The 53,121-nt window shown below is 43.7% G+C and carries 30 protein-coding genes; 12 read left to right on the plus strand and 18 right to left on the minus strand.

Annotated features, from left to right (window positions below):
- Positions 1–245: 245 nt before the first annotated feature.
- The 3 genes from SFV55_RS21185 to SFV55_RS21195 all read left to right on the plus strand — a co-directional run bounded on the left by SFV55_RS21185 (position 246) and on the right by SFV55_RS21195 (position 4,491).
- Entirely contained in the window at positions 246–644 is a 399-nt protein-coding gene (locus SFV55_RS21185) for a cytochrome c maturation protein CcmE (RefSeq protein ID WP_320031552.1), read from the plus strand.
- Between the two features lie 5 nt (positions 645–649).
- The gene (gene ccsA, locus SFV55_RS21190; RefSeq protein WP_320031553.1) at positions 650–3,523 is read left to right on the plus strand and encodes a cytochrome c biogenesis protein CcsA; all 2,874 of its coding nucleotides are present in this window, start codon (positions 650–652) and stop codon (positions 3,521–3,523) included.
- Positions 3,524–3,720: 197 nt separating this feature from the next.
- Positions 3,721–4,491 (plus strand): Rossmann-like and DUF2520 domain-containing protein, encoded by a 771-nt coding sequence (locus SFV55_RS21195; RefSeq protein ID WP_320031554.1) that lies wholly within the window; start codon positions 3,721–3,723, stop codon positions 4,489–4,491.
- Positions 4,492–4,602: 111 nt separating this feature from the next.
- Here SFV55_RS21195 and SFV55_RS21200 read toward each other — a convergent pair whose 3' ends face one another.
- Both SFV55_RS21200 and SFV55_RS21205 read right to left on the minus strand, forming a co-directional pair.
- On the minus strand, positions 4,603–6,447 hold the full coding sequence (locus tag SFV55_RS21200) for a glycoside hydrolase family 13 protein (protein ID WP_320031555.1): 1,845 nt from the start codon (positions 6,445–6,447) through the stop codon (positions 4,603–4,605).
- 98 nt (positions 6,448–6,545) lie between these two features.
- Positions 6,546–6,854, minus strand: coding sequence for a hypothetical protein (locus SFV55_RS21205; protein ID WP_320031556.1), 309 nt, complete (start codon positions 6,852–6,854; stop codon positions 6,546–6,548).
- A 379-nt stretch (positions 6,855–7,233) separates the two neighbouring features.
- On the opposite strand from SFV55_RS21205, the gene SFV55_RS21210 reads away from it, so the two are divergent.
- A complete protein-coding gene (locus SFV55_RS21210; protein ID WP_320031557.1) occupies positions 7,234–8,106 on the plus strand; it encodes an OmpA family protein in 873 nt (290 codons plus the stop codon).
- 302 nt (positions 8,107–8,408) lie between these two features.
- Here SFV55_RS21210 and SFV55_RS21215 read toward each other — a convergent pair whose 3' ends face one another.
- The 8 genes from SFV55_RS21215 to SFV55_RS21250 form a co-directional block, all read right to left on the minus strand.
- On the minus strand, positions 8,409–10,520 hold the full coding sequence (locus SFV55_RS21215; protein ID WP_320031558.1) for an FG-GAP-like repeat-containing protein: 2,112 nt from the start codon (positions 10,518–10,520) through the stop codon (positions 8,409–8,411).
- Positions 10,521–10,574: 54 nt separating this feature from the next.
- Positions 10,575–12,143 carry a LamG domain-containing protein gene (locus SFV55_RS21220; RefSeq protein WP_320031559.1) on the minus strand — a complete coding sequence of 523 codons (1,569 nt, stop codon included), beginning with the start codon at positions 12,141–12,143 and terminating at the stop codon, positions 10,575–10,577.
- Between the two features lie 119 nt (positions 12,144–12,262).
- Entirely contained in the window at positions 12,263–22,027 is a 9,765-nt protein-coding gene (locus tag SFV55_RS21225; protein ID WP_320031560.1) for a SpvB/TcaC N-terminal domain-containing protein, read from the minus strand.
- 22 nt (positions 22,028–22,049) lie between these two features.
- Complete coding sequence (locus tag SFV55_RS21230) at positions 22,050–23,600, minus strand: T9SS type A sorting domain-containing protein (protein ID WP_320031561.1); 1,551 nt, start codon at positions 23,598–23,600, stop codon at positions 22,050–22,052.
- A 65-nt stretch (positions 23,601–23,665) separates the two neighbouring features.
- Positions 23,666–24,508 (minus strand): outer membrane beta-barrel protein, encoded by an 843-nt coding sequence (locus SFV55_RS21235; RefSeq protein ID WP_320031562.1) that lies wholly within the window; start codon positions 24,506–24,508, stop codon positions 23,666–23,668.
- Positions 24,509–24,531: 23 nt separating this feature from the next.
- Positions 24,532–25,668 (minus strand): helix-turn-helix domain-containing protein, encoded by a 1,137-nt coding sequence (locus SFV55_RS21240; RefSeq protein WP_320031563.1) that lies wholly within the window; start codon positions 25,666–25,668, stop codon positions 24,532–24,534.
- Positions 25,669–25,823: 155 nt separating this feature from the next.
- Positions 25,824–29,855, minus strand: coding sequence for a two-component regulator propeller domain-containing protein (locus tag SFV55_RS21245; RefSeq protein ID WP_320031564.1), 4,032 nt, complete (start codon positions 29,853–29,855; stop codon positions 25,824–25,826).
- A 12-nt stretch (positions 29,856–29,867) separates the two neighbouring features.
- Positions 29,868–33,896, minus strand: a complete 4,029-nt coding sequence (locus SFV55_RS21250; RefSeq protein WP_320031565.1) for a two-component regulator propeller domain-containing protein — start codon at positions 33,894–33,896, stop codon at positions 29,868–29,870.
- Positions 33,897–34,111: 215 nt separating this feature from the next.
- Between SFV55_RS21250 and SFV55_RS21255 the strand changes: the two genes are divergently transcribed.
- Complete coding sequence (locus tag SFV55_RS21255) at positions 34,112–35,026, plus strand: J domain-containing protein (RefSeq protein WP_320031566.1); 915 nt, start codon at positions 34,112–34,114, stop codon at positions 35,024–35,026.
- Positions 35,027–35,040: 14 nt separating this feature from the next.
- Here the strand turns inward: SFV55_RS21255 and SFV55_RS21260 are convergent, their stop codons facing one another.
- Positions 35,041–35,310, minus strand: coding sequence for a hypothetical protein (locus tag SFV55_RS21260; RefSeq protein WP_320031567.1), 270 nt, complete (start codon positions 35,308–35,310; stop codon positions 35,041–35,043).
- A 134-nt stretch (positions 35,311–35,444) separates the two neighbouring features.
- Between SFV55_RS21260 and SFV55_RS21265 the strand changes: the two genes are divergently transcribed.
- Positions 35,445–35,954 carry a YdeI/OmpD-associated family protein gene (locus SFV55_RS21265; RefSeq protein WP_320031568.1) on the plus strand — a complete coding sequence of 170 codons (510 nt, stop codon included), beginning with the start codon at positions 35,445–35,447 and terminating at the stop codon, positions 35,952–35,954.
- Positions 35,955–35,974: 20 nt separating this feature from the next.
- On the plus strand, positions 35,975–37,162 hold the full coding sequence (locus tag SFV55_RS21270; protein ID WP_320031569.1) for a TlpA disulfide reductase family protein: 1,188 nt from the start codon (positions 35,975–35,977) through the stop codon (positions 37,160–37,162).
- A 33-nt stretch (positions 37,163–37,195) separates the two neighbouring features.
- Here SFV55_RS21270 and SFV55_RS21275 read toward each other — a convergent pair whose 3' ends face one another.
- Positions 37,196–37,960 (minus strand): DUF3667 domain-containing protein, encoded by a 765-nt coding sequence (locus SFV55_RS21275; protein WP_320031570.1) that lies wholly within the window; start codon positions 37,958–37,960, stop codon positions 37,196–37,198.
- A gap of 186 nt (positions 37,961–38,146) precedes the next feature.
- Entirely contained in the window at positions 38,147–40,051 is a 1,905-nt protein-coding gene (locus tag SFV55_RS21280; RefSeq protein ID WP_320031571.1) for a sialate O-acetylesterase, read from the minus strand.
- A 121-nt stretch (positions 40,052–40,172) separates the two neighbouring features.
- Here SFV55_RS21280 and SFV55_RS21285 point away from each other — a divergent pair, with 121 nt between their 5' ends.
- Entirely contained in the window at positions 40,173–41,414 is a 1,242-nt protein-coding gene (locus SFV55_RS21285) for a serine hydrolase domain-containing protein (RefSeq protein ID WP_320031572.1), read from the plus strand.
- Here the strand turns inward: SFV55_RS21285 and SFV55_RS21290 are convergent.
- From SFV55_RS21290 to SFV55_RS21300, 3 genes are all read right to left on the minus strand, one after another.
- Positions 41,409–42,287 (minus strand): SDR family NAD(P)-dependent oxidoreductase, encoded by an 879-nt coding sequence (locus tag SFV55_RS21290; protein ID WP_320031573.1) that lies wholly within the window; start codon positions 42,285–42,287, stop codon positions 41,409–41,411. The genes SFV55_RS21285 and SFV55_RS21290 overlap by 6 nt on opposite strands.
- A gap of 6 nt (positions 42,288–42,293) precedes the next feature.
- On the minus strand, positions 42,294–43,763 hold the full coding sequence (dnaA, locus tag SFV55_RS21295; protein WP_320031574.1) for a chromosomal replication initiator protein DnaA: 1,470 nt from the start codon (positions 43,761–43,763) through the stop codon (positions 42,294–42,296).
- A gap of 482 nt (positions 43,764–44,245) precedes the next feature.
- A complete protein-coding gene (locus tag SFV55_RS21300; RefSeq protein WP_320031575.1) occupies positions 44,246–45,316 on the minus strand; it encodes a LacI family DNA-binding transcriptional regulator in 1,071 nt (356 codons plus the stop codon).
- Positions 45,317–45,558: 242 nt separating this feature from the next.
- Here SFV55_RS21300 and SFV55_RS21305 point away from each other — a divergent pair, with 242 nt between their 5' ends.
- The 4 genes from SFV55_RS21305 (at position 45,559) to SFV55_RS21320 (ending at position 51,341) form a co-directional block, all read left to right on the plus strand.
- Positions 45,559–46,518, plus strand: a complete 960-nt coding sequence (locus SFV55_RS21305) for an ROK family protein (protein WP_320031576.1) — start codon at positions 45,559–45,561, stop codon at positions 46,516–46,518.
- 73 nt (positions 46,519–46,591) lie between these two features.
- Positions 46,592–48,511 carry a glucosamine-6-phosphate deaminase gene (gene nagB, locus SFV55_RS21310; protein ID WP_320031577.1) on the plus strand — a complete coding sequence of 640 codons (1,920 nt, stop codon included), beginning with the start codon at positions 46,592–46,594 and terminating at the stop codon, positions 48,509–48,511.
- 110 nt (positions 48,512–48,621) lie between these two features.
- On the plus strand, positions 48,622–50,895 hold the full coding sequence (locus tag SFV55_RS21315; RefSeq protein WP_320031578.1) for a beta-N-acetylhexosaminidase: 2,274 nt from the start codon (positions 48,622–48,624) through the stop codon (positions 50,893–50,895).
- Positions 50,896–51,044: 149 nt separating this feature from the next.
- Positions 51,045–51,341 (plus strand): hypothetical protein, encoded by a 297-nt coding sequence (locus SFV55_RS21320; protein WP_320031579.1) that lies wholly within the window; start codon positions 51,045–51,047, stop codon positions 51,339–51,341.
- A gap of 71 nt (positions 51,342–51,412) precedes the next feature.
- Here the strand turns inward: SFV55_RS21320 and SFV55_RS21325 are convergent, their stop codons facing one another.
- Positions 51,413–52,330: an Rpn family recombination-promoting nuclease/putative transposase gene (locus SFV55_RS21325; protein WP_320031580.1), complete on the minus strand. Its 918-nt coding sequence runs from the start codon at positions 52,328–52,330 to the stop codon at positions 51,413–51,415.
- A 107-nt stretch (positions 52,331–52,437) separates the two neighbouring features.
- Positions 52,438–52,608: a hypothetical protein gene (locus tag SFV55_RS21330; RefSeq protein WP_320031581.1), complete on the minus strand. Its 171-nt coding sequence runs from the start codon at positions 52,606–52,608 to the stop codon at positions 52,438–52,440.
- Between the last annotated feature and the right edge of the window lie 513 nt (positions 52,609–53,121).

Below are 53,121 nucleotides of genomic sequence, written 5' to 3' on the forward strand. Positions count from 1 at the left end.
TTTGATGTTGACGTCTTGTAGCCTGACAATGATGTTGCTCATAATGGGCAAATCTACAATTTAGAATCGTTCAATTTTACAAAAAGCCGACAAAGATCAAGACCTAAACCCAGATTTTGCTGTTTTAAAAGTGAAAAAGCAAGGGAAAGCGAATTACCTTTGCCAAATTCTGACACTGCTATGCAACACTAAAGGCAATTGCAGCGTCAAAACAAGCACAACAGTCTTTTTTAACAGGATACATTATGAAGCGGATCTATCTTATCGCTGGCGTTATGGTGGCCATTGCCATCGTGCTGTTTATCAACTCGGGCAAAGACATGACCACTTATGGATCATTTGCCGATGCCAACAGCAGCACGAAAAAAATCAAAATTGTAGGAAAATTGGCCAAGGACAAACCTATGGTTTACGATCCCGCCAAAGATCCCAACCATTTCAGTTTTTTCATCAAAGATACCAATGGTGAAGAGCACAAAGTAGTGCTGCTGAAGGCCAAACCACAGGACTTCGAAATGTCGGAGCAAATTGTAGTGACTGGCCGGATGAAAGAAGGTGTTTTTGTAGCCACCGATTTATTAATGAAATGTCCTTCCAAATACAAGGACGAAGAAATTGCCATTAAGAGCAAACAGAACGGGTAAACAAGATGGAAAAAATCCAATACATCGGCGAAACCCTACTGCCTGGGCAGATTGGGCAAATGGGAGTTTTGCTGGCATTTGTAGGCGCTTTGTTGTCGATGGTAGCCTATTGGTTTGCCACCCAACGGCGGGAAAGTATTGATTATGAAAGCTGGCGCAACATCGGTCGTTATGCTTTTTTGACCCATGGTTTGGGTGTTTTTGCGGTCATCGGTGCCTTGCTGTATGCGATGATCAACCAGTTGTACGAATACCAGTACGTTCAGGCGCACGTTTCGGAAGAGCTTCCCATGAAGTTCATTTTTTCAGCCTTGTGGGAAGGACAGGAAGGTAGTTTTTTGCTTTGGATGTTTTGGCATGTCCTGCTTGGTTTTGTGTTGTTGTTCAACGGCAAATCCTGGGAAACCTCCACCCTTACGGTCATTGCAGCCATTCAGGCGGTATTGGCCACGATGATTCTGGGCATTTACATTGGTTTTGGCGATGAGCCAGCCAAGTTTGGGAGCAACCCAATGCTTTTGTTGCGCCAAACCATCGATGCCCCCATTTTTGCACAAGCAGATTATTTGAAACTGATCAAAGGAAATGGCTTAAATCCGGCACTGCAAAACTACTGGATGACCATTCACCCGCCTACCTTGTTCCTGGGGTTTGCCTCAACTGCGATCCCTTTCGCCTTTGCAATTGCAGGCTTGTGGACCAAGCGGCATGTAGAGTGGCTAAAACCGGCCCTGCCTTGGGCACTGTTTTGTGGCTCTATCCTTGGCATTGGGATCCTGATGGGCTCCGCCTGGGCTTATGAGGCGCTGAATTTTGGTGGCTACTGGGCTTGGGACCCGGTAGAAAACACCTCTCTGGTGCCCTGGTTGTTGATCGTTGCCGGAGTGCATACCAACCTGATTTCAAAAGCGACCGGGCATTCTGTCCGCAGTTCCTATATTTTTTACCTATTGGGCTTTTTGCTCGTGGTGTACTCCACTTTCTTGACCCGCAGTGGGGTTTTAGGCGAAACTTCGGTGCACGCCTTTACGGAAATGGGGCTGGAAAATCAGTTGATCCTGTTCATTTCTGCCTTCACATTGACGGGCCTAGGCTTGATGATCTGGCGCTGGCGGGAAATCCCCCACCCCAAATCTGAAGAACATACCACTTCCAAAGAGTTCTGGATGTTCATCGGCACTTTGATTTTGTTGTTCTCGGCGGTGCTCATTACGGGCTCTACTTCTTTGCCGGTTTACAACAAGATCATGCAGGTGTTTAACCCAGCATTCCAAGGTAAGGTCATCACTGAACCAGTGGCACACTTCAACAAGTACCAACTCTGGATCGCGGTATTCATTGGTTATTTTTCCGGTTTTGCCCAATTTTTGCGCTTCCGGGAAAACAACTGGAGCAAAAATGCAATGCGTTTTGCGATCCATTTGGGGGCTGGACTGGGGATTGCAGCTGTATTGACCTATTTGAGTAGTCTTCTGATCAATTTGTATACCTGGCAATACACACTGCTTACTTTTAGTGCCTATTTCACCATCGTGAGCAACCTCGATTACCTGATTACCCATCTGCGGGGCAAACTCAAAATTGCCGGGTCGGCCTTTTCACACATTGGCTTCGGCTTGATGATTGTGGGCATTATGGCTTCGGGGGTCAACCGCAAGATCATTTCTTCCAACGCCTTTTTGATGGATGGTTTGATTGCAGGTGGCGATGAAGAAATGAGCAAAAAGAACATCACCTTGTTCCGCAATGTGCCCACCATGATGCAGGACTACCTGGTGACCTACAAAAAGGATACGTTGGAGCATTTTACCCGGACTTACACGGTGAACTACCAGCGCAAGAACAAAAAAGGGAAAGTGGTAGAGGATTTCGACCTTTATCCAACCATCCTTTATGATAAATCCTTTACCAAAATTGCGACCTCCAACCCGGATACCCGGCATTATGTGCTCAAGGACGTGTTTACGCACATCAGCGCCCTACCGGAAGTAGAGCAAAACTTTGAGCTCAAAAAGCAACGCGAGGAGGAACTGAAATACAAAGTACTGAACCTGGAACAAGGCCGTACCCAACTTCTCCATGATACCCTTGATGTGGAAAATCAGGATACGGTGTTCCGCCGCACTTTCCAGATCAGCCTGGAATCAATGAGCCGCAATCCGGTCCACCACGAGTACAAACCCGAACCAGGTGACTTGGCGTTTAGCACCAAACTCAAAATTCGCCGGAGTGATGACGACAGTGTGTATTACGCCAACCCGGTCATTTTGCTGCGGGGGCAACTGATTTACACTTATCCGGATCAAGTAGATGACTTGAGTGCCAAGTTCAAAATCAGCCAGGACGCCATTGAAAAGGTATTTGCACTGGAAAATCAGCTCAAATACGAGAACCTAAATTTGCGCCAGGGGGATGCGGGCCAATGGCAAGACCTCAAAATCAGGTTTACCGGATTCAATAAGGCACCTGAGCATCCAGATTACAGCCGCAAGGAAGGTGACCTGGCAGTGGGTGCCAAACTGGACATTACCGCGCCAGATGGCAAAACTTACCATGCCGAACCGATCTTTTTGATTCGGGAACAACAGCCCTTGAATGTCAAGGTAGAAGTACCCGAATTGGGCTTACATGTGCGGTTCCCCTTGCTCGATCCGGGTAAAGAAACGATTCAATTGATGTTGGCAAAAACCACGGCACCAAGCAGCATTCCGGTGGAGGTAGCCACCGATGCGTTGCCCTCAAATTACATCGTTTTGGAAGCGCTGGAGTTTCCAGGGATCAATGTATTTTGGTTTGGTTCCCTTTTGATGATGTTTGGCTTGGGCTTCAGCATCTGGAACCGGATGAGTACCCGGCGCAACGGAGAATCTCTAGCCTAACTTACATCAATTTTTAGGTCATCATTCCTGAGGTGTTTCTTAGAGGTCTTAGATGGTTCAAAAAATGTCGCTTTGGTTTTCAACACCTAGCTAGTCTTTTGAACCATCTAAGACATCTGAGAAACACCTCAGATTGTATATGCTTGACAGAACTGCTAAGCATTACATATGCAGGGTAACTGCACTAACTCCAACTTGTGATTCAAAGCATCAGCATCGTAGGCGCAGGCAAGGTCGCCACGCACCTCAGTAAAAGGCTCCGAGCATCTGGCCTGAACATTCGCCAAATTTACAGCCGACAATTGGAAGATGCCCAGGAACTGGCGGCAACCCTCAATGCTGAGGGCATCAACCAATGGAAAGATTTACAGTTTTCGGAGCTGGATTTACTGATTATTGCCGTCAACGACCAGGCTATTCCTGAAGTTGCCCAAATTTTAAGTACTCTCCTCTCCCATTCTACGCTTGTAGTGCATACCTCTGGTAGCAGCCCACTGAGCTGGTTAAATGCGCTTCCACGTTGTGGTATATTTTACCCTTTACAAAGTTTTTCGCCTGGTCGGGAACCGGATTTTCAACAAATTCCCATTTGTGTGGAAGCACCTGCCCAAAGCGATCAAAACCTTTTGATTGAACTCGGTCAACGCATCAGCCAAAAAGTACAAGTCACAAGCGAGGCAGATCGACGCAGTTTGCATTTGGCTGCAGTATTTGTCAACAACTTTGTCAATCATTTGTACCAAATTGCTGCGGAAATTCTGGCCGAACGCCATTTGCCCTTTGATTTGTTGTTGCCCCTGATTCAGGAAACGGCAGCTAAAATCCAGGGACACAACCCTGCTGAAATGCAAACTGGCCCTGCTTTGCGTGGAGATCGGGCCACAATTGAGCGGCACCTGGATATGTTGGAAGATCATCCTGAATGGCGGGAATTGTATGGGGTGTTTACGGCATTGATTAGGTCGTAATTTTGCAGTGTACCCCAAACTTAACGGTGGGGCAAAAACAAATATCTCACCTTACGCATAAAGCAATTTCACTGCGTAAGGTGAGTTAAGCAAAACAAAGCTGGTTCGGAATCATTTCAACTCCAATACCGTTGCGGTCTTCCCCTTCAACTCCAAACTTTTCCCCAAGCTCAAACTTTCCCCACTCAACACATCTACCGCACTCGTTTTTCCTTTGATCGCTTCTGCAAAATGCCCCAAGTCAAGTGACTTATTCCCGGCATTTTTATTCATCAACACTAAAACCGTTTCCGTTGCAGTGTATCGTGCAAAAACGTACACTCCATCTTGGGGTGCAAAATGCAGCGTTTTCCCATTGTGAATCACGTTTTTTTGTTTCCGCCAGTTCAGCATTTTTTTCATAAAGGACTGAATCCGTAGTTGATCAACACTTAAGCCCTGGCCGGTGAAGGCATTCACGGCATCTCCAGCCCAGCCACCAGGAAAATCGGTACGAATCAGGCCATGGTCACCAGGTTTGGCACTGTTGTCAATCAGTACTTCCGTACCGTAGTAAATTTGAGGAATACCCCGGATGGTCAATAAATAGGTCAAAGCCATCTGGGTGAGGTCAACATCTTTTTTCAATTGGGTAAAAATGCGATCCATATCGTGATTGTCGCCAAAAACCATCAGATCTTGAGGACTGGCGTATACAAAATCGTTGGCCAGCGCTTCGTACAATTTGTCAAATCCTCCCTTTTCAGGCTCGGTCAGGGCTTGAACCAGGGCAGCCTGCAAGGGAAAATCCATAGGGCTTTCCAAACAACTGGTGTACCCATCATGGTTTTTTTTGCCCTTTTGCCAATAGGCTGCAATGAGGGGATTCGTGCTCCATTCCTCCCCCACGATACTGAAATTGGGGTACTCATTCATAATGGCACAGCTCCAGTTTTTCAAAAAGTTCTTTTCTGAGTACGGATAAGTGTCCTGCCGAATGCCACCCAAACCCAGCGTTTCAATCCACCAAATGCTGTTTTGAATCAGGTATTTGGCTAAAAATGCATTTTGATGATTCATGTCGGGCATATCGGGTACAAACCAGCCCTGAGTCATCAGTTTTTTGTCTACTTGCGCGGCGTAAAGGTCCTCGTTGACGGTACGCCGGTGATTGGTAACCTGCATGGAATCTGGAAAATTTACCCAGTTTTTGAAGGGCAAATCCTCCATCCACCAGTATTTTACCCCGGAGTGATTGACTACATCATCCTTGATGATTTTAATGCCTTTTTCCCTGGCTTTATTCGCTAATTCTTTATAATCTTCCAGGGTACCAAAGCGGGGGTCTACCTTGTAATAATCGGTGATGGCGTACCCGTGGTAGGACCATCTGGGCATGTTGTTTTCGAGCAGTGGTGTGGGCCAAATTGCCGTAAACCCCATCTCTGCCAAGTAGTCCAGGCTATTGATAATGCCGCGGATGTCTCCCCCGTGGCGGGCGTAATCTTCTTTGCGGTTGACGGTCTTTTCCCGCAGGGTATCACTTTGGTCATTACTTGGGTCGGCATTGACAAAGCGGTCGGGTGTAACCAAATAAATGACATCTTTTGAACTGAAGCCCATTTGACTTTGGGCGGCCTTGTTGCGTGGTAAGAGGGGGTATTGGTAAGTGGTGGTTGGTGCGCCAGCTTTTCTGAAATTGATGCTGAATTTTCCAGGTTTGGTGCCAGGCGCGATGAATAAACTGATGAAGAGGTAATTGGGGCTATCTCCGCGGTTGATGGTTTTGATGCTTACTCCGGGATAGCTGATGCTGGGAGTTGTGCTGCCAATATTGGGGCCATGTACCAACAATTGAAGTTCCGGGCTTTTCATGCCTACCCACCAATTACTGGGTTCAATGCGTTCAATTTGAGCAAATAAGCCCATTGCCCAGAGGCTCAACAGCCCACTGATCATCCATTTTGATTTCAACATTGCTAATCTGTTTAAACTCGGAGAAGATTACCGAGCAAGTTCCAGTAGGCAAAATAGGTAAATCGCCGCAGAATTTGAAAACACTACAGGTAGAAAACCTAGCGCTCATCAGTTATCAACTTGATCACATTTCGCTTGAGGTCATCATAAGCTCCATTGTTTTGGTTGTTGAGGAAAATCAGGGTGATGTTTTTGTCGGGAAAATACCGGAATTCAAAAGCGAGGTTGCTGTGGCACATCAAAATTTCAAAGAGGTTTAGCGCAAAACAAAGCAACAATAAAATCAACCAGAACTCGGCGTTTTGGCCATTCTTCACTTTCCTCGAAGCAAAAAAAAAGGCCAAAAACAACCCTTGTGCTATTCCTAAAAGAATGATCACTCCGAATAAGTCTGCTTTTAATGGCATAAAATCCTCAATTTTACAAGTTTAAGTTTTGGGTCAAAATGGGGAGCCCAATGGTTAGAATCTTAGCATGCTTTCACCAAATTTACAACTGAAATGAGCAACTAAATTGTCGGATACAAACCAATTTAAGCCTCTACCAAGTATTGATTTTGCCACTATTTATTTGCCCGTTCCACAACTCGGCCTTATCTTCACCGCTCCGACTCTCACACAACAAGCCGACTAAAATTACGATACCATGCCAAAAACTTTTTGTCTTTGGTAAAGTTGGTATTTTAAACCACGATTTCAACTTATTCAAAACTATACAACGATGAGATCGACAGCAACAAATCTTGCTTTCTTTTGCTTTCTCTGCCTGACATTTTCTTCTTGTGTCATGAAAAAAGAGTACCTCGCCATGCAGGCCGACCTAAAAACCCAGTTGGATGCAGCGAACAAGGACCTCGGCAAATTAGGGGCTAGCCTCAATGAGTACATGAGCCGTCTGGCCGCTTGTGAACGTGAAAAGGAAAGACTAAGTGGTGACATTCGCACAGGTTCCGGTGCGCTGCAACTCCGCGAAGAGCAAATCAATGACCTCAAGGCACAAATCGCTGACCTGAAGTCCCAACGGGAAAAACAATTGAATACCGTAACCGATTTGACCAAAATCTCCTCTTCAGCCAACGACAACATCAAAGAAACTTTGGCTCAATTGGAGAAAAAGGACAAATACATCCACTTATTGCAAGCAGCGCGTACCCGTGCAGACTCCATCAACCTGGCCCTGGCTGTCAACCTGAAAGGCGTTTTAAAAGAGGGTTTGGATGATAAAGATGTAGACGTAAAAGTGGACAAAACCGTGGTGTTTGTCAACCTGTCGGACAAAATGCTTTTCCAATCCGGTAGCGCAACCATGACCACCAAGGCCAATGAAGTATTGGGTAAAATTGCCAAAATCCTCCAGTCTCGTCCCGATTTGGAAGTAATGGTTGAAGGATACACCGACAACAAGCCAATCAAAACCGCATGTTTGGACGACAACTGGGACTTGAGTGTAAAACGCGCCACCGCAGTAGTGCGCACTTTGCAAGTTACCCACAAAGTTGACCCCAATAAATTGATTGCGGCTGGTCGTGGTGAGTACAATGCCCTGGCTACCAATACTACGGAGGAAGGCCGTTCTACCAACCGCCGTACCCGCATCATCATTATGCCTAAGCTGGATCAGTTTTATGACCTCTTGAATCCAGCTAAAGTGCCTAACTAAACAGGCTAAAGCGATTGATTGGCACAAAGTAATGGAGTAGAGAGGCGGAGAAACCGCCTCTCTCAACTCCCGCCGAAAAAATCATTACCAATGAAGTACATATTTTTTTTATTTCAAAATATGATTCATTGGCCTTGGGCGCCTTTACCGTTCCTTATGTGGACATTTCTGATGTACAAGTGCTAGTGATCGACAGGTCAAGCCCAGGAGGAACAGTCGTTGTGGTAGTCCTTGGAATCAGTTTTTTGGCATTCCTTGCATGGTTTAGCCCTCAAGATTTTCGACAGAATTTCCTAGTCTGCTTAATTGCTTAACACCAGCCGAATTGACTTGTATAATTTACCTCTTTGGAAGATACGAACGACGTATATCCCACTTGTAAGTCCTTCTTTTAATTGAATTTCAAATAAATTGCCAGTGTTAACTGGGTTTTCAATGGATTGAATAATCTGTCCAAATGAGTTGATGATGTTTATTTTTATATCTCCTTTTTCGTCGGGATGCAAACGAACAAAAAAGGCCCCGGTGCTTGGATTGGGATACAACTCAGTCAAGTTGTGGGGCATCAACAATTCGAGTTGTGCCGCCAATTGTTGGCTTGTTGTACAAGGTGTATCGCCACATTCTCCGAGGTGATCTCCATGGCTCAAATGTTCGGCTACTGCATGAGCGCTAATACATAGGGTATTCTTTTCCCCATTAAAATTGTGGTGACAAATTTTAACCTTATTGTTGTTCTGGCCACATTTCACGTTTATTGCCTGAACAAGGACTGTAGGCTCAGCAGTATTTCCTCGATTGTCACTTACAGTCACAGAATAAAGGGTATTGAAACTGGGGCAAACCTGGATGTTTTGACCCGTACCTCCATTGCTCCAGGTATAAGAATACGGTGGATAGCCTCCGTCAGTTGTAGCGCTGAGCCCCACGCATGCTAAGGGAGCATACCCATTGTAAACAACCTTGCAATCTCCCAAAGAAACGACCAAGGCTGGTGCACAATTTTCGTCAATCAAACCATTGCAGTTGTCATCGAGGTTGTTGTCACACACCTCTGCTGTACCAGGATGGATGCTATTGTTTTTAGGCGCACAATCTATTGCATCGGGATAGCCGTCATTGTCATCATCGTCATCACAAGAATCGCCAATGCCATCCTGGTCAAAATCAGCCTGGTCCGTATTGGGCGTAGAACTACAATTGTCCTGCGCATCACATATACCATCGTCATCCGCATCGGGAGAATTGGCTAACCATACCCTATCGGACTGCCAATTCAGGCTATAAACATCCAGGTTTCCGTCTCCATCAAAATCACCCCACTCGGCATCATCACTGGCGGATCCTGCTGCGGGAACATAGTCAAAATCCAGGGCGTAGGTAAAATCCCCAGATCCATTGTTGTTGTAGATCACATTGGTACCAGCTACTCGGGAGATCAATACATCCAGGTCACTATCCTTATCATAATCAGCCAGTTCAATTGTCTCCCCAAAAGTAATTGGAGACTGAGCATAGGTAAATCCAGCATTCCCGTTGTTGGTTAGAATCATCATTCCGATGAAAGGTGTGGGATAAAGGGAAACAATTGCATCCAAATCTCCATCCCCGTCCAAATCTCCAATTTCTGCATCCATTACCTCTCCAAAAACCGTATTGCCAGGATCAGTTACTGCAAAATTTCCGTGTCCATCGTTGAGAAATACCTTGAATAAATGGTTTGTAAAAGAGCTGCCGAAAGAAATGGCGTCCAAATCACCATCAGCATCTAAATCCCCAAAATTTACGCGGTTACTGCCAAAACGATATTCCACATTTCCGTTGTACATGAATTCGTGATCTGGAGTAAAGGTCCCATCACCATTGTTGAGCCATAAAATATCTTCATTGGTGTAAGAAAAGCCAATTCCAGTCCAGACATCTACATCACCATCTCCATCTACATCTCCAATTGCTGCATCCCTGGCAAAAGTGCCTCCGGTAGCGTATCCTTGAGTGTAGGTAAAATTGGCGCTGCCATCGTTCATCCAAAACTCGACTGCTGCTCCATTGATGAAATTTCCTTCCCGATTAAGTACAACCGCGTCCACGTCTCCGTCCGCATCCAGATCAGCAAGTTCAACGGCTGAACCAAGGGCATCACCAATCAGTTGGCCAGTAGGGGTTAAATTGCCATTGCCATCATTCAGTAAAACCCGGTCTGCTCGAATACCATAGGGGTGCACGATGAAAGGATTCAAAAGATAAACGTCCAAATCTCCATCTCCATCAAGGTCTGCAAGTTCAGCATCGCCGCCATCGATCACATCGATGGTTTGGCCGGTATTCACATAATTGTAGGTGCAAGAACTGGATTGAGCTGCTGAATTCAGCATGCTCAGTAGTAGTCCGAATAGGAACATGGTCTGGCGCATGAGTATAGGTTTTAGTTGTGAGAAATAAATGGATTGGGAGGACGATGGAAAAGTTCATTCAATTCTGGGAGTAAATTGCCCTTTGCTCATTGGAAAGCTCAAGAGAGGAATGGGCTCACCAGGTTTGACCTTTACCTGCGCGATGTCCTTTTTGGTATTGTTGTCTTTAAAGCTGATCTTTTTGGCTTCCGTACAATTGATGGCAGTAAAGGTAAGCTTGGATCCAGTTCCTTTTGATTCGTAATAACGGATGACACAAGGTGCCGAAACGGGTTTAGGATTTTTTAATTCAGCAACTTCGGCTAAATTAATAGCTCGATTGTACAAACGCAACTCATCCATTTTTCCTTGAAAGCCACGGCCTTTGCCCTCTTTGGAATCATTGCCGATCATAAAACTGCTTGCCCCAGCATAATACACTGGTTGTTCGGTTTTGAACTTGCCCTTGTCATCGGCCAATGCGCCATCGATAAAAATGAGCAATTGTTTGCCATCAAAACTCAGGGCTACCTGGTGGCAATCTCCGTCGTTGAGCCTAAGTGGCGAAATAAAAGTATAAACCTGGGTAGGCGATTGCCAGAGTTTAATGGCCAACTTGCCCACACTTCCTTTCGGGTTAAGCACAACTTGGTAGCCCGCCGAATCCCAACCCAGTACGAAGCTTTCTTTGGCGGAGGTGGACTGAAAACTAAAACTCAGTGAAAAAACAGGCAAAGCCAAAGCATTACTTCCAGAAAGATATTGATCCAAGCCGTTGAACAACTTCATTCGTTTGAAAGGGGAATTCAAAACGCAGTTTTCTACGAGGCTTCCGCCGTATACATTGATTTGGCTGCTTTTGTAGTGATTGGGACTGTGGTTGTTGTCGTCGTCGTCAAATGGTAGATAAAGCACCAGGCCGGTTTCCAGATCAGGATCAGGATCGATGCGGGCTTTTCCGGCAAGGATTTTCACCTCATCAGCACTTAAGCCCCGGTTGTACAAGTATAACTCATCCATCCGCCCGGTGAAATAATTTTTGTTTTGAGCCGAGGCCAGGCCACCAATTTGCAGACCACCACCTTCATAATATACTGAAACATTGTTGTATTTTTTAGCAATGCCAGGTACCATTTCTCCATCAAGGTAAATACTGAATACGTCTTTGTCCAGGCTCATGACTACGTGATGCCACTTTCCATCGGCAAGGTCCCGCGACTCGTGGATGTAATCATAAAAATAATTGTTCGTTACCGAAAGATTGCAATGCAGCTTCCCTCCTGGTAGTAGCTCCATCCGGTAGGCTTTTTGGTCCCAGGCCAAAAGGGTGCTGGTTTTGTCTCTGGTATCGGTATTGAACCATAGGCTCAAACTAAAAGCTTCACTTTGTAGGCCTTCTGCCAAACGGCCGTAACTGTCGCTGCCATAAAAATGAGGAGCGATAGAGCCAGGGGTTTTCCCTTCAAAGCCGTAGTTATAAGATACATTGTGCATTTCAAAATCGGTTCGCAGCAAGCGGTTCGGGCTTTTGTTCACCCCGCTGCTGTCGAAGGGGTAATAGGCGATGAGGCCGCGGTCGAGGTCGGCTTGGGCGGAAATTTGGAGACTGAGGAGGATAAAAACGAGGATGCTGAGGGTTTTCATAGGTTGTGGATTAAAGGGTTGTTGAATAGTTTTGCATATTGGTTTTGTTGTGGGTTAGGCACGTCAACTACGTGTGGATGCTGGTACAAGCTTGGAGGCATACTCTCACACTAGTATCCCTACTGGTTTTTAATCGATTTTAGTTCTTTTTCAATTTTTTGCCCAAAAACCTCCTGACCAGTATCTATAATTAAATCAGCACCTTTCTTTGTTACATTGAATAGTTCTTTTCTAAAGTTCATTATATTCTTGGTAGCAGCCTTAGAGACTTGGTCTATGCCGTTACGAGACAACCCGCCTTTTAAGGCCAGGCTCTTTTTAACTTGTTCCCTCAAAGCTTTAACCGCTGCTCTTCCAGTTTCATGTTTGATAGTATTTTCTAATCCTTTCTTCAACAAATTTCCACCCGCTCCGACTACTACTGAAGCTAAAGCTGAAATTGCAACTTCCTTACCAGAAAATGATTCGAGCTTGCGGTCTCCTGCAATAATTTCAGATCCTTGCACAAGGGCGCTTCCAGCTGCACTACCCGCTACCCCCCATAACAATCCAGCTCCAGTCCCCGCAATAGCTCCAGTTAAAGCACCACTTAGCAACCCCTTCGCGCCCGCAGCAAATTTATCTTCTATTGAACCATCAGTCATAGCAAAGCTAACTCCTGCCCCAATAGCCCCTCCAATCAAAGCTCCTAAAGCAACAGTTGGTAATGGAAACTTCCCATCAGGGTCCACATACTTCACCGGATTCAACATCGTGTAATTATAAGGACTCCACCCCGGATACTTCTCCAGCATCGGATCCACACTCACCCAAATCGACGCCACCGGATCATAATACCGTGCTCCATAATAATACAAACCTGTGCCATCGTCATACTCCTTGGCATTGAACAAATAAGGCTGGGTGTCCGTAGAAGTATGTTCCTCCACAAAGGTCTCACCATAAGGGATATATTCGGCAAACTGCCGTGGAATACCACCGATATCGGTAATAAAATTGGTACTCCCCAGGTGGTCGGGGTGGTAAAAAAAGTGGTTGGTCTCCTGCGTGAAGGGGGCAGTTACAAATCCGTATCCTGCCGTCACCCCTTCATTCGTAAGTGAATCCAGGGGAATTAGGAGGAAGGGGGGCAGACAGGTGGTATCTTCTTTACCAGGTTGAGGTTGCGGCCAATTGCGCGGGGCACGCGTGTAATTGTCGGTATTCAGATTTGGAATCGGTATACCCGCTTTGATCAGGTCTTGTTGCCGTTTGGTCAGCGAGGGTTCATTCACTTCAAAGCCCTGGGAGTCCAGGAATTTTTTCAGTGCTTCCTGCAGTTCAGTTTTGCGCTTACTGTAGTCTTTATTTCCGGCGGTAATGCCTTGTCCGGTAGGCAAGCGATTGGCATAAAAATCGCCTGTTCCAATTTTGCTCAGGATACGTTGGCTTTCAATGTAATAATGCTTGGTGAACTTATCGGCTTTATACACCAGGTAAGGACTGATGTAGGCCGTGTAATTGTCTTCGTGGGCAATAGGCCCGGTGAGGTTGCCGTCCAAAAATAAAGCCTGGATACCGCCTTCACTTTTGATCACCCTTTCGCCTGCAGCATCGTAGGTAAAGTAATGCAGGTACCCATTCTCATTCATGTGGGTGATGCGGTTTTCCTCATCCCAATATACGTCACGGCGCTTGGGTTCGTTGGCCATGGTCCAGCCCGTTTGATTGCCGTTGGCGTCGTAAGTGTAGCTTTTTTTACCTATTTGGATGGCTTGATGTGGCTTTCCATCCTTATACAGGTAGTCCAGATTGTAGGTTTTAGCCGCCTGAGCTTTGCCATTGTAACCCAGGGTTTGGGATTTGGAAAGGATATTGTGCAACTCATCGTATTCCATCTGCAAGGAGTAATCGTACTTTTGCTCCAGTTTACTGTAGGTGCCTTTGGCTGCCGTGAGGCGGTAAAGCTTGTCGTAGGTATAATTGTGTTTGGTAGCCCCACCCAGATTTACTAAGCTGCCGGTGGCAAGGTTCTCAACGGTGGTAATGTTGTCAACAGGGTCGTAACTGTATTGTTTGTGCATGAATTCGATACCCGTCCGATCTGTGGAGATCAACTCTTGCAGGCGGCGGCGCTTTGGCTCATACTTATAGAAGTTTTTGGTGCCGTTGCCATAGTGTAAAAAGACCCTTTGCTCAAATTCATCGTAGCCCATATTTTCCACAATGGTGTAGGGTACATTTGCTTTGAGGCTTTTGATTTGTTTGAGTTTTCCAGCAGTGTTGTACTCATAAGAAACTTCTTCCAGGTCGGGGTATTTCATTTTCTGAATTCGATTCCAGGAATCGTATTCATTTTCCCAAACAAAAGTCAGCTCGGTGCTTTCATTGACCAAAACCGTGCGGATGTTTTTAACAACTTCCCCCAAGGGACCGTAAAAAAACTCCTGTCCACCCGTGGCGTCTTCCTGCAGTCGAATCCGGCCAGCCTGATTGAATCGGGTATCTTCAGGGCCGCCGTAGTGATAAACTACTTTGTTTTGGTAGTTTTGGGGGTAGTCAATTTGTACCAGACGTTCGTAGTCATAGGTGTACTGGATAGCAGTGTTGGGGGCTTTTTTTGCAAAGACTTCGCGGATATTGGGGGTGGTTTTTTTGAGCAAATTCCCCACGTCATCATATTCGAATTCGGTTTTGCCTGCATCAGGGTGCTCCATGCTGAGTTTTCGCCCCAATTGGTCGTAGGTGTATTCCAGCTCGTTACCATCCACATCAACTACCCTCAGCAAATCAGAAATGGCGTTGTATTGGTAGGTGGTGGTCAAGGTTGGTGGACCATAATCGATGGTGGTACGGGTACGCTCACGGATGTCTTTCCACTCTTCCTTCTGCGTACCGAGGGCGTCAGTAATCAGGGTTTTGAAGCAGTTACAAGGTCCGGAAATGATGCTGTACTCCATGGTAGTAGCAGCACCATCCGGCAAAGTGACATTGACCTCTCGATCAAGTACGTCAAAGGTTTTGGAAACGGAATAATTAGATTTCTTGGGGTTGTAGGCAATAGCTGTTCCAGTATCTTCAATTGGGTAATGGGTGAGCAGGGTTCTGCCGAATGCATCATATATGGTTTTACCGGAAACTATCAGGGTTTCTTGTTCAGAGTTTTCATTTTTAAAGATCACCCCACTTTTTTTCACCTGGATGGGGCGTTGCAAGCCGTCCATAAAGGTATAGGTCAGGATGCCTATTTTGGGGTTATCCTGGTCATAATGGGTGGTTTTGGCATAGGACACTGGCGCATTGGGGAAATATTCATATTTGATGGTATAGGGCCAATTGCCCATCTCATAGGGGCTGGTAATTGTCGCAATCCGTCCTTGGGGGTCAAGGGTGTAGGTAATCACTTGATGGTTAATATCCTGGCTTTTCACCAGCATACCAAACCGATAATCGTATTCGCTGCTTGATTCATAACCGTAAGCATCTTTAACTTTGACTACATAGGTATGCACCTCTGGGTCATAGGTGTAGTCGTAGGTCATGGTTTGGTTTTTGTAGTTTTTTGGGCGGGTCAGTTGAGTCAAATTGCCATAGGCATCGTATTGCATCTTGTATTCTGCCCAAGTGTTTCCAGAAATAGAGATCAGTTGTTCAATTTTGGTGATGTCTCCATTTGCCTGAACCTCGGCTTTTCTGGCGCGAACTACCACATTGTTGAAGTCCCTGATTTCAATACTATTGGGGATGGAAAAAAGACCATTGTTAGGGAAATTAGCATATTCAATTTTAGCGACAAGAAGATCTCCTGGAGAATTGTCCCCAAAATCGGTAAACTCAATTACGTTGCCGTAACGATCGTATTCGAAGGTGGTAGTTTTGGTAAATCCGGCTGTGGCTTGACCTTCGTAGAATTTGTTTTCCGTTTTTTTCAAGGCTGGAAAAGCGGGGGCTATTTCTTCTGTTTCCGGTTTGGAGAAAACATTTTGGGCTAGATCCAAAAGTGCAAAATGATTGATGGTTTCAGTATACTTCTTCCCGCCAGCATCACTCATGGTTTCTTGCACCATTAGCCCCTTTTCATAATAATTTTCATTGAGGTACTTGTAGGTATGGACTCGGTATACTGCATCCTTTTTTTCGGTATCCAGTTCCTTGGCGATTACCTGGTTGAATCCATAAAAATCGCGCTCCCGGCGGCTGTATTTGCCGCCGCTGTAAGTAAAGGTTATTTTTGAGCGGTCCGCTCCATCTCCTTGCACTCCGTCATTGGTTTCCACACTGCTGAGCACCCATTTGCTATTGGGCATGTCGTAGGTGTTGGGGGTGAGGTCGTAGTCGAGGGTGAAGGAGCCGTTGAGGGGGTTGGTGACGGTTTTGAGGAGGTTAGTGCGTCCGATTTTGGATAAACGAACCAATAGTTGGCCATTTTCCCCTGCTTTAACCAAGTCAGGGTAACCATCACCATTAATGTCGACGATTTGATGAACCTCTGTACTTGAACCAAAGCCATAAGAACCATTTGGATTAATGCAAATTTTAAAAATCGGAACAATGGCAATGATATGAATACAGAGTGTGAAAGAGCCATTAAATGAGGTGCCGACTGAAATGCCTTTTTCTAAAACGGAATCTGGCGTTCCTTTCCAAATCACCTCAGGCCCAAATCCTGCTCCTAAATTAAATCGAACTTTAATTGGTGATTCAACCTTAACCGAATCGAGTAACCCGTCGCCGTTTAGGTCTTGCAAGAGTTTAGTGGTTTGGTTTTCAGACTGGGAAACACTGATGCCTCCCGAAAAACTCATGCTGGCCCAGTTATACCCTAAACCTGAGCTAAAATCAGTACTTTCCCCTTCCCTAATGACGTGCTCACCCCATTTTTCCTTTGGGCCAAATTTTTTTCCAAAATTGAATTGGACTTCCCCATTGGCATACAATTTATCGGGTAAACCGTCAGCGTTAATGTCCATCCAGGAGTGTTCAACATGGTCAGAGCTCGTATTATAACCAAGGCTACCAGAAAAAGGAAGTGCAATTGATTTTTTGGCTGATTCAGTAGATTCTTTAGCCTTGCAAGTACTTGCACCAGCACTAGCTTGAACCCTGACAGCGATATTTGCCCCGCCCATACCTGCATTGCTAGTATTGCTGTTTTTGGCGCTAGCATATGAACCATTGGCACTTACCCCAACTGAAGTTGCAGTTGAACTATGATTGCTTATACCGTGACGAATCAAATTTGGCTCCCTCCTCCCCAGCATATCGGTAGCTTGGATGTAATCAGGGCCTGCAATATCTGCATAACGATCTCCATCAAAGTCCATCACCATAATTTCATCGGTGGATTTTGTCTCAGAGTATGAAGTGGATGCCCCACCAAAAGGCGATGAGCCACCCCCTGCGATAGAAAAGGATTCTGACTTAGAAAATTTACGTGGCGCTGAAAGCCGACCGCTACCCGCCACTGGAGCACTTTTTAAAATGATATCGTCGTCGCCAAAACGAGAAGAACTGATGGTGTCTTTTTTTACCCAAGTATAAGGATCGTACCCTAACCAACGCTGGTTTTTTGCATCAGCAGCCATCATAATGAAGATATCTTTGGTAGGCTCGTAGGGAGATTTTACGTTTTGGGGGTCTTGCCGCATTTTCTCGAATTCACCTCTAGAAGGTTGTTTTTGCAAATTAGGGTCAACTTGCAACTCTTTCCGATCAATTTCTTGGCTAGCTCTATTTCGATTACCATTGTAAGCAAATTGGCCCCAACCACGGTAAAGGTTACCAAAAACTGATTCAGTTAAACGGAGTTTGGAGAACTTTCCAGGCGAGATTTGAATTGGAGCGCCCTCAAAAGTTACATCAGCAGAGATGAAATCTTTTCCAAGGGAATCAACAAATCCTCTGGAAGGGAAAAACAGTTCTACAAAAACTGGTTCTCCAGCAGGTATTTTTGCTTTTAATTTGGAAAAATTAACCGTATCAATAATCTTATCGTCGAGTACCCTAAAGGTGCGACTAAAATATAATTTATTTATTCCTTTCAGACTGATCGTCACAGCTCCTTTTAGCTTGGGGTTTACAGGCTCCTGAGGACCTAATAATTTGGTGTTTTTTGGCTTAACTACAATTGTTCCTTCCTTATTGGGAGTAAAGACTTGAGTCTTTTTAATCACATAATTGTACATGGGAAAATCCGCTGTAGGGCAAAGAATTTGTAAGGGTTTTCCATTTTTATCTTCTGTCTCAATTTCTCTATTTGTAAAGACGTCCAAGGCCTTACCAGTATACCAAACTCTTGGTTGATAAATCAATGAATCCCAAGCTATGTTGGTGTTTGATTTGATGTAGAACTTGACCTCATCCTGCACATCAATTTTCAAATTATCAATCGAGAGTAGGGTGTCTATTTTTTTATCCCAATTAAAATTTCTCGAATATACAATTGCCATGTTGGCGTTAGTGTCCACTTTTGCTATTTCTACACGAATGCTATCTGAAGTGATCGGCTTCTTTAGTGTGGCCTCAATTTTAATTGTACCCTTATAAGGCAAAGTTGCAGATTGTGGTGCCGCCAGTAAAAAGTCTTTAGAAGCTTGATAAAAATGCACCTTTTTGCCATTAGCGTCCTTCTCTTCAACTCCATCATTCGGTAAATCAATTTTGGCATATTGAATAATAGGGTCCCAATGCACCTGATCAAATGCACCATCAATCTTGGACTGTAACCTAAAATAAATATGATCACTGGTATCAACAGTAAAACTTCGTGCATCATTTAGATCATATGATTGGCCTCTAAACTCAATAGATGCTTTTACACCATCAAATTTACCATATGCCAATCTACTTTTAGTTGTATTTAATGTGATCTTCCCAGATACATTTACGACTCCGGGGTAAGGAGGCTTCCACATCTTTACCACATCGTGCAAGGGATTTTCATCGATCAATTTATTTTGATAATCAGGATCAATAAATAGCACATTTGGATTAATGGAGGCTCCAGATTTTATTGGATTTGGAGTGTCATTTGAGTCAGTGGTATAGATAATTTCACCATTGGATGCAACATGATTAAACCATACCGTACCATTATGAGCGATATCAATCAATCCGTCTCCATTGAAATCAGAAAAATAGGTATCTGTATTGGTTCGAGATGAACTAGTACTTGATCCAACAAAAGCATAAAACACTAATTCAAATCCAACACTGGTAGTACGAGTTTCTGATTTGCTAAACTCGCTTACATTTCTGATCCTTTTTTTGTCACCAAATTTTGTAGATTTTCCATCTGAATATAAATTGGGCCGATACCACAAGCCTTGATCATCTTTAAAAATTTTATCGGGTAGATTATCTCCATTAATATCCAAAAACGCGCTAATCCCTTCACTTTCGGATTCCGAATACCCAAAGTTCACTCCTGCGGATAATTCTTTGGTGCCACATGCAAGGGGTAAACCTAGATTAATGGCCAACCCAAAGCTAAAATTACTGGATTTAGAACCGCCAAGTGGAGTGATCTCGTCTTTAAATTTACCAAGTTCATTACCAAGTCCAGCGTTTACCCGATCATCTACCGTAGCCCACTTAACTTCCTCTCCGTAAGCATCATAATCATCTCCATTTTTTAATTCATTGAAATATTCAAATCCGTGTCGATAAAATTCTTTTTTCTCCTGGTCCTTTTCTATAATCAAATGAAGTTGAGATGTATAAAAAGCACTTGGTCCATATATTAACTCGTAACTCCTAACCAGTTTTTGGTCAAAACTGATGTTCACTTCCCTCAACAAATCCGCTGTCACCTGTTTAAATCCCAACCTGCCATTGATCTGAACATCCAATCTTTTAGGGTCCTTGATTTGGCGGTCCCGAATAAACTGGATTTTGTATTCTCCTTCATCTTGTTCGAACCCGGTATAGGAAATTTCATCAATGTAAATCTGCCTGCCTAAATTCGTGCTGTTTTTAACGCCTGCATCCTGAACAGTGATGTAGTGATACCGTACAAAGTTCCCATTCAAATCCCTGGTTTCGCGCAAGCACCAATGCACGATGTTGCCATCATTATCTTTAAGTACGGCATTTCCATCAACTCCAGCGCCTGGAGTACCCCCATAAAAGTTTTTGGTACCATCGGTTGATGTCACTTCCCACCAATAGTTTTCCGGGTTCGTGCCGTGTCGGATGATTTTTTGAAAACTTCCTTCTATGCGGGGATAGAAGCGTCGATCCGTTCTGATCCGGGCAATTGGTTCGGCCCGGTGTGCTAGCGGAGTCAACATTTGGCCCCCCATCAGGTAGGTTTCGGTTTCCAGGTTGGGGTCAAACTGGGGTACACCCCAACGCGTCTCAATGTTGACGGAAGGGATACTCAAATCCCAGCCTAAGCCCAACCAACCATTCCCCCCTTCACTATTGTATTGGATGGCCAGTTGAGGCTGCATTCCTTGCCTTCCAGCGGGAAGCTTTAAGGGGAATTGAAGATTGGCTGTACCCATATTGTTTTGTCCGGGCGGCGCAATAAAGGTGATGTTATTGGAAGGATTTCCAGCCTCCAAGCCTTTGATTTCAGTCGGCTTATAGCCTTGGGTTTGGGGTGATTCAGGTACTTTGATGATGCCATTAATGTAGTCCGTAAAGTGGTTGGTGGAGGATTGCAATGTATTTTGACTTTTCAAAAGTGTGTCTTTAGGCAAAGCCTTCCAACGCCGATCATCCTCATCAAAGAAAAAGGTTTTAATGTCAGCAGCAGTATAACCTTCTGGAATAAGGGTGCTGTCATAAGGGACCCTCAGGCTGGCTTGCTTTTTGAATTGGGTGCCATCTGGCAAGAGGCGATATCCCCGGTGATTTGCAGTGACATTCACCAAATCCGAACCCAAAGCAGGTATATCAACATCTCGCAAGGCGGTAACGGATAAGGTCTGGTCTTGGGTTAAAGCATTTGCTGGCACTTCTAATTGGAGCCCTTCAAACTGAAGTTGAGATGCTGCTTTTTGGGTAAATCGGGCTGTCTTTTGGAGGCCTTTTGCCTCTAAAGGGTAACGATAACGGGCTTTTTGCTGTTCTTCAATGTTAATTTCCCGGACTAAAACTTGTCGATCTGGAAAAACGGCTTTTAGTTGCACCGTCCATTTATCGGAAAGTGTGTCTGGGTTAGTGAGCAAACACTCGTATTCACCATTTATTTGTGCCTGTGCTTGTTCATCTACAAATATTTTGGCCGAGTCGGCAGCAATACCACCAATAAAGCCTTTCAATAAAACGCGGTGGTCATATGCTACTTTGAAAGGTTGATTGACCACAATTCTGCGTTCCCGGGCTTGAAAGGCATTTGCTTTTTTTATCAGCAATTTAATCTCTCTGACTGAATAGCGAAATTTAGCACCTTCTGGAAGGCCAAAACGGATAACGTTGTCTCCATTCTTCAGGATTATGGGATTAATTTCTTCATTTTGAAGCTGCCAGGATTTACCTTCTTGGATCAAATACCCCCCGACGGCCTGGGCTTCGTTGATGCTCCGGGAAACTGCACTGTGGTCTTGCACTCCTTTCAATTCGTACTGTAAAAAAACGCGATCAGAAGGCTTGACCCCATGCGGGATATGGATGTGAAAAACATTATCAAAGGGATCATCAACCGGAAAATTGGGGCTTTGGCCAATACTCCCGCCCTTAAGGTCAGCTGAGTATACCTCTACGGTTTTGGCTTTATTTTGACCAAATGGATTTTCATGTTGAGAGATTGAGGGATTTTCTTTTGACTTAGGGTTGCTCGCTTTTAGGAATGATTTAATCAATGCACTTGGCTCAGCCACCCAGGTTTTCAGGTTTTGTTGTTGGGTTATGTAGATTGGAATGATCAGTATTAGAAGAAATGGCAATTTCTTTTTCATGATTTCGAGTTTTAGGCATAGTTTATTCTACAATCAGGGGGAGTGTTTTTTCCACTTCGTTCATCTTGATGCGTACAGTATAAAGGCCTGCAACATTAAGTTGTCCCGTGTAGAAATAATAGGTACTTCCTTCCAACAAGCGTTGCTGAATTAATTTCCCTTGAGCATCATGAATTTGAAGGGTAGCTGATTCTGGCTTTTGTAAACCAAGCTCCACATTGAAAAAATGGTTTTTCCCAACAGGATTGGGGTACAACAAAAGCTTTTCCAAAAAGCCGTTTACAGAGGGAGTAGTGAGTGTGTCGCGATCCTGGGCAAAAACCCAGTTGCTTGGATCTGGCCCTGCACTAATCCCGAAAGTAAATACATCTTTACCCGATTGGTCTTCATCCCAGAGCACTTTCGAAAAGGTAGCTCTGCCCTCCCCAGAAATGGAAGAAACAGGCACAAATTCAAGGTTGCTGGTTGAAAATTTACCATTCCCACTGCGATCAATAATCAACCAATAATGCGCTGTTGGGGAAATGGTAGTTCTGACTTTGCCAAAATCGAAGGCAAGCATGGTTGGGATTTTTGGGGAAGCTTCACCAAAACCGTCCATTGTCCATTTGCGCAAAACAGTAGCGTAGTTTCCAGAATTATCCCGAACAAGTTTAAGGTTAGCACCATCATCACCCCAAATGAGAAAGTTATTATTGGGAAAATCTGCCAAATTTTCCTGGTTGCTCGGGGCGATTTTTTGGGCAGCAATCACCAATAAACCAGGATCATAGCTACTTGTGGACTGTTTTTGGTACAAATCAGAAGCGTCGTCTCGACCTATGCCCGCCACATTGAAGTAAGCTGGCGCGTTTTTGAAGCCATCCCATATGACCTCTTTTTGGGAATTGAGGTAGAGGGAAGGGCCATTTTGAAAAAGGGTAAGTCCATACTTAAGGGCCAGGTAAGATTCAACTTTAGAGCGTTCTATGGGGGTAAGTACACGATCAAAAATGATAATTTCCGGAATCAATCCGGTGAAATTGGTAAGGGGCAGGTGTTCGTGCTCAGGTGATGCTCCAAAGTGCAGGGTAGTGTAACGGGGTTTATCTGATGGATTCTTTTTGTATTGGGTAAAAGTATTGATCCGAGGTATGTCAATTTTTTGCGGTGCATAATTGAAGTATTTTCTTGATTCAAGGTCAGCCAGGCGATGAGTACTCAAGATCAATCCTGGGTCCCCAATAATGTCAAAATACCAAATAGATTTTTCCAAATAGGCATTGTCAGGTTGATAAACAGTGAATATGGTTAATTGAGACAGGTCAACCTTCCCCAATAATAATGAAGGTTCAGCATTATTCACTACATTAAAACTACAGTTGTAATTTAAACTCCTCTGCATCGAAGTTGGCCTTTGGGAAAAGGAGCTCTTGCTCTCTTCAGGAAGTTTATTTTCCCAGAGTGATTGTTCGGAGTTGATTTGTTTGGATACGATCCAGAATTTCACTCCACTTACCGCACCTGGGCTGGGTTGTGCAATCGCCTTTAAAGCAATCAAATAGACTATTAGAATAATTTTTGACTTCTTCATGCCTTAAAAATTTTGCTGTGGAACCGAACTTAGAAAGTTTGGAAAATCACCAGATCCATATGTTTTTAATTGAATCTTGGAAAAATTATTCCAATACTCAATTCTATATAACTTGCCTTTACCAAAGACTCCTTACCACCCAGATTGGCATTCTTCGTTTCCAACAAGTCTTTAAATCCTAAATAGTAGCGCAAGTCTAGGTTCAATGGATTCAATTTAGAGTCTTCACCACCATCCCATCCGATTCCTCCGAATAAGGATATATTATTAAGGCCTCTATATGTGTCACGATATGTTGATCTGATATTTAATAAGGTGGATGGGTCAATATCTGTGGAACCGAGATTTATTTTGTCATCTGCGGTTATTAATGATACCTGCCCACCAAGGATGACATGAATACCAGATTCTACTACATTTTGTCTGCTATAATCCAAATATATTTTAGCGAGGGTGCTAATGTTTAGATATTCGTAATTCAATTGGTAAAATAAATCTGAATTGTAAGAGGTAGACTTATACATAAGATCATAATCCTTTATCGGGTCACCCTGAATTCTAAAGGAATAGGAAATTTCATTCTGCCATGCAAACCGTTCTTGATTGGGCCTTTTATAAAAAAAAACACTCAAATTGGCACCATATCGGTATTTACTTTCGTGGATACAATTGGTTTCCATTGCTTTGTAAAATGAGCTCAAAAGGTCGTCCTTCCGAAAAGAAAAATATTGACCGCCTCCTTTAAGACCAATCAACCAGGTCCCCTCTGGTGCTTGGGCGTGTAGCATAAGGGGTAAATTTATTACCACAAAAAAAACAAATGGGATTAAATGAGAAAGTTTTATAAAAATAGATCTCATTGGAAATGAATTAAATATGATTAAATCAACTTTTAACAAACCTATCATTTTGTAGGCTTTGCGATTTTCACCTAACCCGCATCCTCTTTAACTTTACCCGCATTTTTGCGCATTTCACTCGGGCTTTTCCCAAACTGCCGTTTGAAGCAGGTGGAAAAATGCGGTACATCTTTAAATCCCACATCCAGCGCCACCTCCGTGATGCTTTTGTTTGGGTCCTTCAAAAGATGGTAAGCTTTGCTTAAGCGGTAGTGCCGGATGTATTGTTCGGTAGTAAGTCCGGTAATCTCTTTGATGCGTCGGGTAGTTTGAGAAGGGCTCAGGTAAATGTGTTTGGCCAGGTCTTGGACGCCCACTGCTTCATTGGCGTAGTTTTTAATTAGGAAATCATCCACTTGCTGTATGAAAATTTCCTGTTCCTTTTTTTTGAACTCCACCAATGGCTCAACCGCAACATAGCGTGCCACATTCGGCTGAATAATCATCGGATCCGTTTTTGCCTCAGCCATCATTTTATGCTTTTGCAACAAGGTCAAAGCCCAGGAAAAACAAATGACATCCAGAAAAATCCCCACCTTCATGTGGTAAAAATAAAAGGTGCCCCAAGGAGTGGGAAAAGCCCGAATGATATCTGGAATGATCTCATACCATGCGGTGTATTCGGTAAGTATTGCCGATAGCATACCTCCAACTAAAAATAAACAGCCCAACAAAATGAGTTTTTGGTACAAATGAATGGCCCGGCGACGCAAAAAGACAATGGCTATAAGCATTAACGGGAACATCAGAATCCTGGAAATTTGATACACCTGGTTGGCTGAAGTGAATCCAAGTCCGATTTGAAGCCCAATATTCAAAACCAGTAAGACCAAATAAATTATAGCAAAGCCTCTAAAAATGAGGAACAATCGAGGGGCATGAGCTTGAAAATTCAATACTTTAGCCAGAAATAAAATGTAAGCGATCAAACTCAGATATGTCAGGGGGGTATCCCAGCGCAATGGTAAATCCGGCAGATAGGGATACCCATGATCCCGGGCTATATCAATTAAAAATTGACGTAAGTAATGTAAATCAGCGGCAATAAGATATCCAATGTACCATGGAGTGGCTGCATCGCGTGTATTGCGCCATTGTGCAAAAGCTACATATGCACAAAAGAACAATAGCGTAATGAGACAAATCATGAAAAAGGATATTGCTTCCATAGTCGCATTTTTTAGATCATCAGGTAGCCAGGATATCCATAGCTTCACTCGATGCTGCGACCAAGGTATTCAGCCCTCAAAAAATAGACGGCTACCATTGTTCATTTCATCACTACTATTGTTCACACCACCAAAATACAATTACAAAAAATTGATTATCTTCTATTTATAATCTCACTCGGCCGTTCCCCAAACTCCTCAAAATACCTTTCCGAAAAATACTTCGGGTCATTGTACCCCACTGCATAAGCCACTTCCGATACATTCATACTCGTAGTCTCAAGCAGGCCCCTACCCTTCTGTACCCGAAACTGGTTGATCACCTCCGTAGTGGACAAATTGGTCAACGCTTTGAGTTTGTTGTGCAACTGGGTTCGTCCCATACCCATCGCTCTTTGAAATTGTGGCGACTTAAATTCTGCTTCGGTATAGTTTTGTTCCAATACCTGCCGCACCTTTTGGATGAACTCATCTTCTTTTTGCAAGTTGATGTCTTCAGAAGGCTCAGGTATCTGGGTGATGGAGGCATAACGTTTTTGCAGTTTTGCTCTGCTTACAATCAGGTTTTCCAGCCGCACCAAAAGCTCTTCCTTATTAAACGGCTTGGCCAGGTAATCGTCCGCTCCTCTGCGCAAACCCTGAATCCGGGATTCTACGTCTGCTTTAGCGGTGAGCAAGATGATGGGAATATGGCTGGTGGCCTCATCGTCTTTCAAGGTTGAGGTTACAGCAAACCCATCCTTAATCGGCATCATCACATCACTAATGATGGCATCGGGCACCATTGCGATGGCTTTTTGGATGCCTTCTTCTCCGTTGATTGCCGCTAAAACCTGATAACGATCAGCCAAACAAGCCTGTAAGTAATGTACCACATCCGCATTGTCTTCAATTATCAACACGCGCAGTTTATTTTCTTTTTCACTTGGGGAGGCAAACACAAGTGGTTTATCGTCATGACCAGTCACTACATCCAATGTTTGAAAATTCGATTCTTCTACAAGTTTAGCTTCTTGGTGAATAGGCAATTGAAGTGTGAAAATTGTGCCTTTCCCGGGTTCACTTTCCACGGATATTGTCCCTTGAAGATGGCGAATCATTTCCCGAACCAGGGCCAGCCCAATTCCAGTACCTTCTGCTCTCCGAGTTGTAGAATCATCCACCTGGTAAAAGCGATCAAAAATATGCGGCAACTTATCCTCAGCAATACCGATACCCGTATCTCGCAATTTGAGCTCCAGTGCCCCACCTAAATCTGCCACCTGGTCCACCTGCAAATAAATCTGACCATTTGAAGGTGTAAACTTGATGGAGTTGGACAGCAGGTTGTTCATGATTCGCAACAGTTTTTCTGGGTCGTAGTCCATTACAACAGATTCTTTTTTAACCAAAAAATGCATTTCCAATGCTTTGCTGGCCGCCAAAGAATGAAACGAATCAAAAATGTAGCGAAGATAGGCCACGATGTCTCCTTGTATCCAGTGGCTATTCATTTTACCCGTTTCTAATTTGCTCAGGTCCAGCATTTGGTTGATCAGATCGAGCAATTGTTGGCCGTTGCGCTGAATCATACTAGTGCCCGGTTCCAGCCATTTTTCAGGGGCAATGCGAATTTGGTCATTGGCACCTAAAATTGCAGTTAAAGGGGTGCGAAATTCATGGGTTATATTGGCGTATAGGTTGGTTTTGAGGGTGTCCAACTCCTTGAGTCGTTCTGCTTCCCGTTGTTCCATTTGCAACTGAATCCGTAAACGTAAACGGTCGCGTTGATAACGGAATATACTCATTACCACACCAAAAAAGACCAAAATGTAAAATGAATACGCCCACCAAGTTCGGTACCATGGAGGACGAATGATAATTTGGAGGGTGGCTCCTTTTTTATTCCAAATTCCATCACCGTTGGCTGCGATGACTTGAAAGGTGTAATGACCGGGTGGGACGCGGGTGTAGGTAGCGGTGCGTGCTGCAGCATTGGTATTTATCCAATTTTCACTGTACCCTTTTAACCTGTATTTATAAACCGTCTTCCCAGGAGCAAAAAAATCTAAGGCTACAAATTTTAACACAAAAGAATTGTGTCTATAAGATAACTTAATCCGATTTTGGGCTAAGTCTGCATGGTAGTTGTGTCTATCGCCCTCAGTCATTTTTCCTAACAATTGAAAATCAATTAGGTGAACACCAGGTGGATCTGTATTCAATTTCGAAATAAGGTCTTTCGGGTAAAAACGGACAAAGCTGTTGATGCCTCCAAAAAAAAGTTCTCCATCATATGCTTGGTGTACAGCTAACCCAACATACTCAGAATCATATAAACCATCTTCTGGCGAAAATTTTAACACTCGTTTGTTGTGGGGATTATACATCCAAATACCAAAATTATGGGTAAACCATAAATTACCTTCGGTATCCTCCTGCACAACGCCTACGCCTTCATTGGGAAAATAGTGTTCAAATTTTTCCTGAACCGGATTATATTTGTTGAGCCCCCCCGTTCCAGTAGCAATCCAGATGTTCTGATCTTTGCTTTCAATGATACTTAAAATGGAATTAGAGTTAATACCCTTGTAGCTTTTTTCATCGTATAAAAATTGCTCCATTTTAAGTGTGCTTGGCTTAATTTGTTGAGTGCTTTTAGGGCAATCGAATCTGTTCACTCCACCTCGAGTACCTATCCACATTTTGTGGTGAGAATCCAGTAAGAACGAACGAACTTCGTTGTGCAACAAGCCATAAGGGTTATCAAGAAAAAACGGAAAATTGGTGATTTTGTTAATCTTATTATCTTTCAAATCAAGGATACTAAATCCGTTCTTTGTTCCTACCCATAGTCCACCATATTTATCTTGATACAAAGCCCAAATATAATTGTCGGTCAAACCATTATTTTTATTCAATTCATCCAATAAAACCGCTTCTTCATTCTTCCTAAATTGTATTTTCAAGAGTCCATGCAAATCTGTTCCAATCCAAAAGAAGCCGTTTCTATCCTTTAAAATGCAATTCACTCCAAAATTTGTAAAATCTCCTATTTTGATGCGATTTACTTCACTCTCCTTTACTTTCATCAACCCTATCTCTCCTGCACCAAACAATACATCTCCATTTTTTTCCTTAAAGAAAGCTCGAGTGCCTACTCCTAAAAAATGGGCAGTTGTGATTTTTTTTGGTTTCAATTGAATTAATCCACGGCCTTCTGTACCCAACCAAACGATTCCAGAACGATCATAAAAGATACTTACTACTGAGGATAAAACCGTATTCGAAAGTTTTGCAACCTGATGGACTATCTTTTTTTGTACTGGTTCAACAACATTAAGGCCTAGGCTAGTGCTGAGCCAAATTTTTCCAGCAATATAAGTCGCACAGAAATGGTAATTATCCTTTAGATCCGAGTGACTCTTTATTGAAATCACTTCTTTTTGAGTCATAGCTGTATCTAAAATTACGGTTCCTTCGCCTTGTGTAAGTATCCAGGTTTCCTCATTTTCCAAATTTAAAATATCTGATACAGGGGCTTTTAGATTTTGAACTAAACTGATTTTACCAGATTGATTCATCAGGTAAACACCTCCCGTATGTGTTCCAATCCATAAGCGTTTTTTGTGATCAAAAGACAAACTGGTGATTTTTCCTTCCAGTTTTGGATCTCCATGTTTAGTGCTTAAAAAATAAGTTTTAAATTGTTTAGACCGGGGGTTATACTCGTTTAAACCATATTCTGTTCCTATCCAAATGTTTCCCTGATGATCAACTTCAATGTCGCTCAAAAAGTTATTGGATAAACTGTTGGATTTATTCAAGGCTCTGAAATATTCAAATTCTTCTTTATACGGGTCAAATCGATTTAAACCTTCACCAAAAGTCCCAATCCACATTATTCCTTGCTTGTCAAAGCAAGCAGTCGTGATATTTACACTACTTGGCCCTTTAGTATTTGAAAATGGTGTGTGGTAATAATTTGTGAATTCAAATCCATCATATTTGGAAATGCCGTTTTCGGTAGCTAGCCATATAAAGCCACGTTTATCTTGAATTACTTTTTCGATTACATTTACTGGAAGTCCTTCTGCTGTTGTGTAGAATCTATGAGCCAACTCAACAGGGTTTTGCGCCCTGATCAGAGATTCTCGCAAAAAAGTCAGATCAACAAGAATGAAAATGATCAATAGCTTCCAATTCATTTTACTTTAAAATCAGTGCTTGTTTCGCAATTGGCTAGGCCTTTCTCCAAACTCCTCCATATACCTTTCCGAAAAATACTTCGGATCATTGTACCCCACCGCATAAGCCACTTCCGAAACATTCATACTCGTGGTCTCAAGCAGCACTTTACCTTTTTGTACCCGGAACTGGTTGATGACTTCAGTAGTAGATAAGTTGGTCAGTGCCTTGAGCTTGTTGTGTAACTGGGTTCGCCCCATCCCCATCGCTCTTTGAAATTGTGGCGACTTAAATTCTGCTTCGGTATAGTTTTGTTCCAATACCTCTCGCACCTTTTGGATGAACTCATCCTCTTTTTGCAAGTTAATGTCCTCTGAAGGCTCAGGAATCTGGGTGATGGAGGCATAACGTTTTTGCAGCTTGGCCCTGTTTACAATCAGGTTCTCTAGCCGCACCAAAAGTTCTTCTTTGTGAAACGGCTTGGCCAGGTAATCGTCCGCTCCTCTGCGCAAACCCTGAATCCGGGATTCAATGTCCGCCTTAGCTGTAAGCAAAATGATGGGAATATGGCTGGTGGCCTCATGGTCTTTCAAGGTTGAGGTCACTGCAAAACCATCTTTAATTGGCATCATCACATCACTAATGATGGCATCGGGCACCCTTTCAATGGCCTTTTGAATACCTTCTTCTCCGTTGATTGCCACTAGTACTTGGTAGCGATTAGCCAAACAAGCCTGTAAATAATGCACTACATCCGCATTGTCCTCAATTATCAACACACAAGGTTTATTTTCCTCTTCACTTTGGGGGGCAATCACAAGGAGGGGATCGTCATTTCGGGTGACTACATCCAATGTCTGGAAATTCAATGCTTCGACAAGTTTAGCTTCCCTGTGAATAGGCAATTGAATGGTAAATATTGTGCCTACCCCGGGTTCACTTTCCACAACTAATGTCCCTTGTAAATGCCGAACCATTTCTCTTACCAGAGCAAGGCCGATTCCAGTGCCTTCCGCTCCACGGGTTGTAGAATCATCCACCTGATAAAAGCGATCGAAGATATACGGAAGATTATCCTCAGTAATACCAATACCTGTGTCTCGCAATTTGATCTCTATTGCCCCGCCTAAATCAGCCACTTGGTCAACCTGTAAATAAATCTGGCCTGCAGAAGGTGTAAATTTAATGGCGTTGGACAGCAGGTTGTTCAAAATGAGCAATATTTTCTCGGAGTCATAATCCATTACAATTGCCTCTTTTTTGGCCAAAAAATGCAGCCCGATAGATTTGCTTTCTGCCAAGGAATGGAAGGAATCAAAGAGGTAACGTAAGTATTCCACAATATTTCCCTGAATCCAGTGGATAGGCATATTCCCTGTTTCCAACTTTCGTAAATCCAGCATTTGATTGATTAGGTTCAACAATTGTTTGCCATTGCGTCGAATCATTTCCGTGCCAGGTTTCACCCATTGCTCGGGCTCCTGAGCTATCTGGTCGTTTGCCCCTAGAATAACCGTAAGTGGAGTCCTGAATTCATGCGTAATATTGGTATAAAGGCTCGTTTTGACCGCATCCAATTCTTTGAGCCGTTCCGCTTCGCGTTGTTCCATCTGCAATCGGGCTTGTAAAAGCCAGCGCTCTTGTTGGTATCTGAATACGCCAAGTATAATCCCAACAAAAGTAATAACATAAAGTAAGTAAGCCCACCATGTCCTCCACCAGGGAGGTAGAATGATGATTTGGATGGAACATGTTTTTTCATTCCAAACACCATCTGCATTGGATGCTTTGACCTGAAGCGTATATTTACCTGGGTTGAGGTTGGTAAAAGTTATCTGTCCTTGATTGCCAATATATTGCCAATTTTCATCAAAACCTCCCAGTTTATAAGCGTAATGATTTTTTTGGGGATTGGCATAATGGGTTCCAGCATATTTAAATCCAATAATTTTGAAACGATATGGCAGTACAATTTTTTTGATGGTTGATATGGATTCGGGGAGCAAGTAATCTTCCCTAGTCGCTTTTTCATCTTTTTTAATGCTTACAGCTTTGTTGGACACCAAAAAATCAGTGAATACAACATTTGGCACCACTGGGTCTGGCCGGATGCTATCTGGATGAAAAATGTCAAGCCCTTGTGGTCCTTCAAAAAACAAGTGACCAGTATATGGGCTTTGGTAATAACTAAAAGCGTCGTAACCATCATTGAGCAGGCCATCCTTTTGGGTGTAGTTGGTAAATTTTTCGGTTTTGGGATTGAATTTCACGATACCTCGAAAGGTAGAAAGCCAGAGGTTGCCTTTTTTATCTGGTAGTACGCAGAAAACGGTATTGTCGATGAGCCCATTTTTGGTGGTATAGTGGGTGAATTTTTGGGTGCGTTGATTGAACTTGTTTAGGCCTCCACCATAGGTTCCAATCCAGAGATTGTTGTTTTCGCCTTCGTAAATATCAAAAGCCGTACTTTCGCTCATACTATTGGGGTTTTTAGGTTCATGCTTGTAGTTTATAAATCGATCATGTTTGGAATCGTAACGGTTGCTCCCCCCTCTGGTCCCTACCCATAAATTTTTGCTTCGGTCTAAATAAAGGTTTCTAGTAAATCTAATCGGGACTTCTTGATCAATATAATGCCTGAAAGTTTTTGTTTTTTCTTCAAAACGATCCACCCCATTGTACCATGTCGCCAGCCAAATCTGCCCTTCTTTATCCTGAATAATATCTCGGATGATGTTATTGTTGAGTGAAGACTTATCTTGAGGATTGTTTTTGAAGTGTTCATATGTCATGTTTTTTTTGTCCAAAACAAATACTCCGCCAGCGCTGGTGCCCATCCATAATCTTTGTTGTCTGTCTTCAAAAAAACAAATGACACCACTTTGCCAATCTTCTTTATCAAAATCAGGCTGGTAGGGAAAGGGCTCCCTTGTTTGCTTCTTCCAATCCAAAATTTCTAATCTATTTTCTCCCCACAAAAGTAGCTGGCCTGGTGATTCTTCATAAAAAGTTCTTAACTTATGGGTATTGTTAATTAAACCTGAAGCATAGTTTTTAATATTTGTAAATTGTTCCCGTGTGTTAAATTTAAATAAGCCCTTCACTGTGCCAGCCCATGCAATCCCGGATCGGTCTTTGAACAAACATTGAATGTTATCGTTACTGATACTCGAATCATCATTGGGGTCGTGCAAATAGCGATGATTTTTTTGGGTATAGGGATCAAATCTAATCAAACCCTTGCTGCCTGCAAGCCACAGTTGATTGTTCGGAAGTACAATGATGTTACGATATACCTCTCTTTCTGTGGACGTATTCAAAGTATAGACCTTGGTTTTTCGGCTGTTAAAATCAAAATAGACCAAGTGGTTACTTAATCCCAACCAAAGGCCTTTTTTCTTTTCAGGTGCAATCGATTTGACATATTGGTCACTTAATTTGCTGTTGAGTGTCGTTTTTTGATGTTTTTTTGTCTTTGGATCATAAGCAATTATCGCATTTTTAGATCCGAGCCAAATTAATCCAGAATCATCTACATAAAAAGCATTGAAATGATCGTCAGAGGGAAGCCTTCCAGGTAATGCAAATTCTTGTAATTGGTTTAAAACTGGATCGAAGTTATACAAGCGGGTATCTGAATTAATTAACCATAATTTTCCGGTTTTATCAATCAATATAGCTGAAATATCAATTTCCGAATCAGCAAAATAGGCATAGAATTTTTCAGTTTTTCGATCATAATAATTCAATCCAGTCTGGGTGCCTATCCATAAATTGCCTTTTTTATCCTCTGCCATACATTGTACTCTGTTGTCGTTGAGGCTAAAGGTATCTTGGGGCTCGTAATAAAACCATTTCGCTTCGTGCCCATCAAACCTCGCCAAACCCGCCAATCCACCAACCCAAATAAAACCTTGGCTATCTTGATAAATGGACAAAATAGACGAAGGAGTAAATTTTTGGTCAACGCCTAGTCTATCAAATGCCACATGGCGATTTTGGGCAAAACTGGGTGAAAAATAAAAAAAGAAAAGAAAAAAGGAATAGGATATTTGCTTCATAACCGCTTTTTCTAGCATAATTACATTTTGAAATCGACGGATCATTGCTAGCCCTAAATATCTCATTTATTTCTCCTTATGTCAAGTGCCTGTCAAAGGGTGTATAGCCGAAAATGGTCCCACCCCACTAACAATTATCATTTCCCCACCTTCAAATCATTTGCATTTTCCCGCCAAAATACCTACCTTAAACAGATGAAACTAAAACAAACCAGATGGAATTCATCGATTACTACAAAATACTAGGTATCCCCCCAACCGCTTCCGATACCGAAATCAAAAGCGCTTACCGCAAACTGGCCAGAAAATACCATCCAGACTTGAATCCAAACAACAAAGAAGCCGAAAAAAAATTCAAGGAAGCCAACGAAGCCAATGAAGTACTGAGTGACCCCGAAAAAAGGAAAAAGTACGACGCCTACGGGAAAGACTGGCAACACGCCGATGAAATAGAAAGGGCCAGACAACAAGAACGTCAACAATACCAACAGCGGCAATCAGGCAGGCGATTCAGCGAAGAAGAATTTGCAGGGAGCGATTTTTCAGATTTTTTTGAATACTTGTTCAGGGACGAAATGAGGAGTAGTCGTAGCAATCGAAACACCAGATTCAGAGGGCAAGATTTGCACGCAGAGTTGCACCTCGATTTAACCGATGTGTACCACAGCCACCATCGAACATTGACGGTCAATGGCAAAAACATCCGGCTTACCATCCCAGCTGGAGTCGAAAATGAACAAACCATCAAAATAGCAGAGCATGGAGCTCCAGGAGCAAATGGCGGGCCCAATGGTGATTTGTACCTCACGTTTTTGATTGCAGACCATCCACAATTCAAAAGGGAAGGCAGCAATTTGTACACCACTGTGGAGTTGGATTTGTATACCGCCTTATTAGGAGGAGAATTGACCATCGACACCCTGGATGGCAAAGTCAAATTAAAGGTTGCACCCGAAACCCAAAGTGGCACCAAGGTCAAATTAAAAGGCAAAGGTTTTCCCGTGTACAAACAAGCCAATACCTTCGGTGATTTGTACCTCATCTATCAAGTTGTGTTACCGACCAGACTTACTGAACAGGAAAAAGCCTTGTTTGGTGAACTGGCCAAAATGAGAGACTTTGGAAACTAATAATTGCCATTTGCTTAAAAAATCAAATCCACCATCACTACACCATTCTCTCGGTCTTCCCCTTGCACCTCAGCTACGGTAAAATAGATGGCATAAGCTTCGTCATCCACTTCTTCACTTTCCATTAGGGGATCTTTTTCAGAATAGAGTATATCAAGGTCGTCACCGGCCTTGGGCAGGCCAGGATACAATTTTTCAATACGCCAGGTCAGCAATTGCATACAATGGCCGATCATTTCTTCAGGCATTCCTGCTTCCTCGGCATTGGTCAATACAATTTCCATTGCTTGTAATTTAGGTGTTTTAAAATACAGGAGTTACATTCAAACAAATATAAAACCTTTTTTTGGGGTAACAATTTTTTGGAGTAAACGCACAATCCGAATCCATCTTTATCTTTGCTCCAAATCAATCAACTATGTCTTCTCTGCCCCTCGTTGACAATCAATTTTTAATCGAAAAAAGGGCTGCGCAAAGTGGGTTTGACATGAGCAATTGGACCTATGTGATTATCCCTGGTATTCCCCCTGAATACAAAGCTCGAGGGGGCACCATCCGGGTACGCGGGTTCATTGATTCCTACGAGCTCAAGCAGTACAACTTGCTGCCCATGAAAGACCAGCGGATGTTTTTGCCCTTGAACACAACTGTCCGCAAAAAAATTGGTAAAAAAGAGGGGGACTACGTTCATGTCGTTTTGTTTCAGGATGTTTCGCCACTTGTAATTCCAGAGGATATTTTGGCTTGTTTGCTGGATGCCCCTTTAGCAAATCAGTTTTTTTTATCCCTTTCGGAAAGCAACCAGAAATATTACATTGACTGGATCGAGGGCGCAAAAAAAATGGAAACCAAGGTGGAGCGGATTCAAAAAGCCATTGAACGCCTGGAAAATGGTTTAAAATTTTACGATTGGGTCAATCAGGAATAAAATACTTTAGAACTTAGACTATGAAGTGGATCGTTTATTTGGTTTTTACATTGCTGGCACAGCCTTTCAGTTGCACTGCTCAAGCACCCATCTACGGAAAAATCACCTTTGCCCCAAATGATCAATGGGCTCCTACCCTCTTTTTGATTCAACCACGTAGCCTGGATGAGGTAGCGAGCAGTTTTTTGGGGCAGGTTATCGATTCAGCAAAGGTAAAAGCTGATGGTAGTTTTGTTTTTGAAAAACTCCCGGATAGTCCGGAGCCGATGTTACTCGAATTGGCTGTGCAAAAAAAAGGCGAGCAGTTTGTTAATCGACTGACCAATGAGAACCCTGGCAGCGACAATTATTGCCCCTTCGTCTGGAAAAATGGGCTCAAACTTAAAGTGAGTGCCTCGATCGCTCAATTCCAAAGCAGTTTTAGCATCGAAAATCCTTCCCCCGAAAATGTGGCCTTGCTGAAATTAAGAGACATTCGCCGAGCCGCTTTTCAACAGTTCCTATCCAAAAATAAAGACGATGAGCATGAGGAAGCGAAATTGCTCGAAGTCGAGGGGGCAAAGTTGAATTTTCAAAAAACATTGATGGATTTCGCGCAACAAAACGACCAACTGCTGCCTGCTCTTTTAGCCATTCGTTGGGTGAGCACCAATCAGGATTACGAACGAATCCCCGAATTTCTATTTTCCCAATGTCAAAAATGGCAAAGCCAATACCCAAGCCATCCCTGGGTAGCTCAATTGTGCCAAAAATGCGATCGGAAACGCCTGCCAGTGCTAATTGGAGACAAGTTACCCGATGCGCTACTGCCCATGCTGGCTGGAGATACCCTCGCCCTTGCTCAACTTGTGGGCAAACGCCGTTTGACCCTTTTGGACATTTGGGCTTCCTGGTGTGCACCTTGTCGGCGCGAAAACCGTGATTTTCTGGTGCCTTTGTGGGAACAACACCACAAAACTGGCTTTGAAATCATCGCTTACGCCCTGGATGCCAGCCCAGCAGCCTGGAAAAAAGCCATTGACGCCGATGGTGCCTACCGTTGGGTACATGCTTCACACCTGCGGGGAGATGACGCTCCTTTGATGGAGGCACTGCGCATTCAAACGATTCCCGCCAATTTTTTGTTAGACGCAGATGGAAAGGTGATTGCTAAAAATTTGTATGGCAATGAGTTGATAAACTTCGTAGCGCAATACCTTAGGGAATGAGCCAGACGATCAATCCAAACAGGCTTTACACCCTTATTGTTTTTGCCAAAAAATATAGGGAATAAGGACAATTGAAGCCACAATTGCAAACAAAAACATACTCAAAAGATAGATCAAAATCACTTTAAAAAAGGTAGCCAGCCAGCCTTGCTTGAATAACATACGAATGGCGTAAGTATAATACAATATCATAATCAGCATACTCAGGGTAGAAATCAATTCAATATTCAGGTTGAACAGGAGAACGGGTATAAACACAATGGAAGCCTGGGCACTGAAGTAAGCATTGGCCACCAGGTGTTCTGCGTAGTTGAACTCAGATTTTTTGAAAAACCACCAGGTAAAGATGGCAAACAAAGGGATGTACAAAATGGAAACCAGCTGAAAGTTTTGTTTCATCAAATCGTTGTACAAACGGCCAAATTCACTTGCTTTTTGGTCATCAGCTGAGTGCATGAAGTTGTCCATACCTGCCACTTGTTGATCGTAAAAGCCCAATCCAATATAGATCAAGGCAGAAACAGCCGTCCAAAAGATCAGGTACTTGAAGGGAGAGCTGTATTTAATCGTTTTCCCAGCAAGGTAATCCAATACAACCCGATCGGGCTTTTTAAACAACATCAAAAAAGTGTAAATCAGCCCATGATCCACATTGCTGATCTGGTTAAACACATCATCAAAAATTGCGCGCATGGTGAAGCGACGCTGGATCACTTTTTGGCCACACTGTGCACAATAAATGCCAGTAATTGGTGCTGCACAAGACTTGCAGTGGAGGGTGTCTACTTGATCTTCCATCGTTGTGGTTTCTTGACACAAGATAGATTTATTCGTGTTTTGTTCAAAAATGGAATCAAATCTAAATGGTAAAACATATACCCTAAAGGCATTCTTCGAAAAAGAAGAACAATCTTTTAGACAAGCTCTTAGGGTATATGCTACCATTCGGAAGTATTGAAAACGAAGTTCAATTATAGCAATCCCTTACTTGAACAACTTCTGAGCAATGGTTGCCAGATACAATTTGCAATTCATCCAGGTATGCCCACCATCGGAAATAAAGGCTTCGTGTTTGATGCTTTTTTGCTTCAATACCTCCATGTATTTCTGATTTACTGCATACAGGCCATCGTCTTTGCCCACCCCGATCCAAAACAATTTGAGCATTTTGTTGGTCTGCTCAGGATTGGCAAACATGCCCGCATTGTTGCGCTCAAATTCGTTTTCTAGCATGCCAGGTGCGAATCCACACACATAACTGAATTTGTCCAGGTTGTTTAACCCAAAGTACAAAGTGGTACCACCGCCTCCCGAAAACCCGGCAATTGCCCGGCTGTCTTTATCGGTTTTGGTTCGATAGTTTTTCTCCACAAAAGGCATCAGGTTATCAAAAAAGTCAGGTCTGAATTCCTGAAGGTTATCCCAGTTGCGGAGGCTGCCCGAAGATTTGCTGATTTTTGGATACGCCCGGCCATAAGGCATCACAATAATCATGGGTTCGGCCTTACCTTCAGCAATCAAATTGTCGAGGATGATATTGGCACGCCCAACCTTGGTCCAGGTTTCTTCGGTATCCGTGGTTCCATGCAACAAATACAATACCGGGTACTTCTTTTTCGGGTTTTCCTCGTAACCCGGCGGCGTGTAAATCACTACCGGGCGAATACCCAATGCCGGCGAATTGTAGTACCGGTAGGAGACCGTACCATGGGGCACATTTTTAAGCGTATGCACCAATGGGCTACTCCCGGTAACTTCCAAAATGCTGTTCTGAAAGCCCTCATTGGGGAAAATAGCAGAGTTTTTGGGGTCAGCCATCTGAATACCATCAACATTGAAGGCATAGGGATACATGTCGGGTTTTACAGGCCCTAAGGTAACTGTCCAAAGCCCTTTGTCATCTCTTTGCATGGCCACGGGAGCCTTTTCAAATTGTGCATTGATCTTCACCTCTTTGGCATTGGGTGCCCAAAGCCTGAAACTGACTTTTCCATCGGAATAAACTTCGGGGGAAACAAAAGTGGGTTGGGCTTCAATATTTATGCCCATCGAAAACAACATCCGGGAGGCGTATCTTCTCCCAAATCTCCGAATGGCTTCAGCGGTGAAATGCAATTTATCGGGAACAGCCTCCAGGCCAGCAGATGAAATCACCATGGCCCGCGGGAGCGTTTGGGGCAAAGTGGCGATGATCTCATTCATACTGGCGCATCGTCCTCCCTGGTCGGCATTCACCAATTCACCCGCCAGGAGGGGAATGGAATTGGGGGCGAGTTTTAGGTCTGCGAGCAAGTCGTCGTAGATTTTTTTGACTTTTGTAGGCCAGGTTTTATCTCCTGTATTGGATTCACCCTGGTGCAACAAAATGCCTTTGATTACTCCTTTTTGTTGAGCGATTCTAGCCAGGTCAACCAGGCGTTGGTAGGGGTTTCCGCCATAGGCGTCGGCCATTTTAATCATCCAGGGCCTGGAGGCCGCCGAAGTATCCAAATAGGTCTTGTACAGTACCTTGTCAAATATTTCAATCTTGCTCCCCGCTACCGCAACGTGCACCAAACCAAGGCTGATGTTTTCCGGCAAATACTGGATCATGGTACGGCCAAAATAATCAGCAGGTGACAGGCGGGTATTGCAGCGGCAAAGGGGCGGTTTCGCGTCGTACCAGTTGCCCATGCTTCGACCCAATTCAGGGCAATCCATGGCTGAAAGCAATTTAAACCTTTTATTGCTGATGGTATCCTGTGGGCCAATTGCTGCCGGCCCCTCCATATTGGACTGACCAATACACAGGTAAATGTGAAAATTTGGGTCTTGCGCAAACCCCCTTTGCGCAAATAGACTTAACCCCATTCCAAGCAGAATGAGTAAAATGTTAGTTGTCTGTTTCATAGTTATAGTTTATCAATAAATGTAAATTTAATTTTTATTTTTGATTCAATCGACGCTTCAAATTTGTTTTCTTTTTCACAAAAATTGCCCGATTTTGTTAAAACTCAAAATTTGAACCATCATGCGTAATTATTTTTTATTGGTCCTTTTTTTGTTTCCTGTATCCGTATTTTTTTCCCAATCTCAATCAGCCACCCGGCTTAGCACCTCAAAAAAGTTCAAAACCCTGGACAGCTTGCTGCAAAGCGAAGTAAACGGAGACAAGATTCCAGGTGCAGTGATTCAGGTCAAAAAGGGCAAACAGGTTCTTTTTCAGCGGGCTTACGGACTTTCCCAAAAATACAATGCTCAGCATCAACTCCTCTCCAATCCTGAGCTTACTTCACTGGAACACCTGTACGACCTGGCGTCCCTGACCAAGGTGGTGGGCACCACTACTGCAATTATGTTGCTGGTGGATCAAAAGCAAATAGGATTGGATGATCCCGTGGGCAAATATGTTCCTGCATTCACCCGAGCTGAAAAAAGCCAAATCACCATCAGGCACTTGCTTAGCCATTCGTCCGGACTACGGGAATGGTATCCCCTGTATTACCGGGCCTCCAATAAACAGGAGACCTATCAACTCATCGGAGAACTGCCCCTCGCTTTTCCAGTTGGTAAGCAGCGCCGCTACAGTGATTTAGGTTTTGTACTACTTGGGCAAATCATTGAGCAGGTGTCCAAGCTACCATTGGAGCAATTTCTGGATCAACAGGTATTTAAACCACTGGGGATGCTCCACACTACTTATAACCCTTTGAGAAAGGGGAGTTTTAACAAAATTGCCGCCACTTCCCATGGAAATCCCTACGAAAAAAGAATGGTTTATGATCCTTCACTTGGTTTTACGGTGAAAGAAATTGACCCCAAACAATGGGACGGCTGGCGCAATTATACCCTAAAAGGTGAAGTAAACGATGGCAATACCTGGTATGCCAATGGAGGTATTTCGGGCGCTGCGGGTTTGTTTTCCACTGTGGGTGATTTACAAAAATTGGTGGATATGCTTCAGGCAAAAGGTAAGATTGGCGAGCGACAATTTATTTCTGCTCAAACCATCGAACAATTTTTGTACAAAGACCAATTCAACAACGGCTTGGGTTGGATGATGGACCCAGCTAATCCAGTCATGAAAAACGCTCCTACAGGCACTTTTGCCCATACCGGCTTCACGGGGACCAGCATTGTGGTGGTGCCACAGTCGAACATTTCGGTGATTATGCTCATCAACCGGCAGAACATGGGCTTGTCAGCCAAAGGCACCTATTACGACCTCGGACCATTGCGCCAAAAAGTTATCGCTGCCGTATTAAAACTATAGAGTCTTTTTAAATTTCAATTGGAAATTGATGATGGCGTGTCGAAGGGAATCGGGCAAGAAGCGCACCATCCAGTGCATCAACTTTGAATCAGCTCCAATAAAGTATTTAAGCCTGGGTTTGCGGCTTTCCAGTACTTTTTTATAAACCAAAGCTGCTGATTTCGAGCTTAGCCCATTGTTTTCCAATTTGTTGGAAAGCTGCAGTGCAGATACAATATTGTCATGATACAGCAAAGCTCCTTCAGGAGTCAATTGCTGTAGGGTATTGGTGATGCTTTCCTCAGCTCGGTTCCAGATTTCCGTCTTTACAGCCCCTGGCAAAATGGCCGAACAATAAATATTTTGAGGCGCCAACTCAAATCGAATAGATTCTGTAAATCCTAAGATTGCAAACTTGGCAGCATTGTAAAATTGGATAAAGGGGAAAGATGATATGCTGCCCGCTGAGCCAATATTGATGATTCTTGCGCTTGATCCACTAGTCTGTACATATTTGCGCAATAAAGGAATACATGCTTTACAAAGTTTAGCCATTCCCCAAAAATGGGTTTCCATCAGGTGTTTTGCATCTGCCTCATCAAATAACTCGGTAGCTGTTCCGATACAGCTACCCGCATTGTTGATGAGGGCGTACAAACCATTTTCTCCAACAGTTTTGGCTATTTCTTTACATGCATCCTCGATGGCTGTGTTTTGAGTCACATCGAGTTGCAAAGGAATGATCTGGGCATGATGGTATTGTTGCCATTGCTGAAATGCCAGTTCGGTTCTGACTCCGGCAAAAATGGTAAAACCTGATTCAGCCAATAGCCTTACTGTGGCAGCTCCGATTCCAGATGAAGTGCCAGTGATCAAGACATATTTCTGATGCATGTAAAACTACTTTTCGCTCAAACTCATGCGAATCTTTTTTTCCAGGTCGCTCACTGTTTCCTTGAAAAATGGATCCGTTTCCATCAAATCCTGTACGGTACGGCAAGAATAAATTACCGTGCTGTGGTCTCGGCCCCCAAATACTTCTCCCAATGCTTTCAAGGATCGGTCGGTCATGTTTTTGGCCAGGTACATACTCAATTGACGAGCAATCACAATGGAGCGCTTGCGGGTTTTACCGTTGAGGGTCTCTACCGGTACTTTGAAATACTCCGCAACGAGTTTTTGAATAAACTCAACAGTGATTTCTTTATTGATTTCGGTTACAAAATTCCGTACAACTTCCTTTGCCAAATCAATGTCGATTTCGCGGCGGTTCAAAGAAGATTGTGCGATCAAACTGATCAGCACTCCTTCCAGTTCGCGGATGTTATTTTTGATGTTGTAACAAATGAATTCAGTGACATCCTGAGCTATTTCAACTCCTTCCATCATCATCTTGTGTTCCAGGATGGCGATGCGGGTTTCGAGATCTGGTGCCTGTAAGTCAGCGGAAAGGCCCCATTTAAAACGGGAGATCAGCCGCTCTTCCATATCCTGTAAGTCCTTGGGAGGGCGGTCAGAAGTCAAAATGATTTGTTTGCCGTTTTGGTGAAGCTGGTTAAAAATATGAAAGAAAATATCCTGGGTTTTTTTCTTGCCCTCCAAAAATTGAATGTCGTCGACAATCAATACATCGATGTGTTGGTAAAAAGTGACTACATCATTGATGGCATTGTTCTTGATGCCAGCAATGATTTGGTTGGTGAATTTTTCGGATGAAACGTAAAGTACAGTTTTAGCCGGGAATTTTTCCAAAATCTCGTTGCCAATGGCTTGAGCCAGGTGGGTTTTCCCCAAACCTACATTGCCAAAAATGACTAGTGGATTAAAAGAAGTTTGTCCTGGTTTGCGCGAAATGGCAAAACCAGCAGAACGAGCCAGGCGATTGCAATCCCCTTCAATGTAATTGTCGAATCGATAGCCTGGATTCAATTGGGGATCCACCTTCATCTTTTTTATCCCTGGAATTACAAAGGGGTTTTTGATGGAGTCGGTATCTACGTTATTGTAATAGGGCAATTGGTCAGAAAGCGACACATTGCTGGAATTGCTGGAATTTAGTTTTTCAAAGCCGTTGCCATTCCCAGCAAAATTTTTTCGTTTTTCATCTTCACGAGCGTCATTTACCAAAATTTGGTATTCCAGGCGCGCCTTGTCGCCCAGTTGACTACGGATACTTGTTTTGAGCAATGAAACATAATGCTCCTCTAACCATTCATAAAAGTACTTATTAGGTACTTGAATGGTCAGTGCATTACCATCGAGCCGTACGGGCTTGATTGGCTCAAACCAAGTTCTGAATGCCTGCATATTCACATTGTTGCGAATGTTTTGCAGACAGCTCTCCCACACTGTAGCATGATCTTTAACCATTCTCCAGAATCTTTCGCCAAAGGCGTTAAACAATAAATAGTCTCAATTTGAAAAAGAGAGCGTATCAGTAAGTTAATAAAAAAGGTGAGTTTGTTCAAGAGCTTTAGCCTCGCAAATTGTACAAACCGTTTCCTCTATCAGAGGGATACAAAGATGGAAAAAAGAATCCGTTTAGGGAAATCCATTCGTCGACTTTTTTCTGATTGAATGAGCAAAAAAACTGGAACTCCCTGTAAACCTATGGGCTCTGGGTTAAAATATTTTTTTTTGGCTTATGTCCCGTCCTGGAATTTCAGGACGCTGAATAATTGTTCAAAATTTTTTGTTGCCTGCCTTAGGAACGACAAAAAAATAAGTATTCATTTTGTCAAAGAATTAGACAAATAAACGGTTCATTTCAAGTGTCTTGTTAATCCTGTGGCTTAGCAAAAATACATACCTGATTTTTCCTCCCTGTTTAGGTTTTAATGCAATTTCTTGCTTTAATTCCCTTGCTCTCTTTGCAAGTAATAGACCGCGTTTTCGGCAACCACAATGTCCAGAGGTAGGTGTTGAACCCGAGGTAATTGTTTTTTAAAAATAAAATAATCAGTCAGGTTTTTAATGGCCAGGTAACCTTGATAGCTGGCATTTTGGTTGATTAAAAAATCAATTTTACCTATCTGCAAAAAGTGTAGGTTATTGGGTAAAAGATCGTAACCAAGGAGAGGTAAATGCGCTTGGGAAAGGTTTTGAATGGCCTCAACCAATTTATAAGCTCTGGAGTTAGTAACAAACACTGTTTTTATGTCAGCGTATTGTTGGAGAAGCTCGTTCAGTAAGGTCTCCAAACGTTTTAAATCGTCAAAATCCTCTACATCCTGCCGCAATACACTTAAGGAATCCTGGTTTTTTTGAGCCAGAAAATGGCGCAACCCCAGTTCCTTGTCCATGAGGTGTTTGGCATTTAAGGTTTCCTTATCCAGGTTAAGCAATAATACCCTGCCAGATCCATTCATTACCGTACTGAGCAGTTTGCCCGCCAATACTCCGCTCTGGTAAGAGTCCTGGCCAATGTAAGACATCACCTGGGGATGCTCCACATCCGTATTGACCAGGATAGTTGGTAATTCCATCTCGGCACAATGGTCTAATAACTCCATTGATTCCTTGAGGAAAATGGGGGGAAAAACCAAAGCGTCCGGTTTTTGGTCAATCAAAGTGAGTGCATTGCTCTTGAAATCCTGTGGACTGAACAAATCAAACATTTGTTCAAGCAAACTTACCCCATAATGCTTGACCGACTGCTGCGCCCGGCGCATTCCCAACAAGGGTAAATCCCAATATGGATCACTTTGGAATTGTGGCATCAAAACGCCAATCCTGATCACCCGATTGAAAGCTAATGTGCTGGCAATCAAGTTAGGTTCAAAATTCAAGGCTTGCATTACCTGCAGAACTTTTGCCTTTACCTCTACGGATACTCTACCCCGATCATGGATAACCCGATCCACCGTTCCCACCGAAACTCCAGCTTGCTTGGCAATGTCTTTGATGGTGACTCGTTTATCCATTACTTAAACAAAAATTAATCGCAAAATTAAATTTTAGGGTGTGCGCACACGCAAAGGTAGAAAAAAGTATGTGTTCGCAAACGCTAAAATTTTTTCTTGCGTGTGCGCACACACAATTTAAAAAAATATCTACCTTTGTCCCAAGTGAGGTAATTAAGATGAAAGCGCTTATTTTCGCTGCGCGTGTTGTTTCATATTTTGGCCACACGTTGAAGAAACTTCATCAAATAAGCTATCGTCAAGTGAAAAATAAGGCAGTCATTGGAATTGACATCGGCGGAACAGGCACTAAACTGGCCATCGTCGATGAAAATGGGCAAATCCTCGAGCGCAGTAGTTATGATACCCAATCACGGAAAGGTGCAGAACCTTTTATAGCAGGATTAACCGAGGCAGTAAATGAACTGCACAATCGGGTTGCTGCTTCAAGCGAAATAATCGGGATTGGAATTGGTACTCCGGCTTGCAATGAAATGGAAGGAACCATTACTGGTGCAGCCAATATGCCATTTCCAGATACGGAAACTGTTCCTGTCCGTCAATTGGTAGAGGAACGTTGTGGATTGGCTACTCGGTTGGCCAACGATGCCAACGTAGCGGCATTGGGTGAGGGCCAGTTTGGAGGTGCCCGTGAGATGAAAAACTATGCCTTGATTACCTTAGGGACGGGCGTAGGTTCTGGGGTCATTGTCGACGGAAAAATCGTCATTGGTCAACATGGGCTGGCCAGTGAGTTCGGCCATACCTTTGTAGTACGCGATGGGCGCAGTTGTGGCTGTGGGCAAAAAGGTTGTATTGAAACGTATGCGTCTGCTACAGGCATCAAACGTACAGTTTTTGAGTTGATGAGCACTTACACACTGGATAGTCCCTTGCGGAATTTCAGTTATCACCAACTAAGCGCCCGGGATATTACCCAGGCAGCCCAGGCAGGAGACTTTTTGGCTCAGGAAGCCTTCCGCTTAACGGGAGAAATCCTGGGTTATAAAATCGCCGACCTGATGGTTCTGTTTGATCCTAAGGCTGTTTTTTTGGCTGGAGGTTTGGCTCTGGCAGGATCGCTGATATTAGATCCGGCCCGCGAAAGTTTGGAAAAGCATACCATGCCCATGTTTAAAGGGAAATGTGAAATAAGGTTGTCAGAATTAGGAAGTGAAGATGCTGCCCTGCTGGGTGCTGCGTCGCTTATTTATAAGAGTTGAGAAATTGAGAAGCAATTGCCTTTGTTCTTCTCAACTCCTCAACCCCTCAACCAAACTCTAAAATTTGTTCCACATGGACTTTCTAAAATACCAACTAAAGTCGGTAGAAAAAATCCCGACTAAAGTTTGGGCAGATGCCCGCGAAGGCTCAAAGCACGTTGCCCAATCCATTGCTTTAGCCATTCGTCAACGGCAACAAGAAGGCGAGCACATTGTATTGGGTCTGGCTACAGGATCCTCGCCTATTCAAGTCTACCAGGAATTGGTGCGCATGCACAAAGAAGAAGGTTTGAGTTTTAAAAACGTAATCACCTTCAACCTGGATGAGTATTTTCCCATGAAGCCGGATGCACAGCAAAGTTATGTGCGTTTCATGCGGGAATACTTGTTTGACCATGTGGACATCAAAAAAGAAAACATCAACATTCCCGATGGTACTATTCCCATGGAACAAGCGGACGAATATTGCCGCCAGTATGATAAAAAAATCGAACTGCTAGGGGGAATCGATATTCAATTGTTGGGAATTGGCCGTACCGGACACATTGGATTCAATGAACCAGGTTCCTGGGACACCTCAGATACTCGCCTGGTTCGCTTGGATGCACTCACCCGTCGAGATGCGCTCAAGGATTTCTCCAGTGAAGAAGATGTGCCTTACCGTGCACTCACGATGGGGATTCGGTCCATCATGAAGGCCAAAGCGATCCATTTGCTGGCTTGGGGGCAACACAAGGCAGAAGTAGTAAAAAAGGCGGTGGAAGGCGAAATCACCCCATCCATTCCTGCTTCTTTTTTGCAAAAACACCCAGGTACCCGTTTTCATTTGGATACCGGCGCCGCCGAGGCACTCACCAAATACGAATCACCCTGGTTGGTTGGTATGTGCAATTGGGATGACGATTTGATTTGCAAAGCAGTCGTTTGGCTTTCTCAAAAAGTAGGAAAACCCATCCTTAAACTCACCAGCGAAGATTACAATGAGCACGGTTTAAGTGACCTGACCCTTGAATACGCAGCGGCTTACGAAATCAACATCAAAATCTTCAACCGCCTGCAACACACCATTACAGGTTGGCCAGGAGGTAAACCCAATGCGGACGATTCAACCCGTCCTGAAAGAGCAAAACCAGCCAAAAAACGGGTTATTCTTTTCAGTCCACACCCTGACGATGATGTTATTTCGATGGGTGGAACTTTCCTGCGCCTGGTGGAGCAAGGCCACGATGTACATGTTGCTTATCAAACTTCGGGCAATATTGCGGTTCACGACTACGATGCCTTGCGGTTTGTAGAGTTTTTGCAGGAATTCAATGAAACTGGAGCCAACAATGGTGCAAAAGATGAGTTAGACAAAAAGTACAAAAAAATTCTCAAATTTTTGCACGAAAAGAAATCCGATGAAATGGACATTGCTGAGGTACGCAATGTGAAAGGTTTGATTCGTCGGGGTGAAGCTCGAGCAGGTGCTCGCTTCTGTGGCCTGGATGACAAGCACATTCATTTTCTGGACTTGCCTTTTTATGAAACAGGTCGCACACGCAAAAATCCGGTAGGCGAGGAAGATGTCAAAATCATTGCCGATTTGATGGAAAGCATCAAACCCCACCAGGTGTACGCGGCTGGCGATTTAGCGGATCCACATGGTACGCACCGGGTTTGTCTGGATGCAATTTTTATGGCTTTCGAAAAATTGAAGGAAGAATCCTGGATGAAAGATTGCTGGTTGTGGCTTTACCGCGGTGCATGGCATGAGTGGTCCACTCACGAAATTGAAATGGCCGTCCCCATCAGCCCTGAACAATTGCTGAAAAAACGCCGGGCCATCTTTATGCACCAGTCCCAAAAGGATCGGCCACCTTTCCCTGGCAATGACGAACGGGAATTCTGGCAACGTGCCGAGGACCGCAACCGCGATACGGCGCACATCTACCGTCAACTAGGTTTGGCAGAATACGAAGCGATTGAGGCTTTCCGTCGCTGGAAGTTTTAACGATTTCGGGTTTAGGATTTCGGCTGGTGGTAGGTTTCTAATATTTTAGGGCCAGCCTACACCAGCCGAAACCCGAAATCCCAAACCCGAAAAAACCAAAATCAGATTGCATGAAACACCTTCTTGTTTACTTATTCCTATTTTTGAGCGTATTCACCAACGCCCAATCCCCTACCCTTCCCATTATCCCCATCCCACAAAAAATCACCCCTAAGGTTGGTCAATTCGAATTGAATGCTCAAACCACCCTGCGTTTTGACCTCAACAACGAACAAATCGCCCTGGCCAGCAACTACTTCAATCAATGGTTGAGTAAACATGCGGGTTATAGCTTGTCTACTGGCAAACAGAACAAAAATGCTATTCTCCTTGAATTGACTCCAGGGGTAAGCCAAGCCGAAGGCTACCGTCTGCAAATCACTGGTGATCAAATCAAAATACAAGCCTGGCAACCTGCAGGGTTGTTTTACGGCATCCAGACCCTGATTCAGCTTTTTCCCATTCAAGCGGCGGCGGTTACCAAACTGGCAGCCGTGGACATCGAAGATCACCCCGCTTTTGCTTACCGGGGAGCTATGCTGGATGTTGGGCGTTATTTTTTTCCAGTGGAGCAGGTCAAGGCTTTTATTGACATGTTGGCCCGATATAAAATCAACCGTTTTCACTGGCACCTGACCGAGGACCAGGGTTGGCGCATTGAAATCAAAAAATACCCCAAATTGCAGGAAGTATCTGCCTGGCGCAAGGAGAGCATAGTGGGCCATTACAATAGCACTCCCCGCAAATTTGATGGCCAAAAACACGGCGGCTATTACACCCAGGAAGAAGTGAAAGACATCGTGGAGTACGCCCGCAAACGTTTCATCACGGTCATTCCCGAGATTGAAATGCCCGGGCATGCTCAGGCGGCCATTGCGGCTTACCCAGAATTGGGGTGCCTCGATACAAAACTCGAAGTAGGAACTGTTTGGGGAGTCTCAAAAAATGTGTTTTGCCCCAATGAAGCCACTTTTACTTTTTTGGAAAATGTTCTCACAGAGGTCATGGCCCTCTTTCCTAGTCCTTACATCCACATTGGAGGTGATGAATGCCCCAAGGATCAGTGGAAAACCAATGCTACTGCGCAGGCCATCATCAAACGTGAAAAGTTGAAGGATGAACATGAATTACAAAGCTACTTCATCCGACGCATGGAAAAATTTCTGAACCAACACGGCCGACAAATCATCGGCTGGGATGAAATATTGGAGGGAGGTTTGGCACCCAACGCTACGGTGATGTCATGGCGGGGCACCGAAGGTGGCATTGAAGCAGCCAAACAAGGGCACGATGTCATCATGACGCCTACCTCCTACTGTTATCTCGATTACTACCAATCTTTACACGCCGATGAGCCATTGGCCATCGGCGGCTTTTTGCCTCTGGAAAAAGTATACAGTTACAATCCCATTCCTACTGAGTTGAATGCAGAGCAGGCCAAACACATCCTGGGAGCGCAAGCCAATCTCTGGACCGAATACATCAGCACGGAATCTAAGTTGCAGTATATGTTTTCGCCCCGGGCTCAAGCCTTAGCGGAAACGACCTGGTCGGGAGAAAGCAGGAAGAACTTCCCGGATTTTGTACAGCGCTTGACGGTACACCTGCAACGCTGGAAAAAAGAAGGCTACAATTTTGGCAATCACCTGTACGATGTAAAGGCGCAGGCGAAAGTAGCGGGGAATGGGGTAAAACTCGATGCCTCCAATCCGGCGCAGCAAGGCACTATCCGTTACAGCAACAATGGCAGCAACCCTACCGCGAGTAGTCCCGTAGTAGATGCCACTCAGGCCATCACCCAAAGTGGTAAATACGTATTCCAAACCTTTCAGGATGGCCAGCCTATTGGGCGTTCGGCTAGTTTGGAGCTGAGTTTTCACAAAGCTGCGGGTAAAAAAATCACCTTGAACTCAGAACCTGCCAAACAATACAGCGCAGGCGGGCCAGGTTCCATCATCAACGGGGTATTCGGTAGCGACCAGCGCTTCAACGACGCAGAATGGTTGGGATTTTCCGGCAAAGATTTCAGTGCGGTAATCGACCTCGGGAAGAGCAACAGCCTCAAACAGTTGAAACTCCGCTTTTTCAACAATCCAGGCCAATGGGTTTATGCGCCCAAGGACGTAAAGGTTAGTTGGAGCAATGATGGGATAAATTTTGGTAAAAGCCAAAGTAGTCAGGTGAATGCAGGCACAGACAAAATTGTTCCGCTAAATTTGGCGCTGAAAAACGCCAAGGGCCGTTACCTGAAGCTGGAAGTGAGCAACTACGGGGAGATTCCGGCGGGAGCGCCCGGAGCAGGAAGTAAAGCCTGGTTGTTTGTGGATGAAATTGTTATTGAATAATTGCAGATTTGGGATTGCGGATTTCGGCGGGTAGATTGCATCTGATACTTTGGTTTTCCAGACATGAAAAACAGCACTGACATACCCGAAACTAACGCAAGCAGTGCTCCAGCCGAAATCCGAAATCCCAATTCCGAAATGATACATCAATGTACGGCATAACCAAAAAAACCTTAACCGACGTTTACCAGGAACTGGAAAACATCGAAGTCAGCGACAACGCTTTTGAGCCTATCGCCGAATTGCTGGACGAAGCGATTGCCCTCAGCAGCAAAATCTGCCCCCGCAATAGTTATACCTTGACTGCTCTGGAAAAAACCTGGAAGCAAAAGTTGCAGGATGCTGGTGCCATCGAAAAGCACTTGCCTTCCCATCTCACGGAATTGGATGAAGTGCGCAAGGGCGTAATGATGGAGGTGTATTCGAACTTGTATTTTGGGATTTAGGCCAAAATACGCTGCGATTCGAGATGCAATTATGCTGCTTCTCGATGATGATGCTTAGATTGCACCTATCGCTAAACTTCATATTTAAGTTTGCGCTTTATTTCCAGGACGACCTCCTCTGGCAAGCCTGTGATTTGAATTGTAAAATCTACAGTTGAACCTGAACGAAGCAAGTTTACTGCAACTTCATATCTACCTTCATATTTCCCTTCTTCCTTGCCTTCTTCTTTCGCTTCTTTCTTTGCATCCTCTAAATCCTTTTGCACCGTCTCATTGTGACTGGCGATACTGCGTTGTTCGTCCAGGTAGCGCTCGTACTCACGGCGCTGTGCAGGTGTAAGTTTCGCTACATTGAGTTTTTTCTTTGCCTTTACAAGCCCCTTTGCAGTGAAGGTTTCTTTTATCTGCCCCTTTTTGAAAAAATAGACCCATTCATCCAGCGTATCTTTGATGTTTTCGTCAAAATCTTCCGCTTTGATCAGGTAATAATCGGGGTACAGGTCTTGAGGAAACTTTTTACCGTATAATTCCTGCTGATCATCGGTAAGTTGCAGGATGTCTTTTTTGTGAACCCCTGTAAATATAGTCTGACCGTGGTAGATGTAATCGATGCCCTGTCCTGCCTCAAAATAAACGACGCTTACAGAGATGATTTTCTTTATTTTAGAATATGGATTGCCTTCGTCAATGTTTTCGGTGAGGGTCTTGGCTGCACCAAAAAGGATACGTTGAAGATAATCGTACTCTTTGTTGTTCTGGATTTCGACAATGATGCGCTCATCCTTGTGGTCACGAACCAGAATATCCACGCGGTTGAACTTGTCCGTTTTGGTCTTTTTGTTGGATTCACCGTCTAATATCTCAATGATACGAATGTCCTCTTTGAGCAACTCAGACAAAAAGCCTTCGAGTATCTCAAAGTTTGACTTGTCGCGCAGCATGAACTTCACGAACCAGTCAAAACGGACTAACTTTTTATCGTCACTCATAAAAATTGATGTTCGCATACAAAGATACGAAAAAAAGGAGGATAATCAAATAAAAATAAACAAAAAATTATGTTATTGTAATCCGTGGAGAGTGTATCATTTGTAACCTAAGCTGACTTCTTGAATACCAAATTGTTTTTTACTCGTTTGTATTCCACCGCCCGTTTTTCGGTGTCCAGCTTGATGTCCTCCTCCAATTTTCTGGAATGAAGTCGATACCAATAAGTCGCGGGAATCATATTGCTGCTGTGATGCTCCAAACGATACATCAATTCCATGTTTGGGCTCTCCTTGTCATTCAGTATGCGGCTTAGTTTTGTCTTGTGGATGTCTAAATCAGCAGCAAAATCTGTACTGCTTTTTTTAAAAGGGCCATGTATTTCTAGACATTGGCACCAACTACATTTAATATCTTGTGACCGCCCGTTTCAACGGGTGGATCCAGATGCCCTCACTCTTCACATCTAACATCCTTCCAGAGGCTAACATCATAAAATTGTGATAGATGCGGGCCTCTGGAAGGATGTTAGATGTGAGTAGGTGGGTGGGCTGGAGCCCCCGACTGAAGGCGGGGGTTACAGGATGATAGATGGATTGGGGCAATAAATCACCGAATTCGGTAACCTCTATTTTTTTTCAATCTGTTTCCGAGGGAATGTTCAATGAAGTGTGTCAAGAATTAAAAAATATTGACGAAACCCTAGTTTTGTTCCCCGCGTAGCGACCAGCCATCAATTTGCCGGAGCGAAAGTCAAGGTTGCGGTTCAAAAAATTTGTCCGCTAGGCAAATT

This window comes from Haliscomenobacter sp. (assembly GCF_033763495.1).
Taxonomy (GTDB): domain Bacteria; phylum Bacteroidota; class Bacteroidia; order Chitinophagales; family Saprospiraceae; genus Haliscomenobacter.

Coding starts and splice junctions, on each gene's coding strand:
- SFV55_RS21215 (WP_320031558.1), bottom strand. CDS start 10,520: ATGCGCCAGACCATGTTCCTATTCGGACTACTACTGAGCATGCTGAAT.
- SFV55_RS21265 (WP_320031568.1), top strand. CDS start 35,445: ATGTCTTCTCTGCCCCTCGTTGACAATCAATTTTTAATCGAAAAAAGG.
- SFV55_RS21315 (WP_320031578.1), top strand. CDS start 48,622: ATGAAACACCTTCTTGTTTACTTATTCCTATTTTTGAGCGTATTCACC.
- SFV55_RS21255 (WP_320031566.1), top strand. CDS start 34,112: ATGGAATTCATCGATTACTACAAAATACTAGGTATCCCCCCAACCGCT.
- SFV55_RS21220 (WP_320031559.1), bottom strand. CDS start 12,143: ATGAAAACCCTCAGCATCCTCGTTTTTATCCTCCTCAGTCTCCAAATT.
- dnaA (WP_320031574.1), bottom strand. CDS start 43,763: ATGGTTAAAGATCATGCTACAGTGTGGGAGAGCTGTCTGCAAAACATT.
- SFV55_RS21225 (WP_320031560.1), bottom strand. CDS start 22,027: ATGAAAAAGAAATTGCCATTTCTTCTAATACTGATCATTCCAATCTAC.
- SFV55_RS21260 (WP_320031567.1), bottom strand. CDS start 35,310: ATGGAAATTGTATTGACCAATGCCGAGGAAGCAGGAATGCCTGAAGAA.
- SFV55_RS21290 (WP_320031573.1), bottom strand. CDS start 42,287: ATGCATCAGAAATATGTCTTGATCACTGGCACTTCATCTGGAATCGGA.
- nagB (WP_320031577.1), top strand. CDS start 46,592: ATGGACTTTCTAAAATACCAACTAAAGTCGGTAGAAAAAATCCCGACT.
- SFV55_RS21185 (WP_320031552.1), top strand. CDS start 246: ATGAAGCGGATCTATCTTATCGCTGGCGTTATGGTGGCCATTGCCATC.
- SFV55_RS21245 (WP_320031564.1), bottom strand. CDS start 29,855: ATGAATTGGAAGCTATTGATCATTTTCATTCTTGTTGATCTGACTTTT.
- ccsA (WP_320031553.1), top strand. CDS start 650: ATGGAAAAAATCCAATACATCGGCGAAACCCTACTGCCTGGGCAGATT.
- SFV55_RS21325 (WP_320031580.1), bottom strand. CDS start 52,330: ATGAGTGACGATAAAAAGTTAGTCCGTTTTGACTGGTTCGTGAAGTTC.
- SFV55_RS21270 (WP_320031569.1), top strand. CDS start 35,975: ATGAAGTGGATCGTTTATTTGGTTTTTACATTGCTGGCACAGCCTTTC.
- SFV55_RS21300 (WP_320031575.1), bottom strand. CDS start 45,316: ATGGATAAACGAGTCACCATCAAAGACATTGCCAAGCAAGCTGGAGTT.
- SFV55_RS21275 (WP_320031570.1), bottom strand. CDS start 37,960: ATGGAAGATCAAGTAGACACCCTCCACTGCAAGTCTTGTGCAGCACCA.
- SFV55_RS21280 (WP_320031571.1), bottom strand. CDS start 40,051: ATGAAACAGACAACTAACATTTTACTCATTCTGCTTGGAATGGGGTTA.
- SFV55_RS21250 (WP_320031565.1), bottom strand. CDS start 33,896: ATGAAGCAAATATCCTATTCCTTTTTTCTTTTCTTTTTTTATTTTTCA.
- SFV55_RS21320 (WP_320031579.1), top strand. CDS start 51,045: ATGTACGGCATAACCAAAAAAACCTTAACCGACGTTTACCAGGAACTG.
- SFV55_RS21210 (WP_320031557.1), top strand. CDS start 7,234: ATGAAAAAAGAGTACCTCGCCATGCAGGCCGACCTAAAAACCCAGTTG.
- SFV55_RS21235 (WP_320031562.1), bottom strand. CDS start 24,508: ATGATAGGTTTGTTAAAAGTTGATTTAATCATATTTAATTCATTTCCA.
- SFV55_RS21230 (WP_320031561.1), bottom strand. CDS start 23,600: ATGAAGAAGTCAAAAATTATTCTAATAGTCTATTTGATTGCTTTAAAG.
- SFV55_RS21200 (WP_320031555.1), bottom strand. CDS start 6,447: ATGTTGAAATCAAAATGGATGATCAGTGGGCTGTTGAGCCTCTGGGCA.
- SFV55_RS21285 (WP_320031572.1), top strand. CDS start 40,173: ATGCGTAATTATTTTTTATTGGTCCTTTTTTTGTTTCCTGTATCCGTA.
- SFV55_RS21330 (WP_320031581.1), bottom strand. CDS start 52,608: ATGGAATTGATGTATCGTTTGGAGCATCACAGCAGCAATATGATTCCC.
- SFV55_RS21205 (WP_320031556.1), bottom strand. CDS start 6,854: ATGCCATTAAAAGCAGACTTATTCGGAGTGATCATTCTTTTAGGAATA.
- SFV55_RS21240 (WP_320031563.1), bottom strand. CDS start 25,668: ATGGAAGCAATATCCTTTTTCATGATTTGTCTCATTACGCTATTGTTC.